At 64.9% G+C, this 50,433-nt stretch carries 30 protein-coding genes, 3 tRNA genes and 2 rRNA genes (2 of these 35 cut by a window edge); 23 read left to right on the top strand and 12 right to left on the bottom strand.

The features are described 5' to 3' along the window. The 6 genes from XM1_RS21190 to XM1_RS23665 all read left to right on the top strand — a co-directional run. A tRNA-Ile gene (locus tag XM1_RS21190) sits at positions 1–36 on the top strand (it extends 41 nt beyond the left edge of the window). Positions 37–76: 40 nt separating this feature from the next. Beyond that, positions 77–152: transfer RNA gene (locus XM1_RS21185), tRNA-Ala, on the top strand. Positions 153–394: 242 nt separating this feature from the next. Beyond that, positions 395–3,136, top strand: a 23S ribosomal RNA gene (locus XM1_RS21180). 87 nt (positions 3,137–3,223) lie between these two features. Further along, positions 3,224–3,338: ribosomal RNA gene (gene rrf, locus XM1_RS21175) — 5S ribosomal RNA — on the top strand. A 98-nt stretch (positions 3,339–3,436) separates the two neighbouring features. Then, positions 3,437–3,513, top strand: a tRNA-Met gene (locus XM1_RS21170). A 321-nt stretch (positions 3,514–3,834) separates the two neighbouring features. After that, a protein-coding gene (locus tag XM1_RS23665; protein ID WP_156428594.1) for an IS630 family transposase occupies positions 3,835–4,786 on the top strand; the annotation gives its coding sequence in 2 pieces (ribosomal slippage) (positions 3,835–4,172 and positions 4,171–4,786; 954 coding nt in all). Here XM1_RS23665 and XM1_RS21160 read toward each other — a convergent pair. Next, positions 4,758–8,414 carry a hypothetical protein gene (locus XM1_RS21160; RefSeq protein ID WP_068436994.1) on the bottom strand — a complete coding sequence of 1,219 codons (3,657 nt, stop codon included), beginning with the start codon at positions 8,412–8,414 and terminating at the stop codon, positions 4,758–4,760. The two genes, XM1_RS23665 and XM1_RS21160, sit on opposite strands and share 29 nt — an antisense overlap. Positions 8,415–8,612: 198 nt before the next feature. On the opposite strand from XM1_RS21160, the gene XM1_RS21155 reads away from it, so the two are divergent. Continuing rightward, complete coding sequence (locus XM1_RS21155; protein WP_068436992.1) at positions 8,613–10,211, top strand: long-chain-fatty-acid--CoA ligase; 1,599 nt, start codon at positions 8,613–8,615, stop codon at positions 10,209–10,211. A 3-nt stretch (positions 10,212–10,214) separates the two neighbouring features. After that, positions 10,215–11,636 (top strand): O-acetylhomoserine aminocarboxypropyltransferase/cysteine synthase family protein, encoded by a 1,422-nt coding sequence (locus XM1_RS21150; protein WP_082700641.1) that lies wholly within the window; start codon positions 10,215–10,217, stop codon positions 11,634–11,636. Positions 11,637–11,861: 225 nt separating this feature from the next. On the opposite strand, the gene XM1_RS21145 is transcribed toward XM1_RS21150, so the two are convergent. Next, positions 11,862–12,236 (bottom strand): hypothetical protein, encoded by a 375-nt coding sequence (locus XM1_RS21145; protein WP_156428822.1) that lies wholly within the window; start codon positions 12,234–12,236, stop codon positions 11,862–11,864. A gap of 225 nt (positions 12,237–12,461) precedes the next feature. On the opposite strand from XM1_RS21145, the gene XM1_RS24340 reads away from it, so the two are divergent. The 3 genes from XM1_RS24340 to XM1_RS21130 all read left to right on the top strand — a co-directional run bounded on the left by XM1_RS24340 (position 12,462) and on the right by XM1_RS21130 (position 14,828). Beyond that, on the top strand, positions 12,462–13,613 hold the full coding sequence (locus XM1_RS24340; RefSeq protein ID WP_156428821.1) for a hypothetical protein: 1,152 nt from the start codon (positions 12,462–12,464) through the stop codon (positions 13,611–13,613). A 508-nt stretch (positions 13,614–14,121) separates the two neighbouring features. Continuing rightward, complete coding sequence (locus XM1_RS21135) at positions 14,122–14,463, top strand: nucleotidyltransferase domain-containing protein (RefSeq protein ID WP_197603094.1); 342 nt, start codon at positions 14,122–14,124, stop codon at positions 14,461–14,463. After that, positions 14,460–14,828 (top strand): HEPN domain-containing protein, encoded by a 369-nt coding sequence (locus XM1_RS21130; RefSeq protein ID WP_197603093.1) that lies wholly within the window; start codon positions 14,460–14,462, stop codon positions 14,826–14,828. The genes XM1_RS21135 and XM1_RS21130 overlap by 4 nt, the downstream gene beginning before the upstream one ends. A 316-nt stretch (positions 14,829–15,144) precedes the next feature. On the opposite strand, the gene XM1_RS24335 is transcribed toward XM1_RS21130, so the two are convergent. After that, positions 15,145–15,309, bottom strand: a complete 165-nt coding sequence (locus tag XM1_RS24335; protein WP_156428820.1) for a hypothetical protein — start codon at positions 15,307–15,309, stop codon at positions 15,145–15,147. 151 nt (positions 15,310–15,460) lie between these two features. Further along, positions 15,461–16,462 carry a helix-turn-helix transcriptional regulator gene (locus XM1_RS21125; protein ID WP_068436988.1) on the bottom strand — a complete coding sequence of 334 codons (1,002 nt, stop codon included), beginning with the start codon at positions 16,460–16,462 and terminating at the stop codon, positions 15,461–15,463. A 271-nt stretch (positions 16,463–16,733) separates the two neighbouring features. On the opposite strand from XM1_RS21125, the gene XM1_RS21120 reads away from it, so the two are divergent. From XM1_RS21120 to XM1_RS21075, 10 genes are all read left to right on the top strand, one after another. Beyond that, positions 16,734–20,150, top strand: a complete 3,417-nt coding sequence (locus tag XM1_RS21120) for an ELWxxDGT repeat protein (protein WP_068436986.1) — start codon at positions 16,734–16,736, stop codon at positions 20,148–20,150. A 17-nt stretch (positions 20,151–20,167) separates the two neighbouring features. Further along, complete coding sequence (locus tag XM1_RS21115) at positions 20,168–21,901, top strand: TolC family protein (protein WP_231920614.1); 1,734 nt, start codon at positions 20,168–20,170, stop codon at positions 21,899–21,901. A 28-nt stretch (positions 21,902–21,929) separates the two neighbouring features. Further along, entirely contained in the window at positions 21,930–28,136 is a 6,207-nt protein-coding gene (locus tag XM1_RS21110; RefSeq protein WP_068436984.1) for a putative Ig domain-containing protein, read from the top strand. A gap of 62 nt (positions 28,137–28,198) precedes the next feature. Further along, positions 28,199–28,921 carry an efflux RND transporter periplasmic adaptor subunit gene (locus tag XM1_RS21105; RefSeq protein WP_068436982.1) on the top strand — a complete coding sequence of 241 codons (723 nt, stop codon included), beginning with the start codon at positions 28,199–28,201 and terminating at the stop codon, positions 28,919–28,921. Next, positions 28,918–30,228, top strand: coding sequence for an efflux RND transporter periplasmic adaptor subunit (locus XM1_RS21100; protein ID WP_068436980.1), 1,311 nt, complete (start codon positions 28,918–28,920; stop codon positions 30,226–30,228). Before XM1_RS21105 ends, XM1_RS21100 begins: the two co-directional genes overlap by 4 nt. 2 nt (positions 30,229–30,230) lie before the next feature. Beyond that, positions 30,231–32,336 carry a site-2 protease family protein gene (locus XM1_RS21095; protein WP_068436978.1) on the top strand — a complete coding sequence of 702 codons (2,106 nt, stop codon included), beginning with the start codon at positions 30,231–30,233 and terminating at the stop codon, positions 32,334–32,336. A 26-nt stretch (positions 32,337–32,362) separates the two neighbouring features. After that, entirely contained in the window at positions 32,363–32,677 is a 315-nt protein-coding gene (locus XM1_RS21090; protein ID WP_156428818.1) for a hypothetical protein, read from the top strand. Between the two features lie 401 nt (positions 32,678–33,078). Continuing rightward, positions 33,079–33,834, top strand: coding sequence for an ImuA family protein (locus tag XM1_RS25080; RefSeq protein WP_068436975.1), 756 nt, complete (start codon positions 33,079–33,081; stop codon positions 33,832–33,834). Further along, positions 33,752–35,263 (top strand): DNA polymerase Y family protein, encoded by a 1,512-nt coding sequence (locus XM1_RS21080; RefSeq protein WP_082700636.1) that lies wholly within the window; start codon positions 33,752–33,754, stop codon positions 35,261–35,263. Before XM1_RS25080 ends, XM1_RS21080 begins: the two co-directional genes overlap by 83 nt. 103 nt (positions 35,264–35,366) lie before the next feature. Then, positions 35,367–38,459 carry an error-prone DNA polymerase gene (locus XM1_RS21075; RefSeq protein ID WP_068436973.1) on the top strand — a complete coding sequence of 1,031 codons (3,093 nt, stop codon included), beginning with the start codon at positions 35,367–35,369 and terminating at the stop codon, positions 38,457–38,459. 97 nt (positions 38,460–38,556) lie between these two features. Here the strand turns inward: XM1_RS21075 and XM1_RS21070 are convergent, their stop codons facing one another. The 3 genes from XM1_RS21070 to XM1_RS21060 are packed head-to-tail and all read right to left on the bottom strand — an operon-like array spanning position 38,557 to position 41,925. Then, positions 38,557–39,627, bottom strand: coding sequence for an enolase C-terminal domain-like protein (locus XM1_RS21070; protein ID WP_068436971.1), 1,071 nt, complete (start codon positions 39,625–39,627; stop codon positions 38,557–38,559). Then, a complete protein-coding gene (locus XM1_RS21065; RefSeq protein ID WP_068436969.1) occupies positions 39,624–40,757 on the bottom strand; it encodes an alpha-hydroxy acid oxidase in 1,134 nt (377 codons plus the stop codon). Before XM1_RS21065 ends, XM1_RS21070 begins: the two co-directional genes overlap by 4 nt. A 10-nt stretch (positions 40,758–40,767) precedes the next feature. Then, positions 40,768–41,925: an ABC transporter substrate-binding protein gene (locus XM1_RS21060; protein WP_068436967.1), complete on the bottom strand. Its 1,158-nt coding sequence runs from the start codon at positions 41,923–41,925 to the stop codon at positions 40,768–40,770. 117 nt (positions 41,926–42,042) lie between these two features. Between XM1_RS21060 and XM1_RS21055 the strand changes: the two genes are divergently transcribed. Then, positions 42,043–42,639 (top strand): helix-turn-helix domain-containing protein, encoded by a 597-nt coding sequence (locus tag XM1_RS21055; RefSeq protein ID WP_068436965.1) that lies wholly within the window; start codon positions 42,043–42,045, stop codon positions 42,637–42,639. 216 nt (positions 42,640–42,855) lie between these two features. Here XM1_RS21055 and XM1_RS21050 read toward each other — a convergent pair whose 3' ends face one another. Beyond that, positions 42,856–43,431 carry a cytochrome b/b6 domain-containing protein gene (locus tag XM1_RS21050; RefSeq protein WP_068436963.1) on the bottom strand — a complete coding sequence of 192 codons (576 nt, stop codon included), beginning with the start codon at positions 43,429–43,431 and terminating at the stop codon, positions 42,856–42,858. A gap of 13 nt (positions 43,432–43,444) precedes the next feature. Continuing rightward, complete coding sequence (locus XM1_RS21045; RefSeq protein WP_156428817.1) at positions 43,445–43,894, bottom strand: hypothetical protein; 450 nt, start codon at positions 43,892–43,894, stop codon at positions 43,445–43,447. Positions 43,895–44,337: 443 nt separating this feature from the next. Between XM1_RS21045 and XM1_RS21040 the strand changes: the two genes are divergently transcribed. Beyond that, positions 44,338–47,178 carry an EAL domain-containing protein gene (locus XM1_RS21040; RefSeq protein WP_172821951.1) on the top strand — a complete coding sequence of 947 codons (2,841 nt, stop codon included), beginning with the start codon at positions 44,338–44,340 and terminating at the stop codon, positions 47,176–47,178. A 75-nt stretch (positions 47,179–47,253) separates the two neighbouring features. Here the strand turns inward: XM1_RS21040 and XM1_RS21035 are convergent, their stop codons facing one another. The 3 genes from XM1_RS21035 to XM1_RS21025 all read right to left on the bottom strand — a co-directional run. Continuing rightward, positions 47,254–47,619 carry an ATPase inhibitor subunit zeta gene (locus tag XM1_RS21035; protein WP_231920613.1) on the bottom strand — a complete coding sequence of 122 codons (366 nt, stop codon included), beginning with the start codon at positions 47,617–47,619 and terminating at the stop codon, positions 47,254–47,256. A 290-nt stretch (positions 47,620–47,909) separates the two neighbouring features. Then, positions 47,910–49,826, bottom strand: coding sequence for a hypothetical protein (locus tag XM1_RS21030; protein ID WP_068436956.1), 1,917 nt, complete (start codon positions 49,824–49,826; stop codon positions 47,910–47,912). Next, a protein-coding gene (locus tag XM1_RS21025; protein WP_068436955.1) for a hypothetical protein crosses the window boundary here: on the bottom strand, positions 49,813–50,433 show its 3' portion. Its footprint extends 1,089 nt past the window's final position; 621 of the gene's 1,710 nt are visible here — the last part of the coding sequence; its start codon lies off the right edge, out of view — the gene reads right to left on this strand; its stop codon occupies positions 49,813–49,815. The genes XM1_RS21030 and XM1_RS21025 overlap by 14 nt, the downstream gene beginning before the upstream one ends.

Here is a 50,433-nt window from a genome sequence, read left to right as displayed (position 1 = left end):
GTGGGGTCGTAAGTTCAAATCTTACCGGGCCCACCATCCGATCCGTCTGATGCGCCTTCCGAGCCAAATCCCAAAAGGGGCCATAGCTCAGTTGGGAGAGCGCGTGCTTTGCAAGCATGAGGTCGTCGGTTCGATCCCGTCTGGCTCCACCATTACCTTGGTGTCGAGCTTAGGGAATTCATTCGAGGTTGTCTCAGATACGCCGGAAGCCGATCTTCTGGCCTGGCCGAACCCTTTACGGGTTTCGCCTGCTCTATCTCATCGTGAATAGGTTTTTCTGATCTGGCGTGCGCCGGATGCTGCTAGTCAAGGCAGCGTGAAAGCGCACACTGAATTAGTATCTTCGCTGAACATCAAGTGTTTCATGCGTCGGGCTTGTCCCTGCGTATGGAGCGATCAAGCGTCAAAAGGGCATTTCGTGGATGCCTTGGCACTGAGAGGCGATGAAGGACGTGGCACTCTGCGAAAAGCCACGGGGAGCCGAGAGCAGGCTTTGATCCGTGGATATCCGAATGGGGAAACCCCACCGTAAGGTGATCCCACACTGAATACATAGGTGTGGGAGGCGAACCGGGCGAACTGAAACATCTAAGTAGCCCGAGGAAAGGACATCAACCGAGACTCCGCTAGTAGTGGCGAGCGAACGCGGACCAGCCCAGTGATGTTGTGTACATAATCTGAACCGTCTGGAAAGTCGGGCCATAGAGCGTGATAGCCGCTTAAGAGTAAACCGCACAGCATCCTCGAGTAAGGCGGGACACGTGAAATCCTGTCTGAACATGGGGGGACCACCCTCCAAGGCTAAGTACTCCTCAGTGACCGATAGCGAACTAGTACCGTGAGGGAAAGGTGAAAAGCACCCCGACAAGGGGAGTGAAATAGTACCTGAAACGGAATGCCTACAAGCAGTCGGAGCCCCCTTGAGGGGTGACGGCGTACCTTTTGTATAATGGGTCAGCGAGTTAGTGTATGCAGCAAGCTTAAGCCGGTAGGCGTAGGCGCAGCGAAAGCGAGTCTGAATAGGGCGACGAGTTGCATGCATTAGACCCGAAACCGGGTGATCTAGCCATGGGCAGGTTGAAGGTGGGGTAACACCCACTGGAGGACCGAACTCACGTCTGTTGAAAAAGACGGAGATGACCTGTGGTTAGGGGTGAAAGGCCAATCAAACTCGGAAATAGCTGGTTCTCCGCGAAAGCTATTTAGGTAGCGCCTCGGACGAATACCTACGGGGGTAGAGCACTGGATGGGCTAGGGGGTCCCAAAGACCTACCAAACCTAACCAAACTCCGAATACCGTAGAGTACTATCCGGGAGACAGACGGTGGGTGCTAAGGTCCATCGTCAAAAGGGAAACAGCCCAGACCGCCAGCTAAGGTCCCCAAGTCATGGCTAAGTGGGAAAGGATGTAAGACGGCCAAAACAACCAGGAGGTTGGCTTAGAAGCAGCCATCCTTTAAAGAAAGCGTAATAGCTCACTGGTCTAATAGCTGTCTCGCGCCGAAAATGTACCGGGGCTCAAGCCATGCACCGAAGCTGCGGGTGTGCAGCAATGCACGCGGTAGCGGAGCGTTCCGTAAGCCTGCGAAGGCGTCATCGTGAGAGGCGCTGGAGGTATCGGAAGTGAGAATGCTGACATGAGTAGCGACAAACAGTGTGAGAAACACTGTCGCCGAAAGTCCAAGGGTTCCTGCGCAAGGCTAATCCGCGCAGGGTAAGCCGGCCCCTAAGGCGAGGGCGAAAGCCGTAGTCGATGGGAACCACGTTAATATTCGTGGGCCTGCTGGAAGTGACGGCCTCCGTGTATCGTATCCTCTTATCGGATTGAGGGTGCGGTGAAGGGGGTCCAGGAAATAACTCCAGCGTATAGACCGTACCCTAAACCGACACAGGTGGACTGGTAGAGTATACCAAGGCGCTTGAGAGAACGATGTTGAAGGAACTAGGCAAATTGACCCCGTAACTTCGGGATAAGGGGTACCTCTCTTTGCGCAAGCAGAGGGGGGTGGCACAGACCAGGGGGTGGCGACTGTTTACTAAAAACACAGGGCTCTGCGAAGTCGAAAGACGACGTATAGGGTCTGACGCCTGCCCGGTGCCGGAAGGTTAAAAGGAGGGGTGCAAGCTCTGAATTGAAGCCCCGGTAAACGGCGGCCGTAACTATAACGGTCCTAAGGTAGCGAAATTCCTTGTCGGGTAAGTTCCGACCTGCACGAATGGCGTAACGACTTCCCCGCTGTCTCCAACATCGACTCAGCGAAATTGAATTCTCCGTGAAGATGCGGAGTACCCGTGGCTAGACGGAAAGACCCCGTGCACCTTTACTACAGCTTTGCAGTGGTACTAGGATGTGGATGTGTAGGATAGGTGGGAGCCTATGAAGCACTGGCGCCAGCCGGTGTGGAGGCAACCTTGAAATACCACCCTTCTGCTTCCTGGTATCTAACCGCGCCCCGTGAACCCGGGGCCGGGACCCTGCATGGCGGGTAGTTTGACTGGGGCGGTCGCCTCCCAAAGAGTAACGGAGGCGCGCGATGGTGGGCTCAGGCTGGTCGGAAATCAGCTGTCGAGTGCAATGGCATAAGCCCGCCTGACTGCGAGACAAACAAGTCGAGCAGAGACGAAAGTCGGTCATAGTGATCCGGTGGTCCCGCGTGGAAGGGCCATCGCTCAACGGATAAAAGGTACGCCGGGGATAACAGGCTGATCTCCCCCAAGAGTCCACATCGACGGGGAGGTTTGGCACCTCGATGTCGGCTCATCACATCCTGGGGCTGGAGCAGGTCCCAAGGGTTCGGCTGTTCGCCGATTAAAGTGGTACGTGAGCTGGGTTTAGAACGTCGTGAGACAGTTCGGTCCCTATCTACCATGGGTGTTGGAAACTTGAGAGGACCTGTCCCTAGTACGAGAGGACCGGGATGGACGCACCTCTAGTGTACCGGTTGTCGCGCCAGCGGCATCGCCGGGTAGCCATGTGCGGACGAGATAACCGCTGAATGCATCTAAGCGGGAAGCTCCCCTCAAAACTAGGTTTCCCTATCAGAGCCGTGGAAGACCACCACGTTGATAGGCAGCATGTGGAAGCGTGGTAACACGTGAAGCTAAGCTGTACTAATCGCTCGATCGGCTTGATCGCCCATGCGTAGCGGCAAGCCCGACACAAGAAACACTTGAAACGTGCACAGGTACTAATCCCAGATCAGATCTTCGTTTCCTTCGACGACCAGGTGGTCATAGCGAGGGCCCTCCACCCGATCCCATCCCGAACTCGGACGTGAAACCCCTCTGCGCCGATGGTACTGTGTCTTAAGGCACGGGAGAGTAGGACGCTGCCTGGTCTTCCAAGGAAACGAACAAAACCTAACACGATGAATACACCGGCCCCATAAAGGCCGGTGTAAACGTTTTACGGCCAGTCCATCGGCCAACACCTTGCCGCGGGGTGGAGCAGCCCGGTAGCTCGTCAGGCTCATAACCTGAAGGTCGCAGGTTCAAATCCTGCCCCCGCAACCAAATACAAAACGCCGCCAGATCACACATCTGGCGGCGTTTCGCTTTTCTGGCCACAGACCGTCCGCCAGGAGCGGGTAAGCATGGGGTAAGCGCAACGGTGCAAGCTCCCACACGCTTGGACTATTCAAAACGCTCGTTGCGATCCTCAAGATCGCGCCGCCAGCTCTCGGCGGTTGCCCGAAGCCCGATCGCCATTCTGCGGGCCCAATCGGCCACCTCAGGGGAGGGATGGGTGAATAGAGCGGTTCGCGATCTAACGGAATCGCAGGGGATTCACAGGCGCGGCTAATCGTGATTCACTTCCTGTGGAGGTGGCCCACGATGACTCGACCTTTATCCGTAGATCTGCGCGACCGTGTTGCGCGATATGTTCTGGCTGGCCATTCGCGCCGACAGGCGGCCAGTGTCTTCAATATCTCGGTGAGCTCGGCGGTACGCTATGTGGCGCAATATCTGTCGAGTGGGACGGTGGCGCCAAAGCGGCAAGGCGGTGATCGGCGCAGTAAATTGGGCGACCATCGGGCCTATGTGCTGCTGCGTGTTAAGCAGGTTCCGGATATCTCGCTGGCCGATTTAACCAAAGAACTGGCCGAGCGGGGCGTTCAAATCCATCTTTCCAACCTTGCCCGGTTTCTCCGGGCACAGGGGCTGACCTATAAAAAAAACTTTGGTCGCGTCCGAGCAGATGAGGCCGGACGTCCGGTTGCTGCGCGAGGAGTGGATTAAAGGCCGCCAACCGCTGATGCGGCGTCAGGCCCATCGCCTGGTGTTCCTCGACGAGACCGGAACCAATACCAAAATGACCCGTCTGCGGGGCCGCTCACCCAAAGGGGCGCGGTTGAAAGCCGCTGTGCCCTTCGGACATTGGAAGACGGAAACATTCATCGCCGGGCTGCGTCATGATGGCTTGGTGGCGCCCTTTGTCATCAATTGCCCGATGAACCGGAAGATGTTCGAGGCCTATATCGAGACCCAACTGGCCCCAACCCTGGAGCCGGGCGACGTCGTGATCCTCGACAATCTCTCAGCTCACAAAAGTCCTCGGGCAGAACGGATCATCCAAGATCGTGGTGCCTTCATGCTGTTCTTGCCGCCGTATTCCCCCGACCTCAATCCCATCGAAATGGCCTTCTCGAAGCTCAAGGCACACCTCAGAAAAACGGCTGCCAGGACCATTCAGGACCTATGGGACGCCATCGGCCGAATCTGCGATCTCTACGAACCTCAAGAGTGCCGAAATTTCTTCAAGGCTGCCGGATATGAACCAGTGTGATCGCGAATTGCTCTAGTGCTTCAATCCCCTTGGCGCGGGCATCATGGGTCGCTACGAGTTCATTCAGCATTCCGGTCGAAGGACCGAGATTGTCGGCCATGGCGGCCAGCACCGGCCCGCGCTCCGACATGCCGTCGATCAGGTGCAGCATGACAGGGGCTGGGGCATGGTCCTTGTCAAAAAGCCGCACAAGACCGGCGACCAGAGGATATCGTTCCGTGGGGTCGATATTCGCCCAAGACAGGAGGGTTTTGTCGGGAACCCGGTTCAGTGGGGTATCCTCGTCCGCATCGTAATCCCAGAGCAGACGCTCTCCATAGCGATTCTGGCTCAGCAACAGAGTATCGAGAACGACATGGGGCTGGGTCTCGAGAAGGGCGCCGATCAGGTGGGGATAATCGAAGCGGCCGATCTTGAATTCGGCCGCAGCTTGGGCGATGGTCCGGGCCAGGGCCGCCGCGCTGTCCGTCCCATTGGAGCCGGCAAGGCATCCGCTGACGATACGAGACAGGGCATGATCACAATCCCGGTCGCGGTTCTTCTCGATCCGCCATTCGAGAATGAATTTGCGCCCGAAGGCCTTCAGGGCTTCCGAGGGGGGAGATTGGGAGTCATCAACGAGGAACAACAATTGATCGGCGGCGGCCTCCGGACCACCATCCGGTAGGGCAGAGATTGCCTCGATCAGTTGGATGAGCAGATGGTTGGTTTCGTCCCTGCCATCGGATTTCAGGACAAGGTTACGGAATCGCCAGGCGGGAATAGCGCCGCTCTTCACCGTCGCGATCACCCGGCGCAGTCCTGCCGGGGCAAAGCCGACAATGTTCTGAAGATAGGGAAGGCCGATGGACAGTTCCGGGGTGGCGGCCATCTGATCCATGAACTGGTCGGTCAGTTCGGGGCGGTTCTCCGCCAGGCCGGCAAGGTAACCACCCAGAAGGCCGAAATTCCGTTGATCGGGCGGCAAGGCGGCAAGGGCCGAAACCATGTCGTGCCAAGCGGGCTCGGCAGCTTTGGTGGCTCGCGCCAATCCCCGTCCCAGATGAAATGGGTTGCCTTCCTTGGCGGCGAGGAGGTGGGGCAGCACGTGTTTAAAAGCTTTGCCGTCCCCCGCCAACTCTGCGCCCAATTGTTCGATTAGCAGCCAAAGACGGTCCCAGGGGCGTTGGTCGCCTTCCCGTTCCTCCGCGTCGATGATGGTCCAGGTGGAGGAAAGCCCATAGGCGAGAACCCGTTCTTCCAGCGTGTGCGGGGCCAGATCATCAGCCAACTGCTGGAGGCGGGACATGTCGCCACCCTTTTCCTCCTGATACCGCAATACCTTCTGGGTGGCGAGCCAGCCTTCGGCCCAGAATTCCTGTGCCGACAGTCGGCGGCATAGGGGCTCCAGCAAGTCCGGGATTCCCCATTTCAACCGCCACAGGCCTCGGAAATGCCTGGCCAGCGCAGAACGGCACCAATCGGCCTGCCCGCCGGCGGCTACGGCTTCCAGGCGTGCGAAGGCTTCCGCGTACCAGCCGCGAATGGCGTCATCGTTCGGAGGGCGCCACCCCCAACAGCGCGAGTGGCCGCCGAATTCCAGATGATACGGAATGTCGAAATTTCCCGCTTTCAGCATGGCATCCAAGGCCTGCCTCGCAGAGGCTTCCTGGGAGGGATCGGCCAGCAACTGGTCAAGGACCCGAAGCCGCTGATCCAAATCGGCCATGGTGCCGGAGTAGTTGACCTGGAACAGCAGTTTCAATGCGCGGAGGGCGGCATTCTTATCGTCGGGTTTGACGGACAGGAAGCGGGCCAGGGCAAGGGCTGCCTGTTCGAACATGTGCGGCTCATAGGCGAGCGCCGACAGCACTCGAATGGCATCGTCCCGTTGCCAGTTGTCCGCCTGCAGCAGACGACCCGCCTCCGGCGAGGCCAGGGCGCGCTGGATCATGGTCAGAACCTGATCGGCCGCCACTGGGGCGAGCAGGCGAACCAGCTTCCAATCTTCCCCATCCATGGCCAGGGCATCCCCCAGCCAACCACCGGGCGCCAACCATCCGGCGACGATGCTCTTGGCCTCGTCGCTCTTGTGCAGGAAGCTCAGACGGCGGACGAAGGAGGTCCGCAGGCGCGGATGGTTGATCAGGGTCGGGACGACCTGCTTAAGGCTGGTGTTCTCCAGGGCCCACACTGCCAGGCGGTTGGCCAGGACGTGAGGCAGCACGGCGCGCCAATCACCACGCTTCTGCACCAGCCGGCGGCGCAGCAGCGTGGCGACGTAGCGGTAAAGATCCTCCACATCCATGCGCGCCAGGCCGGCCAGGATCGGCAATTCGGCATCCGCCTCGTCCCGCTTTTCCACGTCGAAGGAATAGACCAGGGAGCAGATTTCCGCAGCCCTCTGCATGGGGGCGTTCTGGTCCGCTTGATCGCGTTGCCAGAACAGGCGCTTGAATAACTCGCTATCCTTCAAGGTCGATAGCGAGTCCCCAGGGGCAGCGTCAGCCATGGCCAGGGCCAGACGGGAATTATTTCCGGCCAACTCGGTGATGCGGCGACGATCCAATTGCGACAGCAGGGGGTAACGGGCTGCCAGCAGGCGCTCGATCACCTCGGGCGAGGCGGTGTCCAGACGGAAGACCTCCGTTCCCTCGGAATCTCCGTCGCTAATGTCGTATTCGACGGTCAGCAGGCTGATGTGGCCACCGGCACCGCGCACTTGGTCCGCGAGGGATTTGTGGGTGGTGGGAGGGCAATTGTCGATCACCAGCACTATCGGCCGGTCCTGGGCTGCAAGGCGGGGAATGATCTCTTGCGGGGCGGGATTGGGCGAGTCGCCGAGATCGGTGTAAACAGCGAGATCCTCGGCCAGTGGATCGTCCCCGATGCTCCGGTCGAACAGGGCTTCGGCCAGCCGCGTCTTGCCCGTACCCGACAGGCCGATCAGTCGTACGACCCCTTTGGGCCGGCGTAGAATGCTCCGCAGCCGGGCGATACCGGTCTCCGCGTCAAGGGGATGGTCCGAGCGGCGGCTATCGGTGATGAGTGCCTTGTCGTCCTTCAGAAAGACTTCGGTCTTCCCGGCAGCCGGATGGGACCAGTTGCCCCAGGGCTTCCAGCAGCTCAGGGGCTGGCCGAGCACTTGGCGGACCCATAGGGCAACGCCGGGATGATCGTTCACCCATCCGGCCACGCGGGGCCCGTCGTAGAAATCGAGAACCGGCGCCTTGACGTCGCCCATGGCGGCCTTCATGGCGTCGATGCGTTCGCCAAGGTCGCTGTCCGTGGCGGAGGCCTTGCCGCTGACGATGACATAGGCGCCTTCGGCTTCGCCCAAGGCCTGGACGGATGGATAGAGCTTGCCCTTGAGGTGCATGGCATTGGCGACCTTGCCGGCGGTGATGTTGGTCCGCTTGGCCTGGAAGCCGGTCTTGGGCCTTGGAATGAAGTCGAGGGCGGGTGCGCCGTCCGCCAGGGTGACCCGCCCGTCGATGCCGCCATCGGGGGTATCCTGGTCGCCGCCAAAGGTGAGCGCCGATAGCGGCAACCCATGGCGGCGCAGTTCGGCCGCGCACAGGCGCCGGATCAGCTCCCGCAGCTGCGTATCATCCAGGGCGGCGATGTGGGTGGCGTCGATGTCGAACAATGCGGGGCTCATTCAGCAATTGCGGGAGTCATCATGCCCGAGGCGCTTTTAGATTCCAGAAGAATTTCCCGAAAAAGAAGCTGTGTGGCGGGCATATAACACCAATCTAGTAGATAATAGAAAAAACTGTTGACGCCTCTGATGCCTTTGCTAGGGTCGGCGGGACGGTTTGGTTTTCTGCGGAAGGATTGTGGCGGAATGTCTTCTCGCACGGGCTTCGAACACCGGTCCAGCGGCGGGCCGACCCTTGGCGATACGCTGGGCTGGGTCGCCCGCTATTATCCCGGCAAGGCGGCCCTAATCGCCTGGGAGGGCGGCGAGCGCCGGGTGTGGAGCTATGGCGAGCTTGACCGCGAGGTGAACCGCCATGCCCGTGTCCTGCTGGATCTGGGCGTCTCGCGGGGCGACGTGGTTGCCGCCTTCCTCTACAACACGCCCAGCTTCGTCTTCGTCCTGCTGGCGGCGGCGCGGATCGGCGCCATCTTCAATCCCATCAACTACCGTCTGGCGGCGCAGGAACTGGCGTTCATCCTGGAGGATGGCGGCGCCAAGGTGGTGCTGTTCGAGCATGAGGGCGGCGACGTGGTGGCCAAGGCGCGCGCCTTGGATCCGGCCAACCGGCAGTGGATCTATGCCGATCCCGGCGACGTGCCGGACGGCAGCCATTCCCTGGCGGCGTTGCTGGATTTCGAAGGGGAATTGCCGCCTGACGTAGCGGTGGACGAGAACGATCCCTGCATCCTGATGTACACCAGCGGTACCACCGGCCGGCCCAAGGGGGTGCTGCACACCCATCGAGCCAAGCTGGCCCACAACGCCCTGATGCATCAGGCCATGGGGCTGGTCCATCACGATGTGGGCCTGGCGCTGGCGCCTTTGAATCATACGGCGGAACTGCACACCAGTTTCCTGCCGCGTCTGCAACTGGGGGCCACCCAGGTTCTGTTGCGGCGCTTCGACGCCGCCGAGGCGCTCCGCCTGATCGAGGCGGAGAAGGTAAGCCATTTCTTCGCCGCGCCCACCATGATCAACATGCTACTGTATCACCCCGATCTGGGACGGCGCGACCTGTCGTCGATCCGTCTGGTGGAATATGGCGGCGCCTCCATGGCCCCCCACCTGATCCGCGAATGGGATGCCAAGGTGGGTGCCGGCCTGGTCCAGGTCTACGGCACCACCGAGATGGGGCCCTGCATGTCGGTGCTGGGGCCTGCCGAGCAACTGAGCCTCGCCGGTTCGGCCGGGCGTCCGGCCGTGGGCCACGATCTGGTGGTGGCGCGCCTCACCGATGACGGCTCGCCCACCGATCCCGCCAATCCCGCCGCACCGGGAGAGGTCGGCGAAATCCTGGTGCGCGGTCCCTGCATGATGGGCGGCTATCTCAACCGCCCCGAGGCCAACCAGCGCGCCCTGGCCTTCGGTTGGTACCACACCGGCGACCTGGGCGAACTGGACGGCAACGGCGTCCTGTGGATCAGGGACCGCATCGACCACATGATCAATTCGGGAGCCGAGAACGTCTATCCGCGCGAGGTGGAGGACGCCCTGATCGCCCATCCCGACGTGGTCGAGGTGGCGGTGGTGGGGGAGGCCGATCCCGTCTGGGGCCAAGTGGTGGCGGCCCATGTGGTGGCCAAGCTATCGGCAAGCCTGTCGCCGGAGATCCTGGACCACTTCCTGGTGGAAGGGGATCGGCTGGCCCATTACAAACGGCCGCGCCGCTATCATCTGGTCCCGGATCTGCCCAAGACCACCAGCGGCAAGATCCAGAAGCATCTCCTGCATCCCGGGGCCTGAGCCATGAGCGACAGCCGTTTCCGTCTTCCCCGAACCTTCGGGTTCGATACGCTGGGCCTGCATGCGGGCCAGCATCCCGATCCGGTTCACCGCGCCCGCGCGGTGCCCATCTACCAGACCACCTCCTACGTCTTCGCCGATGCCGACCATGCGGCGGCGCTGTTCGACCTGGAACAGCCGGGCCATCTTTATACCCGCATCTCCAACCCCACTACGGCGGTGCTGGAGGAGCGCATCGCGGCGCTGGAGGGAGGCGTGGGCGCGGTGGCCACCGCCTCGGGACAGGCGGCGCTGCATCTGGCCATCGCCACCCTGATGGGCCAGGGCGGCCACATCGTCGCCTCGGCCTCGCTCTATGGCGGCACCGTCAACATGCTGCTCCATACCCTGCCGCGTTTCGGCATCACCACCACCCTGGTCAAGCCCCGCGACCTCGAGGGGTTCAAGGCCGCCATCCGGCCCGAGACGCGCCTGGTCCTGGGCGAGACCATCGGCAATCCCGGCCTCGAGGTTCTCGACATTCCCGCCCTGGCGGAGATCGCCCATGGGGCCGGATTGCCGCTGATGATCGACAATACCTTCGCCACGCCCGCTCTGTGCCGGCCGCTGGATCTGGGGGCCGATCTGGTCATGCATTCGCTCACCAAGTGGATCGGCGGCCACGGCACCTCTATCGGCGGCATCATCGTGGACGGCGGCCGCTTCGACTGGCGCGCCTCGGGCAAGTTCCCCACCCTGACCGAGCCCTATGCCGGCTATCACGGACTGGTATTCGACGAGCAGTTCGGCCCCGCCGCCTTCGTCACGCGGGCGCGGACCGAGGGCCTGCGCGATTTCGGCGCCTGCCTGTCGCCCACCAACGCCTTCAATCTGCTGCAAGGCGTGGAGACCCTGGGCCTGCGCATGGCCCGCCATGTGGAGAATACCGCCAAGGTGATCGATTTCCTGACGGCCAGCCCGTCGGTGGCCTGGGTTACCCATCCCACCCGGCCCGACCATCCCGACCACCCTCTGGCCAGACGCCTGCTGCCCAAGGGGGCCGGCTCCATCGTCAGCTTCGGGGTCAGGGGTGATCTTACCGCCAAGTCTTTCGGCAAGGTTCTTGAGGAACCGGTCAACGAGCCGCCGCGCCTGCCGTACCGGTGTGGAACGTCGTTGCTGGGAATGCCGGACGAGGTTGTGGCGAGGCGAGGTGCCGCGTGGACGGAGATGGAGCGCCGCCATATCGCCTGGGTGCGGGCTCATCTGATGCCGCGCCCGGAATGGCTCCGGTGGGCCGAGCGTCTGGAGATGGCTCATGCCCGGACGGCGGAACTGAATGCGCCGGGTTCACGGTTGGAGACGGTCTTCACGGCTCTGGTCGAAGCGGATCAGTCCCGGCCCATGGCGGAGGTCATCATCCTCGACTGGACCAAAAAGCGCTAAACACCCCCCAGGGCATTTTCTCGCCTTGCCAGTCCCTTTCCGCCGCGTGCCAGATAGTTCTCGCGGCGTGTCAGTGCCATTTTGGCGTTTGCCAGAGCAAGGGGGCGGAAAAACTCCAGAAAGTCAGGCCGGGACGATGCACGGCCCTTGTATTTCTGACGCAATCACCAAGAAGCAAGTTCAGCAGGTATAGCAATTTGTCGGACAAAGCGGCGTGTCCGCCGATTATCGCCGCTCCTTGGCGTGGTCCCACTCGTGGCCCTGGATGGTGTAGCCCCTGATGGTGACGCCCCGGCTCAGTTCCCGCCAGGTCAGCCCGGTTTCCCAGGTGCCGAACACACCGATCTTGATGCGTGTCGGATCGCCGGGATGGCGTCCCAGGACGATCTGCTGGTTTTCCATGGTCCGCCAGTCGGAATCGGACCGGCAGAGGGCGAGGGTGTTGGCGGTCAGGTCGCAATAGAACACGATCTTCCTGGGCCCTACTGCCTGGACATAGAAGCGCGGCGGGATGGGGCCGGCGCCTCCTTGGCCCGCGGCATGGCTGGCGTTCAGGGCCGGAGTGCCGGCGCAGACAGAACCCAGGGCGATTATCGCCACGACCAGAGGCCTCCAGCGGGCATCCATGCTCAACCACTCCCCCAATCCGCAAATAGGCCAATTCGTCCTATTATGCCAATCTGCCCTATTTCCTGTCCATCACCTGGAGGTGGTGGTGGGGATCAGGGACAAATACGATCCGGCCTAGCCGTCATTTGCGGCTTATGCGTTAGCCGACATTTTGTCGGACAGACGGGTGGTTCGCGCGCCCCTAGAATGACGTCCATGAACCTGGACGACGATGATCTCTGGCGTCTCAAGATGGGCCGTTTCTCCGATGTGGAGGAGAGGCTATATGCACGGCTGTTCCGCTTGGGTCGGTCTCGGAGCGATGGCCTGAGTTCCCGGGCGCTGGCTTGGCGGACGCGCCATGTTGATGGGGCTTGGCGTCTCAATCGGGGACCTCAGGCGGTGGTCAAGGCGGCGGGATCACGTAAGAGCCGGGCGGGGGGGCGGGCTTGCGTCCGCTATGTCGCCCGCCTGCGGGATGGTGATCGTGATCAGGTTCCGCTGTTCGACGAATTCGGGCGGGAACTGGCTGGAGACCGGGTCTTCAAGGTGTTGGAGTCCTGGGATCTGGAGCCTGATGGCGACAACCTGTCGGCACAGGCGCGGCGGGGAGGGGAGGGCAGCCTTCCCGAACGCCGGCGCCTTCGCACTGTGCAGGCCTGGCATTTCGTCCTCTCCATCACAACCGAGCCGGATCGCGATGTGACGGAACCGCTGGCCCGTGCAGCGGCGACCACGATCGATGCGCTGTTCACCCGGCAGGGGTATCGGGTGATCTGGGCCCTGCACCGCGACCACCCGGAGCGCCCCCATGTCCATGCGGTGGTCAAGGCGGTGTCGGAGACTGGTGCCCGCCTGCGCTGCGATATCCATGGCGACCTGTTCGACACCATGCGCAGCGAGTTTGCCACCAACCTGTCCGCCGCAGGATTGCCTTTCCAGGCAGCCCGGCGGGAAGACCGCTCCGATCTCCGTGCCCAGGTGATGAAAGGGGAGGTTCCTCTGCGGCCTTGGCGGCGGCGGGCCACGCGGGGGGATCTGGTGTGGCGGGCGCCCGGATGGTTCGCCCTGTTCGGTGAGGATTACGTCGAGCGTTTGAAGCGGGGCGACCAGACCTCATCCCACGAATCCGTGATCGGTCGGTTGTGGCGGAAACTGGCGGTCCGGCCGGATGCGCCGTCCCCGGTGCCTGCGGCGTTGGCCGTGGCTTATCCGTTGTTCCAGAAGGTCTACCTCAATCCCCATGGCGTCCTGGCGGCATCTGGCCGCCGAGGGCGGAACTGCCGCGCCTACCCGCCGTCTGGCGGAATGGTATGTCCGCCACAGGCCGGAGGTGTTCGGCGAGTTGCTTCCCGGTGTGCGACCTAACGGGGACTTGGCTCTTCAACTGCGCAAGGTCGTTCTACCCTCCGTCGAAGCCGCACCCATGATGCCGTCGCCGAATCCGGCACTGGTGGCGGAGCTTGTCCGGATTCGCTGGCGGCGGCGGGTGGTCCGCGATCGCCGCCGGGTCATCGGCAGCCTGCTCCGGCTGGCCGGAATTGCCCGGTCGCGCCTGGGAGAGGATTTGGCGCGACGAGTGGTGCGGCGTGTCCTTGGCGCGGCGGAGACTCCCATCGGTCCCATGCCGCTCCACACACGGGGCGGCGTGCTTTCTCCCGCTCCTCTCCGTCCGGTCGGGGATTGCGGAGACGGCGGGGCACATCCGTCCCCGGCCCCTCGTCCCGATCCCGTGATTTCCCCAACACCTTCGGCAAGGCCGATCAAACCACCGTCAACGCGGCGGCCCGGGCGGGGTGGAGCCGAACGCTAACCCGGTTGTTGTTCTCCCCTGGTCGAACGCCTATCCTCATGACAGGAACAAGAGGGACTTGGCATGGCCGATCCATCGATGCTGCCCCAGGCTCTGGAGGCCTTCACCACCGCCGTGGCTCGCCGCGAGGGTGAATGGTTCCGTTCGGCCATCTTGTTCGGCAGTCACGCGCGCGGGGATGCCGGCCGTGACAGCGACGTGGATGTGGCGGTGGTGCTCGACGGCCGGCCGGGGGATGACCTCGACGCCGTCATGGAACTCAGCGAGATCGCCTATGACGTCCTGCTGGACACCGGGGTGCTGATCCAGCCGGTGCCGGTGCGCCAGGACCTGTGGGATCACCCGGAGCGCCATTCCAATCCCCGCCTGCTGGCCAACATCCGGCGCGAAGGGCGGCTGTTGTGAGCTCCTTGCTGGCCAAGGCCGAGCGGGCCGCTTCCTCGGCGCGGGCGCTGCTGGACCTGGGCGATAGCGACGGGGCGTGCAGCCGCGCCTATTACGCCATGTTCGACGCGGCCCGCGCAGCCCTGGCCAGCCGTGGACATGCTCCGGAGTCTACCAAGACCCATGGGGCGGTGCATAGCGCCTTTGCCCTGGAATTCGTCAAGACCGGCCAGGTCCCGCGCGAAATCGGCCGGGCGCTCGGCCAGGTGCAGGACATCCGTCTGCTGGCCGACTATGCCGCCGAGCCGGTGCCCTCGGACAAGGCGGAATGGTCGGTCGTCCAAGCCGCCGCCTTCGTCGCCGCCGTACGGGATTTGCTGTCCTAGCCGTCATTGCCGCGGTTCTTCCAGCACATCCTCCAACCGCGCCAGAAGCATTTTCACCTCCTTCAGGTGCTCTCCCGCCGGGGCGCTGGTCAGCAGGCCGCGCTGCAACGCCGATGCGATGCGGTCGAGATGCAGGGCAATCTCCTTGAGGGCCGGTACCGATGCCCAGGGGCTTTTGCCGCCGGGGTTCTTGACGGCAATCTCGGCCAGGCGCCGGACTACGGCACTTAAGGTCCGGACGCCGAGCAGGGGGCGAAGGTCCAGAAGCCGGCTTCGTAGGCTGCCTCGCCCTCGGCGGTCACCGTGTAGACGGGCGTCAGAATGTCGCGTACTGGAACGCCATCCCGTTGAAATTATCCTGCTGGAGGTGCCCTCGGGTTTCCAGCCAGTGAATATTGGACATGGCGACGACCACGAGACCGATGTCAGGGCTGCTTTCGTTTGCGATGGCACGAAGTTGACCATCCAAATGTGCCGCCATGGCCGATGCACCCTGTTCCCTCGCTGCCCGGTCATTCTCCGGCAAAATTGGGACCAGGGACAGTTTGACCGCCTCTCTCTGTCCGAGGCCGATCGTATGGCGGCTCGGAACGGCGTGAAACGTGTATATGGCCGCGTCACGGCTCCGGCGCTTATCTCTTCCTTAAGCTTCCCGGCGGATAGCCAAACCTCTTGGAGAACGCGCGCACGAAGTGGTTGGTGTGGGTATACCCCAGACGTTCCGCGATGGCTTTTAGTGGAATGTCGCTTTTGATGATGGCGGCATGGGCTTCCTGCAGGCGGCGGTCCGAGATGAACGCCGCGATGGATTGCCCGTATTCCAGCTGGAAATCGTTGCTGAGCGTCCGGGCGGACTTGTTGAACCGCTCGCCCAATTCGCTCAGTGTGGGAATCTTCCCCTCGGTATTCTGCAACAGGCCGTGCAATTCCCGGGCGCGCCGCTGCGAGGCGGAGAGTGAGGGCGGCTCGTCGCGATCCGTTCCCAGGTGGGAAATCAGCGCCGTAAGGTAGTGCAGCGTCCGCGCCTGCGCCGTCAGCCGCTGCAGGGCGCCGGTCAGCCCGGTCGGAATGGCCGTGTGCAGGATGTCCGATATGGCGGTCGGAATGGCCTTGATCAGCACCCGCGGGGCGGGCTGCAGTCCGAGGACCTCGAAGGTCCGATGGGCGCTGGCTCGCCCGATTAGGTATTCCAGCGTCTGTACGCCGATGGTCAAGGCCGTCATGGATCCGCTCGCCGACGCGTCGATCACCGGCGTCACCTTCAGGCGGTCGGCCAAACGGAACAGATCCTGGCCGGGGCTGAAAATGACGTTTGCCGCCGGAACGGATTCGTAATGGATGACCCGACTGCCGCGGGTGATCTGAACCATGAACGAGGTGGATGGAAACGTCCCCTCGACCTCGGCGATTTCGATCAGCTTTCCGAAACCTTCCTGGGAGAACCGATGTTCAGCTCGGAAAATCGTCATCCCCATGGCCAGTTCCAGCCGGGTGATGTTGGCTTGGCCGATTTCCTCGGGAACGGGATAGTAGTGGATGGCCAGGTCGCCGTCCCAAGGGCGCAGGACCACCGCGTCCTCGGCGGTCGGGGCACAGAGCCAGTCGAATTTTAATGTCTCGTACGCAGGCCGCATTTCCCCTCCCCAGCGCAAGGGCCTTTCGAACGAATACGTGGCTGGACAGTTCCTGTCCATAGAGAAGAGACGTTGACGCACCGCACTTCCGAATTTGGTATCAAGTTGTCTCGACTTGGTACTGCATGACAAATGAGGCGCAAGACTCAGGCTGATAAAGTCGGCTGCGAAAAATACCTGTGGCGGGTATTTAGGAGCGGCGGCAATGGCTTTATATAAGAACAATTCAAGGCGTCCCAATCTTGGGTTGATTGCCCTTGAGCCGCGATGGATGTTTGACGGCGCAGCCGCCGTGGATGCCGCCCATGCGGCCCCTGACGCCGCTGCCAAGGCGCTGATTCCCGATGCGCCCGCCCCGGTGGAGGTCAAGGCCGCCGATCCCGCCCGGAACGACGGCAGGAAGGAAGTGGTGTTCGTCGACACCTCGGTGGCCGGCTACAAGACCTTGGAGGCAGCGGTGGGGTCGGGCGTCGAGATCGAGGAGATCGACGCCGGCCAAAGCGGCCTGGCCCAGATCGCCAAATGGGCGGAGACGCATACGGGATACGACAGCATTTCCGTCTTATCCCATGGTTCGGCGGCGACGCTGAATCTGGGAACGGACGCCATCACGGCTTCATCCCTGGCCGATGCGGTGACCCGGGCGGAGTTGGCCGAACTCGGCCATGCGCTGAAGGCCGGAGGCGACCTGCTGCTCTATGGCTGCGATGTGGCCAAGGGCGAGGACGGGCGGCAGTTCATCGCCGGATTGGCAGCGACGACCGGCGCCGACGTGGCGGCGTCGGACGATGCCACGGGCCGCAATGGCGATTGGATTTTGGAGAGCGATACCGGCGTCATCACCGCAACCGCCATCGATGTTCCTGACTATGGCGATCGTTTGGCCGTCACCACCAATATCTGGGCCTCGGACGGCACCTCGGGGGGGACCGCCATCCTGAAGGAGATCAATCCGGGCGGCAGCAGCAATCCGCTGGATTTCACCGTCTTCAATGGAAAGCTCTACTTCACCGCCACCAATGCCACCTATGGCCGGGAACTTTGGGTGACCGACGGCACCGAAGCGGGAACGCAACTGGTCAAGGACATCCGGTCCGGCAGCAGCAGCGCCTTCAACAACAGCTACAACCAGTTGGTGGCCTGCAACGGCTGGCTCTACTTCGCCGCCAACAACGGCACCAACGGCGCCGAGCTGTGGCGGACGGACGGCACCGAAGCCAACACCCAGATGGTCACCGATCTGTGGAGCGGCAGCAACGGCGGCGTCGATACGGGCACGCGGCAGACAATCGCGGCGCTGAACAACGTCCTCTACTTTGTCGGCTATGGCAGCGCCGCCGGAACCCAGCTGTGGTCCTATGACGGCGCCACGGTGTCCCGGGTCCATACGGTGTGGGTCTCCAAGGTGGTCGCCGCCAGCGATAAGCTGTTCCTGGCGGCCAACGACACCACCCTGGGGCACTACGACCAGCTGTGGAAGAGCGACGGCACCACCGGCGGCACCGTGGCGGTCAAGGATTTCGGCTCCAACAGCATGGTCTGGTCCAACACCTCCTACGCGACGTTCTCGTTCAGCGCGGTCGGCGACAAGCTCTATTTCTCGCCCTACACCACCACCTACGGGGCGGAGCCCTGGGTGTCGGATGGCACCACCGCCGGCACCGTCCTGCTGAAGGACATCGTCGCCGGCGGCACCACCAGCGGATATCCGTCGTCGGGCGATTCCAGCGCGGCCGGCGGCTTCTTCCAATGGACCGCCGGGGATGGAAACGTCTACTTCACGACCCAAACGGGCGACCTCTACAAGACCGACGGCACCGCCGCCGGAACGGCCAAGGTCAACGGCGTTTCCACCGTGTATGGCGCGGAGTACTCGACCGCGACCATGTATCTCGGCGGAAATGACGGGACCAACGGCAACGAGCTGCTGTCCTGGAACGGCGCCGCCCTCAGCCTAGTCAAGGACATCAATGCCGGCAGCGGCAGCAGCATGCCGGTCTACTTCGCCAGGACGGGGGGGAAGCTGTATTTCACGCCCTTCCAGCTGAGCGACAGCAACGGCGCCGAATTATGGACCAGCGACGGCACCGCCGGTGGGACGGCGCTGGTCAAGGATATCAACGCCGGTTCATCGGGCAGCAACGTCACCAGCATCACCGTCTACAATAACAAACTCTATTTCTCCGCCCGCAGCGCCTCGCCAAACACCGCTCCCACCTTCGTGACCGCGTCGGCCAAGGCCCTGTCGGTCGCATTCAACGGCACGGCCGTCGATCTGAAGCCGGACCTGCATGTCAGCGATTCCGATTCCAGCCAGACCGAAACCTGGAGCCAGTCGGTGGCGCCCAGCCACGGCACGCTGTCGTTTTCCAGCGCCACGGCCACCTCGGGCAGCACCGACGTGACGCCCGGCGGCACCATCACCTATACGCCCACCACCGGCTATTCCGGCAGTGATACCTTCACCGTCCAGGTCAGCGACGGCAACGGGGGCACCGCCACCCGCGTCTTCAATGTCACGGTGGCGTCCAACGTCTCGCCCACCTTCGTCACCGGGACAGCCAAGGCCCTGTCGCTCAGCTACAACAGCGCAGCGGTGGACCTGAAGCCCGATCTGCATGTCAGCGATTCGGATTCCGGCCAGACCGAGACCTGGAGCCAGTCGGTGGCCCCCAGCCATGGCACCTTGTCCTTCTCCAGCGCCACCGCCACGTCGGGCAGCACCGACGTGACGCCCGGCGGCACCATCACCTATACGCCCACCGCCGGATATTCCGGCACCGACACCTTCACCGTCCAGGTCAGCGACGGCGCCGTGACGGCGACGCGCGTCTTCAATGTCACCGTGGCGGCCAAGCCGGCCGACCCGGCCCCGCCACCTCCCCCGCCGCCGCCCACCGCGCCACCTGCTCCGCCGGTGGTGGTCGTCGTGCCGCAGGCGCCGCCCCAGCCTGTCTCCGAGTTGCCGAAGACCATCGTCCGCGACACCGCGCCGCCGTCGGTATTCGTTCCGGCCACCACGCCCATTCCCTCGGCGCCAACGGCCGCCGATGCCCCCAAGGCACCGGCCGGACCGGTCGCCGACGCCCCGAAGGCACCGGTGGGCGAGGTGTCAAAGGCCGTGGCCCCGCTTGTCCCTGTCGTGGTGGCGCCTCCGGTCATCCCGGTGGTTATGACGCCCCAGTTCACGCCGACGGCGGGGGATGGAGGGTTCCGTGTGCCGGTGGTGACGGGGACCCAGGGCGGGCCGCCGGTTGAAGGTCTGCTGGCCCTTCGTCCCGAGGTTCAGGTGCCGCCGGTCACCGATGGGCCGATCCGGGTTGCCCTTCCGGTAGACGCCTTCGTCCATAGCCGTTCCGATGCCGTGGTCACGCTGAGCGCGGCTCGTGTGACGGGGCAGCCTTTGCCGTCCTGGCTTAACTTCGACTCCCGTTCCGGCACCCTGGCGGGGCAGCCGCCCGCCGACTTCAAGGGCACCATGGTGGTCCGCATCGTCGCCCGCGACGACAAGGGGCAGGAAGCCACCATCACCGTGCGAATCAACGGGTTGCCGGAAAAGACCGGCGCCGTCCGGGACGGAAACGTCATCAAGCTGGGCAGTCACCACCGCGACAAGCCGGTGGGCAAAATCGCCTTCACCCAACAACTCAAGCAGGCCGGGCGCTTTGCCGCCATCCGCTTTTCCTAAGACCAGGGGATAATCACATGACCGCCAATCTGTCCCGCATGGGCCGCCTGCTGGCAGCCGTTTCCACCATGGCCCTGCTGTCGGCCTGCGGCGTGACGCCGACGCCGTTCACGCAAGATGAGTTCTCTGCGAAGGCCAAAGCCGACCGGGTCGCCATGTTCGAGGGCCAGGAGGCGATGGCCAAGCCGCTGACGCTCGCCGACGCGGTGGCGCGGGTGTTGAAGTACAATTTGGACAAGCGGTCCAAGATGATGGACGAGGCCCTGGCCTTGGGGCAGCTGGATCTCGACCGCTTCGACCTGCTGCCCAAGCTGACCGCTAATGCCGGCTATACCGAGCGCTCGGCACCCAACGCCACCAAGTCGCGTGATCTCTATACCCAGACCACCAGCACCTCGAACCCCAGCTATTCGGCCGACCGCTTCTCCATCACCAACGACCTGGGCCTGACCTGGAACATCCTGGATTTCGGTGTTTCCTATTTCACCGCCCACCAGAATGCCGACCGCGCCCTGATCGCTGCGGAAAAGCGCCGCAAGACGGTGGCCAATCTGGTGCAGGAGGTCCGCTTCACCTTCTGGCGCGCGGCAGCGGCCCAAACCCTGAAGGGCAAGGTCAAGGACATCATCGCCAATGCGGAAAAGGCGTTGAAGGATTCCGAACGGGTCGAGGCCGAGCGGTTGAAGAACCCCACCGAGAGCCTGCGCATCCAGAAAACCCTGCTGGAAAGCATCCGCCAGCTTGAAGCCATCGACCAGGAACTGACCACCGCCAAGGCCGAGCTTGCCGCCCTGATCAACGTGCCGCCGGGCAGTGATTTCAAGCTCGACGTGCCGGAAAAGGGCGGCATGACCATCCCCGAATGGTCCATGTCTATCGAGCAGATGGAAGAAGCCGCGCTGATCAACAACCCGGATCTGCGGGAACAGGACTATCAGAGCCGTATCGCCATCGACGACACCCATAAGGAAATCCTGAAGCTGTTGCCGGGCGTCACCCTGTCGTTCTCGCGCCAGTACGATTCCAACTCGTTCCTGGTGGACAACCGCTGGAACGACGTGGGCACCAAGGTCACCTGGAACCTGATCAATCTGCTGTCGGCGCCCGACCGCCTGGCCCATGCCGACAGTGCCGAGAAGGTCGCCGATGCCAAACGGATCGCGTTGCGCATGGCGGTGCTGGCCCAGGTGCATGTGATCTCGCATCAGTTCATGAGCGCCGCCAAGCAGTTCGAGCGGGCCGACAAGCTGTGGGGCATCGAGACCCGCCTGGCCGAAGCCTCGGGCAACCAGAGCCGCGGCGGCACCACCAACGAGATCGAACGCATCAGCACCGAGACCTCGGCCATCGCCGCCGAGCTTCGCCGCTTCCAGACCTACGCTCAGATGCAGTCGGCCTACGGCAAGCTGCAATCCACCATCGGTGCCGACCCGGTGCCCGAGCGGGTGGCGTCGCACTCGCTGGACGGGCTGTCGGGGGCCATCGTGCTGGCCATGCCGCCGGTGATGAAGGCAGGTCCCGTGCCGCAGGCCGCACCCGCCGTGATCGAGTCGGTAACCCCCGATGCCCCGGCGCCAAAGCCCGAGAATCAGGGGGCAATGGCCTGGCTGGGGACTTTCATCTCCAACGGTCTCGCCAAGCCGGCCGAGGCGGCCACGGTCGCCGAGCCCGAGCGCAAGGACCCGCTGGGCGATGGTCTGGCTTGGCTGGGCGGCAAGATCAGCCGCATGACGGGTCGGGACGGCGAATAAGCAGACCGACCCTGTTGGAGTGGGAAACATGGGCCATATCAAGCGCAAGCGTCACCGCAACACACTCGGCCTGCTCGCCCTGGAGCCGCGCTGGATGTTCGACGGCGCGGCGGCCGTGGATGCCGCCCATGCCGCGCCCGACGCAGCCGCCAAGGCGCTGATCCCCGATGCTCCCGCTCCGGTGGAGGTGAGGGCCGCCGATCCGACCCGGAACAATGGACGCAAAGAGGTGGTGTTCATCGACACCTCGGTGGCCGACTACAAGACCCTTGAGGCCGCCATCAAGCCCGGCGTTGAGATCGAGGAGATCGACGCCAACCAAAGCGGTCTGGCCCAGATCGCCAAATGGGCGGAGACCCATGCCGGCTACGACAGCATGTCCATCCTGTCCCATGGCGGCGAGGCCACCTTAAGGATCGGCGCGGACGGATTGGCCGCCGCCAGTCTTTCGGATCCCGCCGTCCAGGCCGAGTTGGCCCAGATCGGCCATGCCCTGAACGTCGGCGGCGACCTGCTGGTCTATGGCTGCGATGTGGCCAAGGGGGCGGACGGACAGCGATTCATCGATGGTCTGGCGGCTGCGACCGGCGCCGATGTGGCGGCGTCCGAAAACGTCACCGGCGCGAACGGGGATTGGGCTCTTGAACATGCGTCGGGCGTTATCGATGGGGATTCGCCATTGGATCCGTCCAGGCTCGCCGACTATGACGGCGATCTCCAGCAATTGTCGGCCTGGAACCGCACCTATTCGGGAAACCCGGTGGCGCTGTCCTACGATGCTAACGGCACCATCAGCGCGGGTTTGAACGGGTCGTGGACCGTTCGCTACGGTGCTGGACCAAACTTTAACTACGACATGATTTTCACGGCGAACTACACGTACACGGCGGGACCACTTAGCGGCCAGACGGTCAGCCTTGAAGGCCGGCAGGGATTCATCGGCGTCAATGCCACAAATTACGGCTCCTATTATGAAACAGGTCAAACATCCGGCGGTGGCGTCACCTTTTACAACACGGCGAACGGCCAGACATTCGTGCCCACCTATGCGGGGACATTGTCGACGTGGTACGTCATGGTCAGTGACGCGTTTTCCAATACCCAGTCATTCAATCCATCCCAATCGCTTGCCATCAATCCCAACGCCGTGCCCGCCTTCGTGGGCGGCAGTTCCCAGTCCCTGACCGTGGCGGTGGGCGCCTCGGCGGTGGATATCAAGTCCTATCTCCATATCAACGACACGGATTCCGGCCAGACGGAAACCTTGACCCAGAGCAGCGGCCCCAGCCACGGCACCTTGAGCATTGCCGGGGCCACCGGGACATCGGGCAGCGCCAACATCACGCCGGGCGGCACCATCACCTACACGCCCACAGCCGGGTATACCGGCACGGACACATTCAGCATCCAGGTCAGCGACGGCACGGCGACGGCGACCAAGACCTTTACGGTCACCGTCAACGACGCGCCGACCATCAGCGGAGCGACCGCCGGGCAGACGGTCAACGACAACGCCACGGTATCGCCGTTCACCAATGTGACCATCGCCGACACCGGCACTTCGGACGGCTCCACGGCGCAGACCCAGACGGTCAGCATCTCGCTGGGCAGTTCCCTCCAGGGCAGTTTCACCACGCTGAACGGCTTCACCAATCTGGGCGCAGGGAACTACTCCTATTCCGGCACGGCCGCCGCGGCGACCACCGCCATCCGGGGGCTGGTGTTCACGCCGACCGCCAACCGGGTGGCGCCGGGCTTGACCGAGACCACCTCGATGACCGTCTCCGTCAGCGATGGCGTGGCTTCGGCAGTCACGGACTACACCACCACGGTGATCTCCACCTCCATCAACGACGCGCCGACCAACATTGCCCTGTCGTCGTCCAGCGTGGCGGAGAACAGCGCCGCAGGAACGGTGATCGGCACTCTATCGACCACCGATGCCGACAGCGGGGACAGCGCCGCCTATTCCCTGGTGGGCGGCGCGACGGACAAGTTCCAGATTTCCGGCGGCCAGTTGCAGGTCAAGGCGGGGGCCAACCTGGATTACGAGACCGCCACCAGCCATTCGGTGACGGTGCGCACCACCGATGCCCAGGGCGCCTTCTACGACAAGGTCTTCACCATCACGGTGACCAACGTCAACGAGGCACCGACCGATATCGCCCTGTCGGCTGCCACGGTCCCGGAGAACAGCGCGGCGGGAACGGCGGTGGGCAACCTGTCCAGCACCGACCCCGATTCCGGCAACACCTTTACCTATTCGCTGGTCAGCGGCGCTACGTCGAAGTTCCAGATCGTCGGCGGCCAGTTGCAGGTCAAGGCCGGGGCCAACCTGGATTACGAGACCGCCACCAGCCAGAGCGTGACGGTCCGCGCCACCGACCAGGGTGGTCTGACCTACGACAAGGCCTTCACCATCGCCATCACCAACGTCAACGATGCGGCCAGCGTCACCATCAACGAGGGCGCGGTGGTGGTGCAAGGCCAGTCGGTGACCATCACCAACGCCAGACTGGCCTCCTACGACGGCGAGCAGGCGGCCAGCACCCTGAGCTATACCGTGGTGACCAAGCCCACCGGCGGCATCCTCTACAAGGGCGGCGTGGCGCTCAACAACGGCGACACCTTCCTGCAGTCGGATTTGGGTGCGGGCAACATCACCTACACCCATGGCGGCGGCGGCGGCGGCAGCGACAGCTTCGTCTTTAAGGTGACCGACACCGCCGCCAACGACACCGCCAACACCACCTTCGCCATCACCGTCAATCGCAACCCCACCGTGGCCAACGCCATCGCCAACCAGTCCTGGTCGGGGGCGGGGGCGAAGTCGTTCCAGTTCGTGTCCAATGTGTTCAGCGACGCCGATGCCGATACCATGACCTATTCGGCCAAGCAGCAGGACGGTTCGGCCCTGCCGTCCTGGCTGTCGTTCAGCTCCGCCACCCGGACCTTTTCCGGCAATCCGCCTTCGGGTGTGGCCAGTGTCGCCATCCGGGTGACCGCCGATGACGGGCGCGGCGGCAGCGCCGCCAACGACTTCACCATCAACATTTCCAGCGCCAACGACACCGCGACGGTGGCCAACGCCATTGCCAACCAGACCTGGACCGGATCGGGGGCCAAGAGCTATCAGGTTCCCGCCAACACCTTCTCGGCGGACCCGGATGGCGACGTCCTGAGCTATTCGGCCACATTGCAAGGCGGCGGCGCGCTTCCGTCCTGGCTGAGCTTCGATACCGCCAGCCGTACCTTCAGCGGCAATCCGCCCGCCGGGGTGGGATCGGTCAACCTGACGGTCACCGCCAATGATGGCAATGGCGGCACGGTGTCGTCCACCTTCACCCTGACGCTTAGCTCCGTCAACGATGCTCCGGTTCTGGCCAATCCCCTGGGGCCGCAGACCATCAGCGGACCGGGGGTATGGAGCTATACGGTTCCGGCCAGCACCTTCACCGACGCCGACAACGATACCCTGACCTGGAGCGCGACCAAGACCGACGGCTCCGCGCTTCCAGCCTGGCTGAGCTTCAATCCGGCCACCCGTGTCCTGTCGGGCAACGCGCCGAATGGGGTGCCGCAGGTGGACGTGAAGATCAGCGTATCCGACGGCAATGGCGGTTCTGCCTCGTCCTCCTTCCGTCTCAACATCGACCAGAACACCAGCAACGACGCCCCGGTCCTCGCCAATGCCATCGCCAGCACCACCTGGACCGGATCGGGGGCCAAGACCTATCAGATCCCGGCCAACACCTTCACCGATGCCGACGGCGACACCCTGGCCCTGTCCGCCACCTTGACCGGCGGTGGGGCGCTGCCCTCCTGGCTGCGCTTCAATCCCCAGGCCTGGACCTTTTCCGGCAATCCCCCCGCGACCGCCGACGGCCAGACCTATGCCATCACGGTGACCGCCAACGACAACGAGGGCGGCAGCATTTCCGGTGCCTTCAATCTGACCATCGCCAGCGCCAACGATTCGCCGGTGCTGGCCACCGGCATCGCCGACCAAAGCATGAGCGGTTCCGGCGCCTGGAGCTATCAGGCGCCGGTCAGCACTTTCACCGACGCGGACGGCGATACCATCACTTGGAGCGCCACCCAGTCCGATGGTTCGGCCCTGCCGTCCTGGCTGTCCTTCGACGCCAATACCCGCACCTTCTCCGGCAATCCGCCGTCCAGCGTCTCGACTTTGCTGCTGAAGGTGACCGGCACCGATCCGTCGGCGGCGGCTGTATCCAGCACCTTCACACTCCGGGTCTCGAATGCCAATGATGCGCCTGTGGTGGCCAATGGGTTGGCGGGGCAGAGCATGTCGGGGCCGGGGGCGTGGACCTATCAGGTTCCCGCCAACACCTTCACCGACGCAGACAACGACACCCTGAGCTATAGCGCCACCCAGTCGGATGGATCGGCCCTGCCATCCTGGCTGTCCTTCGACGCCAATACCCGCACCTTCTCCGGCAATCCCCCCTGGGGCGCGCCCAGCGTGGCGCTGAAGGTTACTGCCGATGATGGAAACGGCGGCAGCGCCGCCTCGTCATTCCAGCTCTCCATCGACCAGAACACCACCAACGACGCCCCGGTGGTCGCCAACGCCATTGGCGCCCAGACCAAGGATGGCTCTGGCGCCTGGACCTATCAGGTTCCGGCCAACACCTTCTTCGACGCCGATGGTACGCCGGTGACCTTGAGCGCATCTTTGAGCAGTGGCGCCGCCCTTCCATCCTGGCTCAGCTTCAACGCTTCCACCCGGACCTTCTCCGGCAATCCGCCGGCCTCGGTCAATGGCCAGACTTTCGCCATCAGGGTGACTGCCACTGATCCGCAGAACTCGACGGTGACCAACACCTTCAACCTGACCGTAACCAACGCCAATGACACACCGACGGTGGCCAACGCCATCGCCGATCAGAGTTGGAGCGGATCGGGAAGCAAGACGTTCCAGTTCAATGCCAACGTCTTCAATGACGCTGATGGCGATACCATGACCTATACCGCCACTCAGGCAGACGGCACCGCCCTGCCGTCCTGGCTGAGTTTCACCGGGGCGAGCCGAACCTTTTCCGGCAATCCTCCCTCCAGCTTGTCCTACATCGACTTGAAGGTGACGGCCTCGGACGGTAATGGCGGCGCCAAATCCACCACCTTCCGGGAATACATCTCCAACGCCAACGACCAGCCCACCGTCAGTTCCCCGACCATCTCCGGGGCCTTGGGCAAGGGCGGCTCGGCACCGATTCCCGGCGGCACCTTCAGTGATCCCGATGGCGACCCTCTGACCTATACCGCCAAAGGGCCGAACAACACGCCATTGCCGTCCTGGCTGAAGTTTGATCCGATCACCCAGACCTTCACCGGCACCCCGTCCCAGGGGCAGAGCGGTTCCATCCCGGTGACGGTGACCGTGACCGATTCCTCGGGTGCCACCATCTCGACCACCATGACGCTGTCCTATGACAATCCGTCTCCGCCACCGCCGCCACCGCCGCCACCGCCGCCACCGCCGGTCGTCGAGGCTCCTAAGCCGCCACCGCCTCCCCCATCAGAGGGACCGGCGCTGATTACCTCGATCCGGGCGGCAGTGTCGGATAGTGGCGCTTTCACCCAGGGAGGCTCCGGTATTGGCAGCAATGCCTTTGCCGCCAGGATCGCTTCCGTGACCAGCGGCGGCGGATTCCAGGTGGCTGTTTCAGCGCCGCCGGTCAATGCTGTCAGCGATGGCGCGTTGTTTGTCGCCAAGGGCATCCCCGCCGTGGTCGTGGACTCCAAGGTCATCAATTTCGCGGTGCCCGTGGACGCATTCGGTCACACGAGCGCCGAGGCCGGCATCCAGCTTGCAGCCAAGATGAGCGATGGTCGCCCCTTGCCACCCTGGATGAGTTTTGATGCAACGCGCGGTATTTTTGTCGGTGAGGCGCCGGAGGGCTTCAAGGGGTCCCTGGCGGTGGTCGTGGTCGCCCGTGATAACGGAGGACACGAGGTCGCCACCAATTTCCGTATCCAGATCGGTGGTGGTGCGGTGAAGGAGGGCGGGCCGGCACCAGCCAAGCAGAACGGCGAAGACCAACCCGCACCAGCTCCGCAAGGACAACGGAGTGGTGACCTCGCCCCGGCGCGTGACGGCAAGCCGATCCGTACTGGCGATCTTCATCATACGGGCAAGCTGGCCTTCACCCAGCAACTCAAGCAGGCTGGCCGCCACGCGGCCATGGCCCGTCTGGCGCGGTGGGCATGATGCGCAAAGCCATAGCCACATCCCTTTTTCCGTTCCGCCCATTCTCGGGAAAGGGCGGGCCTTTGGCCCGCTGGGGATGGGCGATCCCGGCCCTGTGCCTGCTCTCCTTCGGAGCGCAGGCGCAGGAGCCGGTGATTCCCGTCCAATTGGTTGCGGTGCAGTTCACCACCCTGTCTGCGGAACTGCCGGGCAAGATCGACCGGATCACGGTGAAGGAGGGCGAGCGCTTCAAGGAAGGCCAGCCGCTGGTGGTGTTCGACTGCACCATCCAGCGGGCGCAGCAAGACGAGGCCAACGCCGTATTGGCCGCTGCAGAGAAGTCCAAGTCGGTGCATAAGCGGCTGCTGGAGCTGAATTCGGCGGGCACCCTGGAGGCCGAGAAATCGGTATCCGACGCCGCCGTGGCCCAGGCCAAGCTCAACTCCGCCCGCGCCGTCACCTCCAAATGCGCCATTGCCGCACCATTCTCCGGCCGGGTAGTGGAGCAAAAGGCGCGCGCCCATCAATACATCCAGGCCGGCCAGCCCATCCTCGACATCCTGGACGACTCAGCCCTAGACGCGGAATTCATCGTGCCGTCTGGTTGGGTCCGGAACCTCAAGCCTGGCTTGGTAGTCCAGGTGGCGGTCGATGAGGTGAAAAAGGTCTATCCCGCCAAGATCGCCCGCATCAGCGCCAAGGTCGACGCCGTCAGCCACTCGGTCAAGGTGGTGGCCGAGGTGCGTGGCGACTATCCCGAACTGATCGTCGGCATGACTGGCCGGGTCCAGATGCCGACACCATGAGCGACAACCCGCTCGTCAATCTGCTGGGGTTGGAAGAGCACGCCCGCCGGGCCACCAATTCCACCGAACTAGGCTTCGTCATGGTCAACGACAGCCGTGCGCTGGTGGCCTATCGCCAGGCGGCGCTGTTCATCGAGGGCGAAGGGTTGAAGGCGGTATCGGGCGTCGCCGGGATCGAGGCCGGTGCGCCCTTCACCCTGTGGCTGGGGCGGGTGTTCAAGCATCTGGCCGCCGACGAGGTCAGTTTGGCTGGTCCCACCGATCTGATTGGAGCCGATGCCGAGGAATGGTCGGAATGGCTGCCGCCCCATGCCCTGCTGCTGCCGCTGAAGGACCGCGACGGCAAGCGGCTCGGCACGCTGTTGCTGGCCCGCGACGAGGAGTGGGGCGAGCAGGATATTGCCTTACTGGCCCGCGCCTCCGACTTCTACGGCCATGCCTGGAGCGTGTTGCACCGCCCCTCGCAGGTGACGGAATGGAAGCGAAAGATCACATCCATTCCCCGCTATCGCCTGAAATTGGCGGCGGGGATTGTCTTGGCCCTGCTGTTTCCGGTGCGGCTGTCGGTGCTGGCGCCCGCCGAGGTGGTGGCCCATGACCCGGCGGTGATCCGCGCGCCCATGGAGGGCGTTATCGAGAAGGTCCATGTGCGGCCCAATCAGCAGGTGGCCGAGGGTGATCTGCTGTTCGAACTGGACCGCACCACCCTGACCGGCAAGCTGGAAGTGGCCAAGAAGGCGCTGTCCACCGCCCAGGCCGAACTGGATCAGGCCACCCAGCAGGCATTCTTCGATCCCAAGGCCAAGGGCACATTGGCGGTGATCCGCGCCCGCATCGAGGAACGCGGCGCCGAGGCGGCGCAACTCGAAGACCTGATGGCCCGATCCCAGGTCAAGGCGCCGCGCGCCGGTGTGGCGGTGCTGGACGATCCCGCCGAATGGCAGGGCCGTCCGGTCAATGTGGGCGAGAAGGTGCTGGCGGTGGCCTCGCCTGACGACGTGGAGGTGGAAGCCTGGCTGGCCCCCGCCGATGTCATCACCCTGGAGAAGGGAGGGCCGGTCAGCCTGTTCCTCAACGCCGATCCGCTGTCGCCGGTTTCGGCCAAGCTGCTTTACGTCACCTATGAAGCCATCCCCCAACCCGATGGCACGCTGGGACACCGGGTGCGGGCCGAGTTGGCCAAGGGCGAGGCAGGACCTCGGCTGGGGTTGAAGGGCACCGCCCGGCTCGACGGCCACCGGGTGGCGCTGATCTACTGGCTGGCACGGCGCCCGCTGGCGGTGGTCCGCAACTTCGTGGGGCTGTAGTCATGGACGCCGCCGCCATGCCCCTGCCAACCTTGCGCGACGAGCTGTCGCTGCATCCCGGCCCGGCCGCGCTGGATGGATCGCCCTCCTGGACTATCCGCGATCCGGTGCGCAACCGCTATTTCCGTATCGGCTGGGCCGCCTTCGAGGCGCTTTCGCGCTGGGGCGGCACCGCTGGCGAGGTGGCCGAGGTTGTTCGCGCCGAGACCACCATCGACATGAGTGACGACGAGGTGATGGATGTCGCCAAGTTCCTCCACGGCAACCACCTGACCCAGGTGGGCAGCCATGCCGATACTCTGCGCCTTGCCGAGCAGGCGGCAGCGGAGAAGCATTCCGTCTTTAACTGGCTGCTGCACCATTACCTGTTCTTCCGCATTCCGCTGGTGCGGCCCGACCGCTTCCTAGGGGCCATGCTGCCGTTGGTGGCTTGGTTGGGTGGCGCCTGGTTCCGCTGGACCACCTTGGGCGCGTTGCTGCTCGGCCTGCTACTGGTGGTGCGGCAGTGGGAGGTGTTCACCGCCACCTTGGTCGACACTTTCGGCATCGGCGGCATGGTCAGCTACGGCATTGCCTTGTCATTTGTGAAGGTGATCCACGAACTTGCCCACGGCCTGACCGCCAAGCGGTTCGGCTGCCGGGTTCCCACCATGGGAATCGCCTTCCTGGTGATGTGGCCGGTGCTTTACACCGACGTCAACGAGACCTGGACCCTGGCGTCGCGGCGCCAGCGTCTGCTGGTCGGTTCTGCCGGTATCCTGGCTGAATTGGCGGTGGCGGCGTGGGCCACGCTGCTGTGGGCTTTCCTGCCCGATGGCGGCATGCGCCAGGCGGTGTTCGTGCTGGCCGCCTTCACCTGGGTGTCGTCGCTGGCCATCAACCTCTCGCCCTTCATGCGCTTCGACGGCTATTTCCTCGCTATGGATGCGCTGGAACTGCCTAACCTCCACCCCAGGGCCTTCACCATGGCCAAATGGTGGCTGCGCGAAGTGCTGTTCGACCTGGGCGAGCCTGCGCCGGAGGGCATGGATGCCGGTCGTCGTCGGGCCATGGTGGCCTTCGCCTTCGCGGTGTGGATCTATCGCTTGGTGCTGTTCCTGGGCATTGCCGCTCTGGTCTACCACTTTTTCATCAAGGCAGTGGGCGTGCTGCTGTTTGCCGTCGAGATCGGCTGGTTCGTGTTCCTGCCCATCTGGAACGAGGTCAAGGAATGGGCCAAGCGGCGGGGCAACATCCTCGAGGGGAACCGTTGGAAACGACTACTGATCGGCCTTGGTCTCGTCTTGCTGGTGGCCATCATCCCCTGGCGCACCCGTGTCGAGGCCCCGGCCAGCGTCGCCGCCGAGATCAACGCGCCGCTGTTCCTTCCCGCGCCGGCCCGGCTGGAAAGAGCTCTGGTGGAGCGCGGCCAGCGCGTCGCCGCCGGAACGCCGCTTCTGGTATTCGCCTCCCCTGACATCGCTGCCCGGCGGGCCATCATCGCGGCAAGACTGGCTGGAAAATCCGCCGAGCTGGAGGCCGTCAGGCTCGATCCCTTCGGGCGCGAACGTTTGTCGGCCTTGACTGAGGAATTGTCCCGACTCGGCTCGGAAAAGGCGGCGTTGGACGCCGAGGCCGAGCGCCTGACCATCTCCGCGCCCCATGCCGGTGTGTTCCTCGATCCGCTGCCCGATCTGAAAACTGGTGCCTGGCTGTCCCCCAAGCAGCAGCTGGGGCTGATCCGCGCCGATGGCACCACCATCGCCACCGCCTATGTGGCCGAGGATGATCTGGAGCGGATCGGGGTGGGCGATGACGCCCGCTTCATTCCCCATGGCCTCGATCATGCCGGCCTGAGCGGCAAGGTGCTGGCCATCGACCGCAATCCGGTCAAGTTGCTGACCGATCCGGCCCTGGCCTCGCTGCATGGCGGCGACATCCCGGTGCGCTCCGCAGGCCAGATTCTGGTGCCCCAGGGCAGCTTCTTCCGCGTCACCATCCGTCTCGACGGCCCGGCCCCCGACCTGAAGCTGATCGGCCATGTGCGGATCAACGGCCAGGGACAAAGCCTGATCGGACGTACCGTCCGCGCCGCCCTAGTAGTCCTTGTCCGTGAATGGGGGGCATAATCGTATCGGCGATGAAGGAGAACGACATGAAGATCAAGCAAACCCTGGTGGCCATGATGGCGGTGTCCATGCTGGTCACGGCCGCCGAGGCTCTGGCCCAGGGCGGCCCCGTAGACAAGGCTTACGAATCCACCAAAGCCGCCGAGCTGGAATCGGTGAAGCTGCAATTGGCGACCCGCCAAGACAGCCGGGCCATCGGGGAGTTGACCGAGGCAGAAAGCGCGCTTCGCCGTCTGCGCGAAACCAAGGCCGCCGATCAGCGAGCCAAGATCGCAGCCGAACTGGACTCGGCCCTGGCTCGGTTGCATCTGGTGGCCGATGGAGTGGGGATGGGGAAATAGCTGCGTTTTATTCTGAGGATCTTCAGGCTTATGCGGCCTGGGGGAAATATATTCGCGGCAAATGGTGGCGCGCCCCCGCAACCAAATGAAGCCCGTTATCTCAACGAGATAGCGGGCTTTTTGATTCCGGGGCAAGGTCTAGCACCACAGGGCCGGTATGCAGGGGGAAGCGGGGGCAAGTCCTTGTAAGGTGGTGAATGAGGCGAAACTGCTGAAATGGGGGGATCGGGGCATCCCAGCATCTGCGAGATCGCCTCTTGCTGTCGGGGCGTCTCATCCATCTGTTGTCGCCGTAAAATCTCTTCCCGCTCAATTGGCTCGTCATCGCGGCCGGCACGGTCGGGCGCTTGACTCTCCTTAAGTGTTCTGCGAACGTTTCGTAAACATTCGAGGGTGCCCTTATGCCTGCCGCCGCCGATCTTGCCCGTCTGCGCTCCCGCGTCGCCGCCCTGGAAGGGGTGGGCAGTGAGGCCACGGCCGGGGCGGTACCGTTGGACGTGCCCCAGATAGACACGGTGCTGCCCTGGGGCGGACTGGCCCTGGGGTGTCTGCACGAGGTCGCCGGCCCCCGCCATGGCGATGGCCTGCCCGATGGGGCGTCCACGGCCTTCGCCGCCGTCCTGCTGGGGCGGCTGGCGGCGCAGGCGGCCAAGCCGGTGTTGTGGATCGGCGGCGGCGACGAGGTGTACGCCCCCGGCCTTGCCGCCCTGGGCCTGCCGCCGCAGCGCGTCGTGATGGTGCGGCCCTACCGCGCCGCCCAGGCGCTGTGGGCCATGGAGGAAGGGTTGCGTTGCCGGGCCCTGGCCGGAGTGCTGACCGAGGCGTGGCGGCTGGACCTTACCGCCGCCCGGCGCCTGCAACTGGCGGCACGGGCTTCGGGGGTGCCGGCCCTGTTGTTGAATCACGGTGATGCCACCGGCGTAGCGGTGACCCGCTGGCGGGTAGGGGCCGTGGCCAGCCGCTCCGTTCCCGCCCTGGGCGTGGGGGGCTGGACATGGCGGGTGGAGCTGTTGCGTTGCCGGGGGCGCGGCGTCGATGACGCCGGCATGGTTGCGGCCTGGGAGGTGGAGTGGGATGACGAAGCGCGTGGTCTCCGTATGGTTGCCCCTGCTGGCGACCGAGCGGCTGCGCCTCTCGCGCGTCGCGCCGCCGGATGACGTGCCCTTCGCCACCGCCGTGCCAGGCAATGTGCGGCGGGTAGTGGCGGTCAACGGGTCGGCGCGGCGGGTGGGCGTCAAGCCGGGCATGAGCGTGGCCGACGCCCTGGCGGTGGTGCCCACCCTGGTCCTGGCCCCTGCCGACGAGGCGGCTGACAGGGTGCTGGTGGGCCGCCTTGCCGATTGGTGCAGCCACTACACCCCCTGGGTCGCCGCCGATTGCTGGACGCGGGGCTTCGGCCTGTGGCTGGACATCACCGGCTGCGCCCATCTGTTCGGCGGCGAGGCGCCGTTGCTGGACCATTTGAAGGCGCGGCTGCACCGACTGGGCTTTTCCGCCCGCGCCGGTCTGGCCGACACTCCGGGCGCCGCCTGGGCCTGGGCACGGTTCGGCGCCAGGGACCGGCCCTGCCTGCCGGAGAAGGGCCAGCGCGACGCCCTGGCGCCCTTGCCGGTGGCGGCGTTGCGCCTGGGGCCTGAGGCCGTCGCCACCCTGTCCAGCCTGGGCCTGCGCCGCATCGGCGAACTGTACGGCCTGCCCCGGGCCGGGCTGGCCGCCCGGTTCGGGCGCGAGGTGGCCCACCGGCTGGACCAGGCCCTGGGGCATGAGGCCGAGCCCATCTCGCCCCGGCGCCCGCTGCCGTGCCATGGCGTCCATGCCGCCTTCGCCGAGCCCATCGCCCGGTCCGAGGACGTGGCCGAGGCGGTGCGTCGCCTGCTGGAGCGCCTGTGCCGTCAGTTGGAGGAGGACAGGCTGGGATTACGGCGGCTGGAGGTCATGGTGTTCCGCGTGGATGCCTCCTCGACCGCCATCGCCATCGGCACCAGCCGCCCGTCCCGCGACCCGTGCCACCTGTTCCGCCTGCTGGGCGAGGATCTGCCTGCGCTGGATGCCGGGTTCGGTATCGAGCTGATGCGCCTGTCGGCCCGGGAGGTGGCCCCGCTGTCGCCCGAGCAGACGACGCTGGCGGCTGGCGCCCCCGCGTCACACGCCGACGATTTCGCCCGGTTGCTGGATTCACTGGGCAACCGCCTGGGCTTCGAACGGGTCATGCGGGTGGTGCCGCAGGAAAGTCATGTGCCGGAGCGAGCCGTCCGGCACATTTCCGCCGCCGCGGCGATTCCGCCTGTCGCCTGGCCCGCTCGTCGCCGTCCGGTGCGGCTGTTCGCCCACCCCGAACCGGTGGAGGCGGTGGCGCCGGTCCCCGACTTGCCGCCGGTGCTGTTCCGCTGGCGCAATCAGGCTCACCGGGTGGTGCGGGCCGACGGCGCCGAGCGCATTGCCGGCGAGTGGTGGCGCCATGTCGCCCCGGAACGGGACTACTACGTGGTGGAGGACGAAACCGGCCGCCGCTTCTGGCTGTTCCGTGAAGGATTGTACGGGGCCGGGACGCCGCCGCGCTGGTACCTGCACGGGGTGTTTCCATGACCCGAGCGAGCAGCGGGAGCGACTGGGCCATTGAGGCCCCGCAAGCTTATGCGAGCGAAAGCCAAGCCCGCCGGATGGCGGGCCCCCGGCGACTGAGGGCGACATGAAATACGCCGAACTGCAGGTCACCAGCAATTACAGCTTCCTGCGCGGCGCCTCCGATCCCGGCGAGATGGTCATGGCCGCCGCCGCCCTGGGGCTGAAAGCCATCGCCATCACCGACCGCAATTCCCTGGCCGGGGTGGTGCGCGCCCATGCGACGGCCAAGCAGACCGGCTTGCGGCTGGTGGTGGGGACACGGCTGGACCTGGCCGACGGCGCCAGCCTGCTGTGCTATCCCACCGACCTGGCCGCCTATTCCCGCCTCACCCGCCTGCTGACCCTGGGCAAGCGCCGCGCGGCCAAGGGGGAATGCCACCTGACCCGCGCCGACGTGGCCGCCCACGCTGACGGCCAGACCCTGATCGCGCTGCCGCCCGACGCGCCCGGGCCTGAGTTCGCCGCCCAGCTGCGGGAATGGGGAGAGTTGTGTCCGCGCCGGGTGTTCCTGGCCGCCCAGTGGCGGTTCCGCGGCGACGACCTGCGCCGGGTGGCCATGCTGGCGGAGCTCGCCCGCGACACCGGCACGCCGCTGGTTGCCACCAACGACGTGCATTACCACGTCCCGGAACGCCGCCCGCTTCAGGACATGCTCACCTGCATCCGCGAGGGCTGCACGCTCGCCGAGGCCGGGTGGCGGCTGGAGGCCAATGCCGAGCGCCATCTGAAGCGGCCGGAGGAGATGGCCCGCCTGTTCGCCGGCTATCCGGACGCGGTGGCGCGGAGCGTCGACATCGCCGCCCGTTGCCGCTTTTCGCTGGACGAGTTGCGCTATTCCTATCCGGCCGAGGATGCCGGCGACGGGCTGACGGCCCAGCAGCGGCTGGAAAAGCTGACCTGGGACGGTGCCGCCCGGCGCTATCCCGACGGCATTCCGCCCAAGGTGCGGGACACCGTCGCCGACGAGCTGGCGCTGATCGGCCGCAAGGACTACGCCCCCTACTTCCTCACCGTACACGACATCGTCCGCTTCGCCGACAGCCGGGGCATCCTGTGCCAGGGGCGTGGCTCGGCGGCCAATTCGGCGGTGTGCTTCTGCCTGTTCATCACCCATGTGGACCCCGCCAGATTCCAGTTGCTGTTCGCCCGCTTCGTCTCCGAGGCCCGCAACGAGCCGCCCGACATCGACGTGGATTTCGAGCACGAGCGCCGGGAAGAGGTGATGCAGCACATCTACGCTCATTACGGCCGCGACCACGCCGGGCTGACGGCGACGGTCATCCATTACCGCGCCCGCTCGGCGATCCGCGACGTGGGCAAGGTGTTGGGTCTATCCGAAGACGTGGTGGGCGCCCTGGCCCGCACCACCTGGGGCTGGAGCGGCACGCCCATCGCCGACGGGCATGTGCGCCAGGTCGGCCTGGACCCCACCGATTCCACCCTGGCCCTGGCGATGAGGCTGGCGGGGGAGCTGACCGGCTTTCCCCGCCACCTGTCCCAGCATGTGGGCGGCTTCGTCATCTCGCACGGGCGGCTGGACGATCTGGTGCCCATCGAGAACGCCGCCATGGCCGACCGCACGGTCATCGAATGGGACAAGGACGACATCGACGCGCTCGGCATCATGAAGGTGGATGTGCTGGCGCTGGGCATGCTGAGCTGCATTCGCCGCGCCTTTGCCTTGCTGCGCGACCATCACGGCCTGGATCTGTCCCTGGCCACCGTGCCACCCGAGGACAAGGCCGTGTATGAGATGCTGGGGCGCGCCGATTCCGTCGGCGTGTTCCAGGTGGAAAGCCGCGCCCAGATGACCATGCTGCCGCGCCTCAGGCCCAAGACCTTCTACGACCTGGTCATCGAGGTGGCCATCGTGCGGCCCGGCCCCATCCAGGGCGACATGGTGCATCCATACTTACGCCGCCGCGAGGGCAAGGAGACGGTGGACTATCCCTCGCCGGAACTGCGCGAGGTGCTCGAGCGCACCCTGGGCGTTCCGCTGTTCCAGGAACAGGTGATGCAGATCGCCATCGTCGCCGCCGGCTTCACCCCCGACGAGGCCGACCAGTTGCGCCGCTCCATGGCGGCCTTCCGCCGCAGCGGGCGGGTGGCCGAGTTCCAGCACAAGCTGGTGTCGGGCATGGTGGCGAAGGGCTATGCCGCCGATTTCGCCGAGCGGGTGTTCAAGCAGATCGAGGGCTTTGCCGAATACGGCTTCCCGGAAAGCCACGCCGCCGCCTTCGCGCAGTTGGTCTATGTCTCGGCCTGGATCAAATGCCATTACCCGGCGGTGTTCGCCTGCGCCCTGCTGAACAGCCAGCCCATGGGCTTCTATGCCCCGGCCCAGATCGTCCGCGACGCCCAGGATCACGGTGTCCGCGTGCTTCCGGCGGACGTGAACCACAGCGAATGGGACTGCACCCTGGAACCATCCCCGAGCGGCGGTTTGGCGCTCCGTCTGGGCCTGCGCCAGATCGGCGGCCTGACCCAGGCTGACTGCGGCAGGCTGGCCGATAAGCGCGGCGACGGTTATGCCTCGCCCCACTCCCTGTGGCGGCGGGCCGGGCTGGATCATAAGGCGCTGGAGGCCCTGGCCCGCGCCGACGCCTTCGGCTCCCTGGGGCTGGCCCGGCGCGAGGCGCTGTGGGCGGTCAAGGCCCTGACCGCCGCGCCGCCTCCCTTGCTTGCCGGGCTGGATGCGGCCGAACCGCCGGTCCCCCTGCCCAAGGCCAGCGCCGGGGAAGAGGTGGTCTGCGACTATGCCAGCCTGAAGCTGTCGCTGAAGGCCCACCCCATGGCTCTGTTGCGCCCGCAACTGACGATCATGGGCATCGTTCCGACGGAAAGGCTGGCCCAGGTCCAGGGGCGGGTCTCGGTTGCCGGGCTGGTGCTGATGCGCCAGCGCCCCGGCACCGCCTCGGGCGTCATCTTCGTGACCCTGGAAGATGAGACCGGCATCGCCAATTTGGTGGTCTGGCCCCAGGTGTTCGAACGCTTCCGCCAGATGGTGCTGACCAGTTCGTGCCTGAAGGTGGACGGCAGAGTGCAGCGGGAGGGCCGGGTCATCCACGTCATCGCCGACCGCCTGACCGACCTGACCGCATCGCTGCGCAGCCTGGGCGACGGCGAGATGAAGCTGCGGTCGCGGGATTTTTACTGAGACCCCGACCCGCCCCGGAACTTTATCCGGCCAGACGCAGAGTTTTGACCGCGGTTGCGCCGTATGGCGCTTGGACCCGGCTACGCCGAGGTTGATTTCAATGGGCGTAGCGGCGGACCGCTTCTTCGTTCCAGCGAATTCCGGTGCCGGGTTGTTCGGGGATGATGGCGCAGCCGGCCTCGAATTTCAGGGGCTCCTCGAGGATCGGGGCCGCGAGGTCCATGCGTTCCAGCAGATGGGCGGTGGGTGTTACCGCCATCAGGTGGCAGCTGACCTCCTGGAAGATGTGGCTGGACATGGGAATGCCCCGGCTCTGGGCCAGGGCGGCGGCCCGCAGCCAGCCGGTCACCCCGCCGATCTTCATGGCGTCGGGCATGGCCAGGGCGGTGGCGCCCGCGTCCAGCGCCCTGGTCATCTCGTCGACGCCGAACCAGTTCTCGCCCATCTGCACCGGAATGTTCAGGGCCTGGCGGATGCGGGCATGGCCGAGATAGTCCTCCTGCCTGGTGGGCTCCTCGAGCCAGGCGACGCCCTCGTCCTCCAGGGCCTTGCCGCGCCGGATCGCCTCGGGGACGCTTAAGGACTGGTTGTAATCGGCCAGAATCCGGACGCCGTCGCCCACCGCCTTGCGGATGGCCCGGACCACCCCGATGTCCTCGGCCAGGCTGGGATACCCGACCTTGGTCTTGATGGCGGTGTATCCCTGGCCGGCCGCCTTGGCCGCCCGCTCGACCGCCAGGGCCTCGCCGTCCATGGAGTGGCTGTCATAGGCGGGGATGGGGCGGCGCCGGCCCCCCAGCATCTCCACCAGGGGAACGCCCAGCTTTTGCGCCGCCGCGTCCCACAGCGCCATGTCGATTCCGGCCATGGCCATGCGGACCAGCCCGGTCGCCCCCAGCAGGCGGAAGCGCCCCTCCAGCAAGCGGTCGATCTCGGCGGGCGCCGCCGGCTGCCCCGCCAGGATTCCGCCCAGGGAAGCCAGCATTTCGCGCATGGCGGCCAGGGCCAGCGGGGTGTAGGTGAAGACATAGGAGCGGCCGACGAATCCTGCGTCGGTGGCGATGTCGATCAGCACCAGGGGCGCGGTGGCGACGGTTCCGACGCTGGTGCGCACCGGGTATTCCAGCGGGACGTTGACCGCCCGCGCGGCGAGGCTTTCGATGATCATGATGGGCGCACCAGATGTTGGGGACCGATATCGGCGAGGGTGGCCGCGCCGACCAGGGTCATGGTGGTCTCGATCTCGGCGATGATGGTTTCCAGGACCGCCCGGACTCCCGCTTCGCCGCCTCCCGCCAGACCGTAGAGGACCGGGCGGCCGAGCAGGATTCCGGCGGCGCCCAGGGCCAGGGCCTTGACCACGTCCGAGCCCCGCCGGAAGCCGCTGTCCACCAGGACGGGGATGCGGCCGGCGACGGCGGCGACCATGGCGGGCAGGATGGAGATGGTCGAGGGCGCCGCGTCCAGCTGACGGCCGCCGTGATTGGAGACGATGATCCCGTCGGCGCCGAAGCGGACGGCCTGGGCCGCGTCCTCCGGGTTGAGCAGCCCCTTGATCACGATGGCCCCGTCCCAGCGCCGGCGCAGCCAGGCCAGATCGTCCCAGGCCAGACGGCGGTCCAGGGCGCGGTTGAGCAGGGTGGCCTGGAGCTCCACCGATTGGCCGTCGCTCTCATCCCGGCTGAGATTGCAAAAGCGCGGCGGTCCCGAGCGGGCCAGACCAGCGAGCCAGGCCGGGCGCCGGCACAGGTCGAGCAGGGTCGAGACCGAGGGCCGGAAGGGCAGGCGAAAGCCGTTGCGCCGGTCCCGTTCGCGGTTGCCGCCGGTGGGAACGTCGACGGTCAGGACCAGGGTGGTGAAACCGGCCCGGTGGGCGCGGTCCAGCATCTGCTCGGCGATGGCGCGGTCGGTCATGACGTAAAGCTGGAGCCATCGCTCGCCGCCATCGTCGGGCAGCCGCTCCATGCGGGTGTTGGAGGCGGTGGACAGGCAGAAGGGAATGCCCGCCGCGGCCGCCGCCCGCGCGGCCATGATGTCGCCGTCGGGACGCAGCAAGCCGTTGAAGCCGGTGGGGGCGATGGCGATGGGGGCCCGCCACCGCCGCCCCAGAATCTCGGTGGAGACGTCGATGGTGGAAACGTCGCGCAGGCAGGTGGGGATCAGGCTGACCCCCTCCATGTCGGCGCGGTTGCGGCGCAGACAGCTTTCGTCGTCGGCGCCGCCCTCCACGTAATCGAAGACGAAACGCGGCAGGTGGCGCTTGGCCCGGCGGCGGTGGTCCTCGATGTTCACCAGCATGGGCGCGGCCTCACTGGGCTTCGGCAAAGCCGCCGTTTCGGATTTCGACCATGCGGAAGGACTGGGCCCCCAGGCCCATATGGTCGGTCTCGCTCATGTTGTAGATGCCGCTCACTCCGGCGAAGCCGGTGGTCTGCTCCAGGGCGGCGCGGACCTTTTCCTTGTCGGTGCCGCCGGTCTTCTTGATGGCGTCGATCACCATGCGCAGCGCGTCGAAGGCGTAGCCGCCGAAGGTGGAGACGTCGGTCTTGTAGCGCGCCTCGAATTCCCGCTTGTACTCGACGCTGACCGCCCGCTGGGGGTCGGAGGCGGGCAGGTTCTCGGCGATCAGCAGGGCGGGCGAGGGCATGCGGATGCCTTCGGCCGGCTTGCCGGTCAGCTTGACGAAGTCCATGGAGGCCTGGCCGTGGGACATGTAGAGCGGAATGCCCAGCGCAAGCTGGGCGTGGTTGCGGGCGATCACCGCCGGGGCCTGCCCGGTGCCGAACACGAAGATGGCCTTGGCGCCCGACAGCTTGGCCTTGGTCAGCTGCGGCGTCATGTCGGTGTCCTTGTCGCCGTAGGACAGGTCCTCGACCACCGGCATGCCCATGGTGGCGGCGATCTTCAGGGTCTCGTCGTGGCCGGACTTGCCGAAGCCGCCGGTGTCGGACAGCAAGGCGAAATTGGTGATGCCCCGCTTCTTCATGTCCTCCAGGACCTTCTGCGCCGCCATGCGGTCGGAATGGGGCATCTTGAAGACATAGGGCTTGACCGGCTCGACGATCACCGAGGCCGCCGCCAGCGAGACCATGGGGACCTTGGCCGCCTCGGCCACCGGGACCATGCCCATGGTCGAGCCGGTGGTGGAGGCGCCGATGATGACGTCGACCTTGTCTTGCTGGATCAGGCGCCGGACCATGGTGTTGGCCTTGGCCGTATCGCTGGCGTCGTCATAGGGGATCAGCTCGATCTTGCGGCCGAGGACGCCGCCGGCGGCGTTGACCTTCTCCACCAGCAATTCCAGCGTCTTCTGCTCGGGATCGCCAAGGAAACTGGCCGGTCCGGTGGCGGAAACCACCGAACCGATGCGGATGGGCTCGGCCGCCGGGGCGGGCGTCGCCGCCAGTCCGAGGCCGACGGCCAGAAGGGTGATCAGATTGCGCGACACCGGACCATTGCTTCCCATGACGTTGTCCTTCCTGTCCTGCGTGAATGAAGTTGGCTTGGACGCCATTTCGGTTAAGGTAGGCACATCGCTGAGATTTTCCTATCAGAAAATTTTCGTATCGGAAAATATCGTGCCATGAGCCAAGTCGAATCCGAGGATCTGGTGCCGCTAAGCGAAATGGGATCGCGTCTGAGAACCCATAGGCTGGCACGCGGCTGGACCCTCAAGCAGGTGGCCGAGGCCAGCGGGCTGGCCATTTCCACCGTCTCCAAGGTGGAGCGCGGGCAGATGTCGCCCACCTACGACAAGCTGCTGCAACTCAGCCGCGGACTGGGCATCGACATCTCCGAACTGTTCGGGCCTCCGCCCGAGGGAACGGTGGCGCGGCGCTCGGTGGTGACGCGGCGGGACCAGGCCCACCGGGTATCGACGCCCAATTACGATTACGGCTATCTGGCCGCCACCCTAGCGGGCAAGACCATGGTGCCCGCCACCGCCTGGGTGAAGGCGCGTTCCCTCAAGGATTTCGGCCCCCTGCTGCGTCATGCCGGCGAGGAATTCCTGTTCGTTCTGTCGGGCGTGGTGGAGGTCCATCTCGACGACCGCGAACCGGTCCTGCTCGGCCAAGGGGAAAGCATCTATTTCGATGCGGGGCAGGGGCACGCGTTTCTGTCGGTCGGCAATGGCGACGCAGAGATCCTGGTGGTTCTTTCCGGGGACGATCGCCGATAGAACGTGTCTCTCAAGCCGGTCGTTCAGGCCGGCTGTTTCTGCGACCAGCCTTTGGGGCGTCTGTAGCGCGGAAGGTTTGCGCCGACTTGCTTGCGGACGCGCCATGCCGCGGCGGCCACTATCGATGCCCCATTTATCCGGCAGGGGCGTCGGGTGATCTGGGCTTTGCACCGCGATCACCCCGAGCGTCCCCATGTCCATGCAGTTTCAGTCGGATCAGCGTGGGCCGAACATCCGGCTCAGGCTCCTGTGGCCCGCGATCTGGTGAATGACGCCGAGCAGCGGATGAACCATCAGATAGGCCCACATCACCGGCGCAAAGGACTCATGGACTTCCTTCACTACCCGCAACGACGGGGAAAGCCCTCCGTCCGGGGCCATGCCCATGGCCAGGGCCGTTCCGGTGGCGGCCATGCCCAGTGCCAGCAGCAGTCCCAGACCTTGCACCGCCGCCGGCAGGGCCCTGGGTTCGTCACCGGCGGGCAGGCGCCCGCGCAGCGCTTCGCGCCCGGTTTCGGCGACATCGCGGCCGAGCTGTTCCAACCGCGCCCGGGAGAACCACGGGAACAGCAGCAGCGCGTCCCCGCGGGTCAGCGTCCGGCCCACCGCCCACAGCCAGTGGATGGAGACGATTCCCAACAGCGCGATCCCCACCCATTCGTGGACCTCGTACCATTGATTGGGCAGGCGTCCCGGCTTGGGATAGATCATCACCAGGCTGGTGATCATCTGGAGCGAAACGCCGAGGGCGATGCTGGCGTGAAGAAGCTTGGTCAAGGGATCATATTTCATGGGAGTCTCCTAATCAGGGGCGAGGCAGGCCGGTCCTGGCATCAAGGATGATGGTCCTGGCGCTGCCGCCATTTGCGAGATCGACGTGATAGTCACCGTTAAGGTAACGGACGGCGGTGATACGGTTCTCTTCGGGGCCGGATAGCTTCTGAACCACCTCCAAGGCGGTCTTGACGTCGCCCGGGATGGGGGCGGGCAGGCGCTCGACGGGGAAGTCGTCACGCATCTCGCCGGTCACGGCGTCGAATCCCGCGGTCATCGCTCCGCCCCGCGGGGTCCGCAGCACCACGACCCACCATGGGGCCTGGTAGGAGATGCCCCGGACGTCGAAGCGCTGCTCGTTCAGCTTTTCCAGAACGGCCTTCAGCGGCATGGCATCGGGGGGCGGGGTCTGGGCCGCCGCGCCCATTGCCGAAATCACCAGCATCAGCCCGGTGGCCACCAATGTTCTGATGCGCCTCATTCGCTGCAGCCTCCACGGTCAGTGACAGGGCGGTTTGCCGCTTTCACCGGCACCACTCCCCATATCCTAGCGCGCCTCACCTGAACGGCCCGCGACTCGGCGGTTCATGCTGGGTTCAGGTTCGGCGGCGTACAGTGGGACAACGTGCTCACTCCGGCCTGGACCCGACGTAAATCGGCGTGATCCATGCCAAACGGAACCTTCCCCTATTCACTCCAGGCTGAACCGACCGAGGCCTCCCATGGGCTCCGGGCGGTCCCCCGCTGGGCGGAACATCGCCGGAATTACCAGGACTGGGCCTGGGAAATGGAGCGGCTGACCTGATGCTCCCTCCGAAAGGCGTAGGCATCATCTGAGCTTGGTCATACTTCTGTTAGTCTAATGACAATTGTCAAAAGATGGTAATGAACTGCCACGTTGAACGGCGACAGATGGTCCGCGCCATGCCGGCAGTATTTCGGAAGCTCGACCTCAAGACCAAGATCGTCGCGGCCTGCGTCGTCATGTTCGTCGCCGCCATCTGGCTGCTGGCCCACGACGTGGCGGAAGAGGTGCGAGACGACGTCAAGGCCGTGGTCGCCGCCGAGCAGACCGCCCTGGTCGAGCACATCACCGACAGTCTCGAGGAGGAGAGCAAGCTCCGCATCAACACGCTGAAGGATGTGGCGTCCCTGATCTCAGCGGAAATGATGGGAGACCGGGAGCGCCTGGGGGCCAAGCTGGCCGAGTTCAAGCATATCGGCCGCCTGTTCAATCTGGGGCTGTCGGTGGTTTCCCGCCAAGGAACCGGCTTCGTTGACTTTCCCGCCCTGAAGGGCCGGGCCGGATCGGATTTTTCGGGCGAAGACTATTTCCAGGCGATCATGGCCGGCGACGAGGTCGCCTTCGGCCGCCCGCGCCTGGGACGGTTCAGCAATCGTCCGGTCGTTCTGCTGGCCGTTCCGGTCCGGGGGGCGGCCAACGAGGTGATCGGCGTCCTGGTGGGGGCCAATTCCGTCTCGGACAGCGACTTCTTCACCGAGATCATCCCCCGGCAGAGCCGCCTGGACGGCGAGTTCCACATCGTTTCGCCCCGCGACCGGCTGTACGTCGCCTCCACCCGCAAGGACCGCATCCTCCAGCCCCTTCCGTCCCCGGGCGTCAACCACATGCTCGACCGCTACGTGGAGGGCTACGAGGGATCGGGGCTTTCCATCAATTCCGAGGGACTCGAGGTCCTCAGTTCCTCCAGGCGGATCGAAAGCACCGGCTGGGCGGTCATCGCCACCATTCCGACCTCCGTCGCCTTCGCCCCCATCCGCCGCCTGGAGTTCGAGATCTACCAGGATGCGGCGCTGGCCTCGGTCATCATCGCCATGTTGCTGTGGCTGTTCGTCCGTCGCCAGTTGCGGCCGCTGGAACACGCCGCCGAGATGCTCAACGCCATGGCCACGGGCAGCCGCCCCTTAAGCCCCCTGCCGGTGGAGGGCGGGCCGGAAATCCGCCAGCTGCTGGACAGTTTCAACAAGTTCCACGAGCGCATCAGGGCCCAGAAGCAGTCTCTTCGGGACAATGCCGAGCAGCTTACGCTGGCGGCGTCGGTGTTCGACGGCACCAGCGAGGCCATCGCCATCACCAACGCGGACGGCCTGATCGTCAGCGTCAACAAGCCCTTCTGCCGCCTGACCGGCTACGAGCCGGAGGAACTGGTCGGCAAGAATCCCAACATCCTGAAGTCCGGCCGCCACGATTCCGACTTCTATGCCGAGATGTGGCGGTCCATCACCGCCACGGGCAACTGGTCGGGCGAGGTCTGGAACCGCCGCAAGAACGGCGAGATCTATCCCGAACGCCTGACCATCTCGACCATTTACGATGCCGAGGGCCAGGTTCAGCGCCGGGTCGCCATCGCCTCGGACATCACCGAGCAGAAAAAGGCCGAGGAGATCATCTGGCACCAGGCCAACCATGACCTGTTGACCGGTCTGCCCAATCGCCGCCGCTTCCTGGACCTGCTGCGCAAGGATCTGGCGCGCGCCGACAGTCTTCCGGACATGGTGGTAGGCGTCCTGCTGGTCGATCTCGACCGTTTCAAGGAGGTCAACGACACCCTGGGCCACGCCATCGGCGACCAGTTGCTGCTGGAGGTGGTGCGCCGGATCGGGTCCTGCCTGTCGGAAAAGGACGTCATCGGCCATCTGGGAGCCGACGAGTTCATCGTCTCCATGATCGACGACCTGAGCACCACCCGTCTGGAGGCGGCCGTCGCGGCGATCCGCATGGTCATCGCCGAGCCCTTCCGCTCGGGGGCCGACACCATCCACCTGACCGCCAGCATCGGCATCACCGCCTATCCCACCGATGGTGGCGATATGGAGGAATTGCTGCGCAACGTCGATCAGGCCGTGCGTGAGGCCAAGAACGGGGGGCGCGACCGCTCGTGCTGCTTCACCGAATCCATGCGGGAAGCCGGGCAGACCAGACTGCAGTTGGCCAATGATCTCCGGGTGGCCCTGTCCGAGGGGCAATTCGAGGTCTACTACCAGCCCATCATCGACATGCCGTCGCGGGCCATCGTCAAGGCCGAGGCTTTGCTGCGCTGGCGCCATCCGGAGCGCGGTTTCGTCAGCCCCGCGATCTTCATTCCCATCGCCGAGGAAACCGGCCTGATCTGCGATATCGGCAATTGGGTCTTCCGCCAGGCCGCCGCCACGGCGCGGCGGCTTTGCGACCGCTGCCATCATGTGGTCGGCGGCATTTGCCGCAAGGACCAAAACGCCGGCCCGGCGGCTCCCTGCCGTTTCCAGATCGCCGTCAACAAGTCACCCCGCCAGTTCTTCTCCGGCTTCAGCCATCTGGAGTGGGCCGAGCATCTGCGCGAGCTGAACATCTCGCCCCAATGCATCTCCATCGAGGTCACCGAGGGATTGCTGCTGGGCCAGCATGCGGAAGTGATGGAGCGCCTGACCAAGTTCCGCGCCGCCGGCATGCAGGTCGCGCTCGACGATTTCGGCACCGGCTATTCCGCCATGTCCTATCTGAAGCGCTTCGACATCGATTACATCAAGATCGACCAGTCCTTCGTCCGCGACATGACCATGGATTCCAGCGATCGCGCCATCGCCGAAGCCATCATCGTGATGGCCCATCGGCTGGGCATGAAGGTGGTGGCCGAAGGAATCGAGACCGAGGAGCAATACGCCCTGCTGGCCGCCGCCGGTTGCGATTTCGGCCAGGGTTACCTATTCGCCAAACCCATGCCGGCGGATCAGTTCGAAGCCCTGCTTGGCGACCTGAAGCGGTGAGATCGGGAAGAATGAAACGCAGACCGTGCCGGGGGCGTCGTCCGTCATGATGGTGCCGTCAACCCCAAGGCGGGGTCAGTGAGCGACAGGCTTGCTATCCATTTCCGTCAGCGCCTGGCGCTCGAAAGCCTCGCAGACCTCCTTAATCTGCGTCGGTGAAAGGAATATCCCAAACCCCATCAAGTCGTTGCGGATCTTCATCATCAGATACCCCTCGGTGGCTGACGTGGATACCCGGGCGAAATCGGCATCGAGGAGAAGCCGCAGATAGTTCTGGGAATCCTCGTCGGTCAGATCGCACGCCCACCCAGCCAGCAAATGGTTTCTCCGTGCCCGGATCCAGAACGCCTTCTCGTCGGCATGCCTGAACACCGCTTGGCTGGTGACGGCCTTGGCGTGGAAGGTGTCGACGATAGATGGAGATGCCTTCAGAAAAGCCACCGATACCCTCCCAAAAGCTCAATGGCGACGAAGACGCCTTGCCGTGAGATGCGCTGCCCGCCGCTCGATTTTAAGGCCGATCTGCGGTTGGGCGCAAAGCGGTTGAAGTCGTGGGTATCGAAGAAAGGGAGATCAGGCGGCGGAAAGGTTTGCAAGGTGACGCCGGTGCCTCCTCATTATCTCCGCGGTGACGCCACGCAGATGAGGCACTGCTGGTATGGTTGGGGATTATTTGTTCGCCTCCGGCTCCAGTTGGAGGATCGGCGCGGTTATCCCCACTTTATCGTCACCTACCTCAAACCGGGGCCATTTCCGGAGAACGGGCCGGAGACGTCTTTCGTAAAAATCAGCTCGTGTTTTCCAGACACGCGGCCAAGAACGAGGCGATTGGCCTGCTGGCGGATCGATAGTCCGGCGGGAAAGACTTCCGGAGACCACATTGCGGGAAGTTCCAGCGTCAGCCCTTCGAGTGGCTGCGGCGCAACGAGAGTGAGGACCACGCGGCCATTCTTTTCGATGGCATCGACCCCGAGTTGATCGCGGGCCGCCCACCATTCCCCGAATTGGCTGACGGAGCCGTACCAGACGCCGTCGCCTTGCGCCTCGACGAATTTTTTCTCGAAGTCCAGCTTCTGCCCCAGGATGTCGGGGTGGATCAGGACGACGAACAGTCCGCCGTAGCGTTTCAGGCGCTCGGCCAGCGCAAGAGCCTGCGGCAGCCGGTCGAGCATGGGGCCGTCAAGCTCGTCCTCGACGGTCACGGGAAATTCGAAGATGGGCGTCTCCGCCACGTTCTCCCGGCCATGGGTCAGTTGGAACGGCAGGTGGGTCAGGGAATCGTTGGCCGTCACCGATGAACTGAAGCGGTAGCCCGCAGCGGCCAGCGCCTGGGGTAAGGCGAAGGGATTGGCCAGGTGGCCCGGCCGAAACGACGAGACGACGTCGCCCGGCAGGAAATGTTCGAGGAGGAAACGGCTGACCCGCAACTCGCCCAGGATCGTGCCGTTCTCGGCCACCGTCCTGTTGCGCACGAAGGGGGCGTAGTCGGGGTAGCGCTCGGTTCCGTCGCCCAGGGGAAAGTCTTTGAAGGGGCGGGCGTGGGAAACGGAGTGGCTGGCGATTTCCATGCCCGTGGCCCGCAAGTCCCGCAGCATCCTGACGCCCTTGTCGGTGAAGAACACGTCGTCGTTCCAGTCGCGGACGTATTTGACCTGCATGAAATAGGTGGCGGTGATCCCCCGGCTCCGCTCGAACGCGGCATAGGCCAGGGCGTTTTCCAGCGAGCGGGTATAATCGATGTCGTGGGACACGATGACCGAGAGCGGCTTGCCCTGGGGAACCGTGGACAGCGTCACCGCATCGGGTTCACCGGCCCGGTAGATGTTGCGGACGGCCCGCAACAGGACGTCGAGCGTCGGCTCGAACCCGTTGACGTATTGGCGGGCGATATCCTGCTGCCGGTTGTCGTAGCCGCGCGCCAGAAGGTAGCCGAGATCGGGGCCGATGGCGTAGGCGCGGCCGGTCTCGTCGCCCAGGATCGCCGCGCTTCCATCCTGGTAGGTCGCCAGGGGCGGACGCTTTGGGTTCGAATAGGCGTAGCTGCCGGTGGGAGCCACCTGCCGGCCGCCGATGCGGATCGAGGTCTCGGCGGTGTCGTCCAGCCCCCGTGTCAGCACCGAGCGTCCCTGGAAACGCAATTCGGTCGCCGTCCTGGGGCCCGCCTCGTCGAAGCCGAACAGCTTATCCAAGCCGCCGCCCAGCACATGCTGGGCGATCAGCGTGCCGCCCTTTGCCGGAAACTCGGCCAGGGCCTTCAACGCCTGGGGCGGCAGCACCTGGCCGCTGACGCGCGGATAGACGAACACGACGCGGTGCGCCAGGGCCTTGCGGTAATCGTCGGTGATGACGAAGGGCACGCCGATGGTCCGCAACCCATGGGCCAGGGCCAGCCAGTCGGAGGCCGGGTCGGTCAGCAGGATGGCGAGGCGGCTGTTTCCCCCCTCGCCGAAGCGCCGCCAGTCGGCGGGCGCCGCCGGGGAAACCGTGGTGGTTCCGTCCGGTCCCGCCACATCCGGGAACCGGTAGAGCGCGCCGCGGAAGAATCCCCGGATGCCGTCCCACAGCGAGCTTTCCGCCGAAGCGGCCGTGGTGGCCGCGACCGTCGCGATGAAAAGGCCGGCCAGGACGGCGTTTCTAATCCACGCCATGGATCGCCATCCCCAGAAATGACGGCCATGGGGCCAGCTGCCTTTCCAGGGCGCGCAGGATGTCGTCGATCCGAGCGTCCGCGCCGTGAAAGGTCAGGGCGCTTCCCGGCGCCACGGATTTGCCGGCCAGGGCAAGGGGCGTTCCCGCCGGATCTTCGGCCTGTTGGTCCATCAGGACCAGGGCGTCGCCGCCGTCGAGGGCGATCCGCCACAATTCGCCGCGCCGGGTGGGGGAGGCGCGGTACATCCGGATTTCCTCGTCGGCGAGCGGCCCGAACTCCACCGCGATTCGAATCCCCTTCTTCCTGGCCATGGCCCAGGCCAGGAACGGCTGGGCACCGTCGACGATCCGGCGCGGATCGGTACGGTAATCCATCACCGCCAGACTTTGTATCTCGGGCCCCAGGCGGTCGAGAATGCGCTCGCGGCGGCTGGCGGAGCCGAACCAGACGGGAACCGCCGCCTCCACCGGCAATCCCGCCCCAGCCTGCGCGACGGCGTTGGCCGTTTCCACGTAGGCCGCGTCCCAGGCGGCGGGATCCTGGGCATAGCCGGGCAGGAGATAGGGCTCGATGTCCAGTTGAAGACCGGCCAGCCGCCGGTCCGG

The sequence above is a fragment of the Magnetospirillum sp. XM-1 genome (assembly GCF_001511835.1).
Taxonomy (GTDB): domain Bacteria; phylum Pseudomonadota; class Alphaproteobacteria; order Rhodospirillales; family Magnetospirillaceae; genus Phaeospirillum.
Note: the sequence above shows the minus strand (reverse complement) of the source record. Positions and strands in the feature narration are given on the sequence as shown.

Excerpts from the sequence above, each read along its gene's own strand:
- XM1_RS21050 (WP_068436963.1), bottom strand. The coding sequence starts at position 43,431 with ATGAAATATGATCCCTTGACCAAGCTTCTTCACGCCAGCATCGCCCTC.
- XM1_RS21150 (WP_082700641.1), top strand. The coding sequence starts at position 10,215 with ATGAGCGACAGCCGTTTCCGTCTTCCCCGAACCTTCGGGTTCGATACG.
- XM1_RS21125 (WP_068436988.1), bottom strand. The coding sequence starts at position 16,462 with ATGCGGCCTGCGTACGAGACATTAAAATTCGACTGGCTCTGTGCCCCG.
- XM1_RS21080 (WP_082700636.1), top strand. The coding sequence starts at position 33,752 with ATGACGAAGCGCGTGGTCTCCGTATGGTTGCCCCTGCTGGCGACCGAG.
- XM1_RS21040 (WP_172821951.1), top strand. The coding sequence starts at position 44,338 with ATGCCGGCAGTATTTCGGAAGCTCGACCTCAAGACCAAGATCGTCGCG.
- XM1_RS21070 (WP_068436971.1), bottom strand. The coding sequence starts at position 39,627 with ATGATCATCGAAAGCCTCGCCGCGCGGGCGGTCAACGTCCCGCTGGAA.
- XM1_RS21115 (WP_231920614.1), top strand. The coding sequence starts at position 20,168 with ATGACCGCCAATCTGTCCCGCATGGGCCGCCTGCTGGCAGCCGTTTCC.
- XM1_RS24335 (WP_156428820.1), bottom strand. The coding sequence starts at position 15,309 with ATGGCGGCACATTTGGATGGTCAACTTCGTGCCATCGCAAACGAAAGC.
- XM1_RS21155 (WP_068436992.1), top strand. The coding sequence starts at position 8,613 with ATGTCTTCTCGCACGGGCTTCGAACACCGGTCCAGCGGCGGGCCGACC.
- XM1_RS21075 (WP_068436973.1), top strand. The coding sequence starts at position 35,367 with ATGAAATACGCCGAACTGCAGGTCACCAGCAATTACAGCTTCCTGCGC.
- XM1_RS21060 (WP_068436967.1), bottom strand. The coding sequence starts at position 41,925 with ATGGGAAGCAATGGTCCGGTGTCGCGCAATCTGATCACCCTTCTGGCC.
- XM1_RS21090 (WP_156428818.1), top strand. The coding sequence starts at position 32,363 with ATGAAGATCAAGCAAACCCTGGTGGCCATGATGGCGGTGTCCATGCTG.
- XM1_RS25080 (WP_068436975.1), top strand. The coding sequence starts at position 33,079 with ATGCCTGCCGCCGCCGATCTTGCCCGTCTGCGCTCCCGCGTCGCCGCC.
- XM1_RS21095 (WP_068436978.1), top strand. The coding sequence starts at position 30,231 with ATGGACGCCGCCGCCATGCCCCTGCCAACCTTGCGCGACGAGCTGTCG.
- XM1_RS21065 (WP_068436969.1), bottom strand. The coding sequence starts at position 40,757 with ATGCTGGTGAACATCGAGGACCACCGCCGCCGGGCCAAGCGCCACCTG.
- XM1_RS24340 (WP_156428821.1), top strand. The coding sequence starts at position 12,462 with ATGAACCTGGACGACGATGATCTCTGGCGTCTCAAGATGGGCCGTTTC.
- XM1_RS21045 (WP_156428817.1), bottom strand. The coding sequence starts at position 43,894 with ATGAGGCGCATCAGAACATTGGTGGCCACCGGGCTGATGCTGGTGATT.
- XM1_RS21055 (WP_068436965.1), top strand. The coding sequence starts at position 42,043 with ATGAGCCAAGTCGAATCCGAGGATCTGGTGCCGCTAAGCGAAATGGGA.
- XM1_RS21110 (WP_068436984.1), top strand. The coding sequence starts at position 21,930 with ATGGGCCATATCAAGCGCAAGCGTCACCGCAACACACTCGGCCTGCTC.
- XM1_RS21100 (WP_068436980.1), top strand. The coding sequence starts at position 28,918 with ATGAGCGACAACCCGCTCGTCAATCTGCTGGGGTTGGAAGAGCACGCC.
- XM1_RS21030 (WP_068436956.1), bottom strand. The coding sequence starts at position 49,826 with ATGGCGTGGATTAGAAACGCCGTCCTGGCCGGCCTTTTCATCGCGACG.
- XM1_RS21135 (WP_197603094.1), top strand. The coding sequence starts at position 14,122 with ATGGCCGATCCATCGATGCTGCCCCAGGCTCTGGAGGCCTTCACCACC.
- XM1_RS21120 (WP_068436986.1), top strand. The coding sequence starts at position 16,734 with ATGTTTGACGGCGCAGCCGCCGTGGATGCCGCCCATGCGGCCCCTGAC.